Below are 56,994 nucleotides of genomic sequence, written 5' to 3'. Positions count from 1 at the left end.
ACGCGGATCCCGCGTTCGCGCAAACGCTGGAGCATGCCGATGGCAATGAGGTCATTAAAGGCAATGCAAGCTGTCACGCCGCTGTGCACAGCCGCGTCTGCTGCGGCTGCACCGGATTGTGTCTTCGGCGCAAAGGGGCCGAGGCTGCGCACCTCGACGCCACGGTCCTGGGCCGCCTCCGTCAGAGCAGCCCAACGCCGTTCGCTGGACTGGGACGTCAAAGGCCCCGCAATGTAGGCAACCCGGGAATGCCCCAGCGAAATCAGGTGGTCAAGCGCCTGGCTGGTAGCGGACGGTGTGTCAATGATAACCGCGGGGACACCTGCAACATCACGGTTGATGGTCACCATGGGGATCCTGGCGGCCGCGGCCAGCAGCGACTCATCGCTGAGCCGGGACGCGGCGACGATGATTCCGTCAGCGCTCTTGCGCAGCTGCTCCAGGGTGGAGGCCTCCACCTCGTCGGACTCTTCCGTGTCCACGAGCAGCTGCGTGTAGCCGGCCGCCTTGAGCTGCAGCTGGGTGCCCCGGATGAGGTCAAAATAGAAGGGGTTGGTGATGTCAGGCACCAGAACGCCGACGGCGCCGGTGCGGCCGGAGCTCAGCGCCTTCGCTTGGCTGTTCGGCGTGTAGTTCAACTCGGCGGCCGCTGCTTCGATGCGGGCGCGGGTGCGGATGTTGACCCGCTCCGGAGTGGAGAGTGCCCGGGACACGGTGGAAGCGGCCACCCCGCACATGGCGGCGATGTCGTGGATGGTGGCAGGACGGTCTGTTCCGGCCGCTTGCATCGCCATGGCGCTCCTCAGTGAACGGGATGACAGGAGGCATTTGTGACGGTTGCCACAGTCCTGTAGTTCCTAGATTGCCACAGCATGCAACTACTTGGCAATCGGTTGTCATTAATCGCTGTGCTGTCTAGACTTAGGGGAGCACTTGCTGTGAACTGAGTCACCCGTGCGCCGGAACGGCACCAAGGCTGTCCCGTCGCGGGCACACCTAAGGAGATTTCCGTGACCGAAACATCAAAGACCGTCTGGCCGCTCTCAGGATTCGGCGACGAGGTTGATCCGGATCCCTCCGTCCAGGCTGCTGTCCTGCTGGCCCTGGGTGCGAGCTACATCGAAGTACGCAGCGCCTGGGGGGTCAATGTCTCCGAACTGACGCCGGCACAGGTATCCGAACTCAGGGAAATCCTGGACGCCAAAGGCCTGAAGGTTTCCGCAGTAGCAAGCCCCATCGGCAAGGTGGACATCAGCCTGCCTGTGGAGCACGAGGTGGAGCGCCTCCGCCAGATCATATCCGTGGCCAAAGGCCTCGATGCAAAGTACATCCGGATCTTCTCCTTCTTCCGTGGCGAAGAACAGACGCAGGAGGAAATCCGCGACGACGTCATCACACGCATGCGTGCACTGGCCGCTGAAGCCGAGAGTGCCGGCGTCGTCCTTCTGCACGAGAATGAAAAGGGCATCTACGGCGATACGCCGCAGCGCGTCCTGGACATCATGGAGTCCGTCGACTCTCCGGCCCTGCGTGCCGCCTGGGACAACGCCAACTTCGTCCAGGTGGGCGTCCGGCCCTACACCGACGGCTACGCCATGCTCCGCCCGTACCTGGAATACCTTCAGATCAAGGACGCCATCATGGCCACGGGTGAGGTGGTGCCGTCCGGTCAGGGCGATGGCGAACTGGACGCCACCATTGCGGCCCTGAAGGCGGACGGCTACGCAGGATTTGCCTCCCTTGAACCGCACCTGGCCAGCCACCATGAACTGGGCGGCTTCTCAGGGCCGGTTGCCTTCGGCGATGCGGCCCGCGCCTTCGCGATCCTTGCCGCCAAGAACGGAATCGAGCTTTCATGACCGGCCTCAAGGCTGCGGTTATTGGCTGCGGTGATGTATCGGCCGTGCACTTTGAGGCCATTGCAAAGCTCGACGGCGCGCGGCTGGCCGGGGTTTGTGACACGGACCCCGGCCGCCTTGCGGCAACTGTGGCCGTCTACGGCGTTCCGGGATTCCCGGACCACGCCAGCCTCATCGAGGCCATCGGTCCGGACGTTGTGCACATCACCACCCCGCACAACACCCATGCTGCTATTGCCGCGGACTGCCTTGGCCGCGGGGTCAACGTGATTGTGGAAAAGCCGCTGGCGCACACGCTCGAGGAGGGCCGGCGTCTGGTAGAGGCCTCCAAGGTGAGCACCGCCAAGATCGCCGTCTGCTTCCAAAACCGCTACAACTCCACCGCGCAGGCCATGCACGCACTGCTGTCCTCCGGCGAACTGGGCAGGCTAGTAGGGGCTTCCGCCACGGTGCTGTGGCACCGCGACGCGGGCTATTACCGCAGCCGGCCCTGGCGCGGTACTTGGGAAGGCGGTGGCGGCGGGCTCATGATGAACCAGGCGATCCACACCGTTGACCTGTTGCAGTGGCTGGTGGGCGACATCGTTTCGTTGTCCGGCAACGCCGCAACCAGGTTCCTGGGCGAAGCCATCGAGGTGGAGGACACGGCGGAGTTTGTTGCCGAGCACGCCAACGGTGCCCGCAGCGCCTTCTACGCCACACTGGCCAACGCGGTGAACGCGCCGGTCACTTTGGACATTGTCACGGAAAAAGCGACTCTCAGTCTTCGCGGGGATTTGACCGTCACGTATGCGGACGGCCAGGTGGACGTTGTCCCGGAGCGAGTGGTGGAGTCCGGCGGCCGCGCCTACTGGGGTGTCTCGCACGAGCTGCTTATCAGCGACTTCTATGCCCGGCTCGGGGAGTCCGGACCCTTCTGGATTGACCCGGAGGAGGCGGAGAAATCGCTGAAGATCGTCAAGGAAATCTACCTCCAGAGCTACCCTGACGCGGCGGCCCAGGTTTCCTAACCGCTGGTGGCAACCGGTTGAAAGCTTTAGAAACGTTTCATTCGCGGCCGTTTTCGCCGATTTTGCAACAGTATTGACAATCGGTTGCCAAAGATGGCAATTATGCGTATTCTGAATCTCGGAAGGTCGGTGTGGTGCACGCCACACCGGCCGGATTCATCCCACTCACGTTCCACAGATTCAGGAGCCAACAATGAAGTTAGGTCCCAAGGCGGCAGCAGCCGCCATTACCGTCAGTGCAGCACTGGCACTGACAGCCTGCGGCGGCAGCGCCACCAGCGGCACGGCAGCAGCCAAAACAACGACGCTTACCGTGGGTGCCATCCAGGAAATGCGCTCCTGGGATCCGGCACAGGCCCACGTCGGCCACTACCTCCAGCCCTACCAAGCCGCGTACGACTCTTTGGTCCTGCGGGAACCGGACGGCAAGCTCAGCCCCATGCTGGCCACCGAGTGGAAGTACAACGACACCAACACCAAGCTCACCGTGGACCTCCGCACGGACGTGACCTTCAGTGACGGCGCCCCGTTCAACGCTGAGGCAGCCAAGGCAAACCTGGACCACTTCAAGAAGGCCAACGGCCCGCAGATGGCCCAGCTCACCGCCGTCTCCGACGTCGCGGTTGTGGATGCCGACACGATCGAACTGAACCTCACAAGCCCGGATCCGTCCCTGGAGTTCTACCTCAGCCAGGCAGCCGGCCTGATGGGCAGCCCGAAGGCGCTGGGCACCGAAGGTATCAAGACCGAGCCCGTGGGCAGCGGCCCATACGTTATGGACAAGGCGGCCACGGTCAAGGACTCACAGTCTGTGTTCACGGCCCGCAAGGATTACTGGAACAAGGACATCCAGAAGTTCGAGAAAGTCACTTTCAAGATCCTGATTGACCTGACCGCCCGCACCAACGCCCTCGTTTCGGGCCAGGTGGACGCCACGCTGCTGGACCCCAAGACCGGCAAGCAGGCTGAAGGCGCCAAGATGAACCTGGTAGCCACCGAGGTGGACTGGCAGGGTCTCCTGCTGATGGACCGCGACGGTACCAAGAACCCCGCGCTGGGCAACGTCAAGGTCCGCCAGGCTATCAACCACGCCTTTGACCGCAAGACCATTGTGGACCAGGTGCTGATGGGCCAGGGCACCCCGACCTCGCAGCCGTTCGGCAAGGCCAGCGGGGCGTGGACTGAGGATCTGGAGAACTACTACAGCTACGATCCGGCCAAGGCCAAGTCGCTCCTCAAGGAAGCCGGCTACGAAACCGGCGTGGTCCTCGACGTCCCGGCTGTCCCGGGCTTCGAAACCCAGCTCGCGGTGGTCAAACAGCAGTTGTCCGATATCGGGATCACACTAAACGTCGGCGCCGCGATCACCAATACCTACACCACGGACATTTCGGCGCAGAAGTTCACCGCCATCTTATTCTCGCTGTTTCAGGGTGAGCCGTGGGTGGCCACCAACCAGATCGTCTCCACGAAGGCCCTCTACAACCCGTTCAAGAACACCACTCCCGAGCTCCAGGCCAAGATCGATGCCGTCGAGAAGGGTGGCAAGGACGCCGGCAAGGCGGCCCAGGAAGTCAACAAGTACGTTGTGGAGCAGGCATGGTTCGCCCCGCTGTACCGGGTGAACCAGATGTATTACCACAACTCCAAGGTCGCGGTGGAACCTCAGGTCCAGCAGGCCGTTCCGTCGATCTACAACTACTCACCCGCCAAGTAATCCGCCAGGAATTACCAGGGACGTAGCCACACAAAAACCTGCGCCATTCCGGCAGCCCACCACCCACGATGGGCTGCCGGACCGGGCAACCAATCTATGCCAGTTCACTGGAGCCAGCAATGATCACCTTCATCCTTAAACGCCTCGGCAGCGGACTCGTAGTCCTGTTCGCCGTCTCGATCCTCGTCTTTTCCCTGCTTTACGTATCGAGCGGCAGTATTGCGCGGAACATCCTGGGCGACCAGGCCACACCGGAGCAGCTGGCCGTGAAAGAAGCCGAACTGGGGCTCGACCAGCCCATCATGACGCGCTACTTCAGCTGGCTCACGGGAGCCCTGCAGGGGGACTTGGGCACATCCTGGTTCACCTCTGAACCCGTGGCCAACGCCCTCGCTACCCGCATCCCGGTCACGATGACCATGGTGATTGTAGCCATGATTCTGATCGCCATCATCGCCACTCTCATTGGTGTTGCCGCAGCGGTGAAGCGCGGCTGGGTGGACCGTGTGGTCCAGATCGGTGCCATCATCGGCGACTCCGTCCCCGGCTTCGTGATCGGCATCATCCTGGTGACCATCCTGGCCATCCAGATGGGCTTATTCCCGGCCACCAGCACCATTTCGACCGGCGCCGGAGCAGATGCCTGGATGCTGTCCCTGGCTCTTCCGGTGATCGCATTGCTGATCAATGGCGTCACCGGCGGCGCACAGCAGATCCGCAGTGCCGTCATCAAACAGCTCGAACGCGACTACGTCCGGACTCTCCGCAGCCGCGGCATCGGTGAACGCGAGGTCCTGTTCAAGCATGTCCTGCGCAGCGCAGCCCCGGCCGGCCTGACCGTGCTCAGCCTCCAGCTGATAGGCATGCTCGGCGGTGTGGTCATCATCGAGACGATCTTTGCCCTTCCCGGCATGGGGCCGCTCGCCGTAGCCGCGACCGCCCAGAGCGATCAGCCCGTGGTTATGGGCGTTGTTATGTACACTGTCGCCGTTGTTATTGTGGTCAACCTCATTGTTGACCTGCTCAACGGCTGGCTCAACCCGAAGGTGCGTGTCTCGTGACAGAGTCCGTCGAAACCTCAGCTCTGACGCCCGCCCCCGGCACGTCGGGCCAGACTGGGACCGTCGTCCGGTCAACAGTCCTCAAGCGCCTGTTCAAGAATCCTCTCGGCATTGTCGCCATCGTCATTTTGCTGGCAATGGCAGTGATGGCCGTCTTCGCCGATGTCCTGGCCCCTTTCGACGAGAACTTTGCCAACATCTCCAAGACCCTCGCCGCGCCGGACGCCGTCAACGTCCTGGGCACGGACAGCTCAGGACGCGACGTCTGGAGCCGGCTGCTCTTCGGGGCACAGCTGACCCTCACCTCAGCGCTCCTTTGCGCCGCCGTCGCCATCGCCATCGGCCTGCCCGCCGGTCTGGTGGCCGGCTACTATGCCGGCAAATTCGAAGCAGTCTCCAACTGGGTCGTCAGCATCCTGATGAGCCTCCCCGGCCTGATCGTCCTCCTCACCATCCGGGCCGCTTTCGGTCCGTCAGTATGGATTGCCATGATCGCGTTCGGTGTGCTGATCAGCCCTTCCTACTTCCGGCTGACACGATCAGCGGTGCAGTCGGTACGCAACGAGCTTTACGTAGATGCCGCCCGCGTCTCCGGTCTGTCCGACCTCAGTATCATCACCCGCCACATCTTCTCCGTGGTCCGAGCGCCCATCATCATCCAGACGGCCGCGATCGCCGGCGTCGCCATTGCCATCCAGTCCGGACTTGAGTTCCTGGGGCTGGGCGATCCGGCCAAGGCAACCTGGGGCGTGATGCTCAGTGAAGGATTTAAAAACGTCTACCTCACGCCGACGCTGCTGTTCTGGCCGGCGTTTGCCATGGCGCTGACCATCGGCGCCCTGGTCCTGCTGGGCAACGCCATCCGGGATGCCCTGGAAGACGGCGAAAAGATCAAGCACCGCAGGCAGAAAGCACATCAGGTTGAAGGTGCTGCCGCAGCGAGCGCCGCCAAGGCAGCGCGCAAGACCATTGCCGCCGTCGAGGCCGGAACCGAACACCACCTGGTCAAGGTGACCAACCTTGGCGTCGGCTACCCCCAGGCCGACGGATCCATCAAGAAGGTGGTGGACGACGTTTCCTTCCACGTTGACCGGGGCGAAATCCTCGGCATCGTGGGCGAATCGGGGTCGGGCAAATCCCAGACGGCCTTCTCCATCCTGGGCCTGCTGCCGGATACGGCACGCATCGTGGGCGGCGCCATCCAGTTCGATGGCAACTACACGGTGGCTCCCGGTGAGGACAAGGTCAACCAGGACCGCCTCTCCAAGCTCCGTGGCAAGCGGATTTCCTACATCCCGCAGGAGCCCATGAGCAACCTGGACCCAGCCTTCACGATCGGCTACCAGCTGGTCACCCCCATGGTGCGGATCCTGGGAATCACCAAGGCCGAAGCCACCAGGCGGGCGATGAAGCTGCTCTCCGACGTCGGCATCGTCAACCCGGACCGGACCTTCAAGGCCTACCCCCACGAGGTCTCCGGCGGCATGGCCCAGCGTGTGCTCATCGCCGGCGCCATCAGCTGCGAACCGGACCTCATCATCGCCGATGAACCGACCACCGCCCTGGACGTCACCGTGCAGGCCGACGTTTTGGACCTCATCCGTGACCTCCAGCGCCGCCTCGGCGTCGGCGTCATCCTGGTGACCCACAACTTCGGCGTGGTTGCTGACCTCTGCGACCGCGTGGTGGTCATGCAGAACGGCCGGCTCGTGGAGGAAGGCCCCGTGCGGGAGATCCTGCGCGAACCGAAGGAAAGCTACACCCAGGCCCTGCTGGCTTCAATGCTGGAAGGCAAGGAACCCATGACCATGCTGATGTCAGCTGCTTCGTCTTCCACTGCGTCACCAACTGACAAGGAGAACGTACTGTGACTGTATCTGCAGCCTTGGGCGCGGAGGGATCAGCGCCGGCACGCAAAGAACTCCTTCGGGTGGAAAACCTAGTGGTGGAGTACGCCGGCAAGGGGTTCCGTGCACGGAAGTTCCGAGCCCTGACGGATATCAACATCAGCATCGGCCAGGGGGAGACCCTGGGCCTGGTGGGGGAGTCGGGCTCCGGCAAGACCACCCTGGGACGGTCTGTGCTGGGTCTCGCGCCGGTGAGCGGCGGCAGGATCACCTTCGAAGGCCAGGACATCAGCCACGCCACCCGGAAGCAGCGCCGCGTCCTCAGCCGAGACATGCAGGTGGTTTTCCAGGATCCGTACACATCGTTGAACCCGGCCCTGGAGATCGGCGACATCCTTGCCGAATCCCTGGGCGTCCAGGGCATGGAGACGACAGCAGCCAAGAAGCGCGTGAAGGAGCTCCTGGACCAGGTTGGCCTGCCGTCGGACGCTATCCACCGCCTGCCGCGGGAGTTCAGCGGCGGCCAGCGCCAGCGCGTGGCCATTGCCCGCGCCCTGGCGCTGTCTCCGAAGCTCATCGTCTGTGATGAGCCGGTCAGTGCGTTGGACTTGTCCACCCAGGCCCGCGTTTTGGACCTCTTTCTGCAAATCCAGAAAGACACTGGCGTCTCCTACCTGTTTGTCTCCCACGACCTTGACGTGGTCCGCCACATCAGCCACCGTGTAGCCGTGATGTACCGCGGAGAAATCGTGGAGCAGGGGCCCGCATCGGTAGTCACAGGGAACCCCGAACACCCCTACACCCAGCGGTTGCTGCTCGCGTCACCCGTGCCGGATCCGGACCGCCAGGAGAAGCGCCGTGCCGACCGCCACCGGCTGTTCGAAGAACAGCGCCAGCAGAACGAGCAGGCAGCTGCCTTTGCCTAGGGCTCGTGCCCGCACCAACTCAACAGCAACAACAATGGAGGAATAACGTGGCCAAAATTGGCGTACAGGCAATGATGCTGAAGGACAGCTTCACCGAAGTCGGGGCGTTCGAAACGCTCCGCAAGGTCAGTGACATCGGCTTCAACGCCGTCGAGATCTCCCAAATCCCGATGACGCCGGAAAATGTCGCTGAACTGGACCGGTCCCGCAGTGAGCTGGGCATGGACATCGCAGCCCTGTCCGTGGCCATGGAGACCCCCAAGGGCCGGCCCGGCGATTCGCTGGCGGAGCACTTTGACAAGATTGTGGACGACGCAAAGAGCCTGGACTCGAAGTTGCTGCGGATCGGTATGCTGCCGTTCGGGGCGATGACGTCCATTGGCGCCGTCATCGACTTCGCCAAGCAGGCCAACGAATACGCCGAGCGGCTGCAGGAGCAGGGCCTGGGCCTGTACTACCACAACCACCACATCGAGTTCGCAAAGTTCGACGGCAAGTACATGCTGGACATCATCGCCGAGAACTCCCCGGCCATGGGCATGGAAGTCGACGTGCACTGGGTGCAGCGCGGCGGCCTGGACCCGGTCCGCACCCTGGAAAAGTACGCCGGCCGCACGGCCATGGTTCACCTGAAGGATTACCGGATCGGCCAAATGCCGGAATCGGCTATGGGGCTGCTGGATTCCGGGGACTTTATGGGCTTCATGCAGGAGTTCAAGAACGTCGTCCAGTTCGCCGAAGTGGGCGAGGGCAACCTGGACTTCGCGTCCATCATTCCGGCAGCGCAGGCTGCCGGTGCTGAATACCTGCTGGTGGAGCAGGACGAACTCTATGGCCGCACGGTTTGGGAAGCGCTGCAGACGTCCTACGACAACCTGGTTGCACTAGGCCAGTCCGAGCTCTTCTAACCGACACCCACTTCCCCAATTTGGTATCGACAAGCTCAACCAACAAAGAAGGATAAATAACTGTGAGCAAGAAAGTACGCCTCGGCATCATCGGCCTGGGCCAGCAGGGCGGCATGTACGCAAAGTTCATCACGGACGGTGCAGTCCCCAATATGGTGATCGGAGCCATCTGCGACACCGATCCGGCCAAAAAGGCCCTCGCCTCGGAGACCTACCCGGACGCTCCATTCTACGATGACTACATCGCCATGCTGGAAAGCGGCGACGTTGACGCCGTCGTGACCTGTGTTCCGCACTTCCTGCACCCGGAAATGGGCATTGAAACGCTCAAGCGCAACATCCACGCGCTCGTGGAGAAGCCGGCCGGCGTCTACACCAAGCAGGTCAAGGAACTGAACGAGTTTGCTGCCAGCAAGCCGGAACTGTCCTTCGGCATCATGTTCAACCAGCGCAACAACCCGCTGTACAAGAAGCTCAAAGAGATCGTGGACAACGGCGAGATCGGCAAGATCCGCCGCAGTAACTGGATCATCACCAACTGGTGGCGTCCGCAGGGTTACTACAACTCCAGCGAATGGCGCGCAACGTGGGGCGGCGAGGGCGGCGGCGTCCTGGTCAACCAGGCACCGCACCAGCTGGACCTGTGGCAGTGGATCTGCGGCGTGCCGAAGTCCGTCTACTCCAAGGTTTCCTTCGGCTTCCGCCGCGACATTGCTGTCGAAGATGAAGTGACTGCGGTGGCTGACTACGGAGAGGGCGTTACCGGCGTCTTTGTCACGGCCACGCACGATCTGACTGGCACGGACCGCTTCGAGATTCTGGGTGACCAGGGCAAGATCGTCGTCGAAGGCAGCAAGACCGCCACCGTGACACGCCTGAAGAAGCCTGAGCGCGAACTCAGCGACGGCATGGGCATGGACGATGTCCGCAAGCTCTTCATGGGCGAACTGAACCCGGAGGAGTACTACACCACCGAGGTCATCGAGTTCGAGTCCGCGTGGGGTGCCCAGCACTCCGGCGTTCTGGAGAACTTCGCCGCCAACATCCTGGACGGCACCCCGCTGCTCGCTCCCGGCTCTGACGGCATCAACGGCGTCCGCCTGGCCAACGCCATCCACCTTTCCGCCTGGACGGGTAAGGAAGTTGGCCTGGACTTCAACGAGGACGTGTTCCTCGCCGAACTCAACAAGCGCATCGCGGACGAAGGCAAGTTCCCCGAGCGCTCCTAGCTGCCGGCCAGCAACCAGCCTCGGCAAGTGGCGCTGGCAACCGCTGGCCTTTTTGCAGCCCAACCAGGTAGCGCTAAGTGTCGTTTTGACGCCCCAAAACGACACTTAGCGCGACTCAGTTGGGTGGTTTCCTCGTTAGGATGGGGCGGTGACCGAACCCAAGACGCAGGGCCCTGCCGCATCGCCGGAAACTGGCAAGAAGCCAGCCCGCAACGGTAAGGCCAACGCCACCATCTACGACATCGCCAAGCTTGCCGGCGTCAACCCTTCCACCGTATCCAGGGCGCTCAGCAAGCCCGGCAGGGTCAGCGCCAAAACACAGAAGCTCATCGAGGACGCCGCCGCCCAGCTGAACTACCAGGTCAACCCGTTCGCCCGTGCACTGCCCACCGGCCGGACCAACACCTTCGGCCTGATAGTTGCCGACATCACCAACCCCACGTTTTTTGACATCATCCGCGGCGCCCAAATCACCGGCACCCGGCGTGACTACACCTTGGTGCTGGCCGAATCCGCCGAGTCAGCCGTCACCGAACTGACGGCAGCACGGCGCATGATGACCACCGTGGACGGCCTGATCCTCGCCAGCCCGCGCATGGACGACGACGACATCCGGGCCCTGGCCCGCGACAAACCCGTCGTAGTCATCAACCGCGAGGTGGAGGACGTGCCCTGTGTCATCCCCGATGTGCGCAAGGGCATTGGCGAGGCGGTCCGCAGCCTAGCGGGCAACGGACACAAGAAGCTGGCGTTCGTCGCCGGCCCCGCGCGGTCCTGGATGTCGGCGCGGCGCTGGGAAGGCGCACAGGCTGCCTGCGAATGGTCCCACCTTGAGGCAGTGCGCGTGGAGTCCAGCAAACCAACGGTCGACGGCGGCAGGCAGGTTGCGCGCGACGTGCTGGCCACCGGAGCCACGGCTGTGCTGACGTACAACGACCTCCTGGCCATAGGCCTCATGCAGGAACTGCAGGCCGGCGGCATGGCCGTGCCCGACCAGATCAGCATCGTGGGCTTCGACGACATCTTCGGTGCGGACTTCACCACCCCGCCGCTGACCACCGTACGTTCGCCGCTGGGCGAGTGCGGCGCCGGCGCCGCCACGCGGCTGCTTGACTTATTGCAGGGCAGCGGGGAACCCGCAGGGACCTTGCGCGTGGAAACGGAGCTCGTGCTGCGCGGCTCCAGCGGACGGGTTTTCCCGGCGGGCTGAACCCCAGTAGAAACGGTGGTGGCAAGTTTTGGCAACCGGTTGACAAATGCTGCGCTCAACCCGGATTATTGACTTATGTCACAGTCGATTGCTGCCAACCCAGACCGGCTCCTGCCCGCTGATCCCGGAACCCGCGCCATTGCGCGTGAACTCCTGCAGCGCGTTCAGGACCTCCCCATCATCTCCCCGCACGGGCACGTTGACGCCGCAGTCATCGAGCAGAACACCCCGTTCCCGGACCCGGCAGCGCTGCTGGTCAGCCCGGACCATTACGTCACCCGGCTGATCCACGCCAGCGGTGTTCCGCTGGACCGGCTCCGGCAATCGAACACATCGCAGCCGGACTCCCGCGACGTATGGCGCGAGTTCTGCAAAGCCTGGCCCTTGTTCGAGGGCACCGCCTCCGGCTACTGGCTCCGGACCCAGTTCTCCGGCGTTTTTGGCCTGCAGGGTGAGCTGAGCGCGGAATCAGCCGATGCCAGCTACGACGCCATCTCCACTAAGCTCCAGGAGCCCGGCTTCCGGCCCCGGGAGCTGTTCAAGGATTTCAACATCGAGGTCCTGGCCACCACGGATGATCCCCTCGACACCCTGGACAGCCACAAGGCCCTGGCGCAGGACCCCAGCTTCCATGGGCGTGTCCTGCCCACATTCCGCCCCGACGCCTACCTCAACATCGCCCACCCCGCATGGGCAGACAACGTGGACCGGCTTATCGCGGCAGCGGGCGACGGCGGCACGGGCTACGGTGCCTACCTCACCGCGCTGGAGAATCGGCGTCGTTATTTCGTGGAGCACGGTGCCGTCTCGGCAGACCACGGCGTCTTCACACCGGCAACGCTGAAGCTGGACGCTGCCGATGCCGCGAAACTGTTTGACCGGGCGCGCTCAGGCAAGGCTACGGCGCAGGACCGCGCGGACTTCGAAGCCCACATGATGTACCAGATGGCCCGGATGTCCGTGGAAGACGGCCTGGTGATGACCATCCACCCAGGGTCCTACCGCAACCACCACGAGCCCACCTTTAACAGCTTCGGCGCGGACACCGGGCACGACATCCCGTTCGCCATCAACTACACGGAGGCCATTCGGCCGGTCCTGCAGGACTTCGGCACTGCCAAGGACTTCCACCTGGTGCTCTTTACCTTGGACGAGACCGTGTTCTCCCGCGAACTGGCCCCCCTGGCCGGCTTCTACCCGTCTGTCTACATCGGCGCCCCATGGTGGTTCCTGGATGCCCCCGACGCAATGCTGCGGTTCCGCTCCGCCGTCACCGAGACCGCAGGCTTCTCCCGTTCCTCCGGGTTCATCGACGACACCAGGGCCTTCTGCTCCATCCCGGCCCGTCACGATGCTTCCCGCCGGATCGAAGCCTCCTTCCTGGCCCGCCTCGTTGCCGAGCACCGTGTCAGTGAAGACCGGGCCCACGAAATCATCGTGGACACCGTCGATTCCTCCCCGCGAAGGGTTTTCAAACTGTGAGCATCGAACAGACCGACGTAACAGGCAAGACTGCTGGATCCCTGCCGCAGTTGGACCGGACCCTGAACGTTTTCGCCAAGCCGCCGGTGCGGATCGTCCACCTGGGACTCGGTGCCTTCCACCGCTCGCACCAGGCCTGGTACACCAGCCAGGCCAGCGACGCCGCTGAGTGGGGCATTGCCTCTTTCACCGGCCGCCGCCCGGATGCTGCTCTGGCTCTTGCCGAGCAGGACGGCCTCTTCACGCTCGTGGAACGCGCTGACAGCGGTGACACGTTCGCCGTTGTCGGCAGCATCGTTGAACCGGCAGACGGTGCGGACGTGCAGCGGCTCGCGGAGCTCGTTTCGGCGCCTGCCACCGCCGTGGTAACCCTGACGGTCACCGAAGCGGCCTACCGGCTCGGTGCCGACGGACAGCTGGACACTGCGGCGTCCGACGTTGTCAGTGACCTTGCGCTGCTGGCTTCCGGCAGCGGAAACCCGTCGACGCCGCTGGGCCGGCTGGTCTTCGCTCTCGCTGCGCGGCGGACTGCCGGAGCCGGGCCGCTCGCCGTTGTCTGCTGCGATAACCTCGCTGACAACGGCATGGTAGCCCGCAAAGCTGTTACCGGGCTGGCTGCGGCCTGGGATGCGGAGCTCGCGGCCTGGGTTGCAGCGAACGTCAGCTTTGTTAGCACGTCCGTGGACCGCATCACTCCGCGCACCACGGACGCGGACATCGCCGCGGTCGAGGCCGCTTGCGGCTACCGCGACAACTCGCCCGTAGTGGCCGAGCCCTTCACCAACTGGGTGCTTAGCGGCGATTTCCCCGCCGGCCGTCCGCGCTGGGAAGCTGCTGGCGCGGTCTTCGTTGACCACATCGAGCCTTACGAGAACCGCAAGCTGTGGCTCCTGAACGGGGCTCATTCCCTGCTGGCCTACGCCGGCCAGCTCCGCGGACACACCACGGTAGCGCAGGCCCTCGCGGACCCGCAGTGCCTGAACGCCGTCGAAAGCTTCTGGGACGAGGCCGAAGCGAACCTGTCCGGTGGCGCGGACCTGCAGATCCCGGCGTACCGCGCCGCCCTGCTGGCCCGCTTCGGCAATGCGCGCATTGCCCACCACCTGGCCCAGATCGCAATGGACGGCAGCACTAAGCTGCGCATGCGGGCGGTGCCCGTCCTCCTGGCCGAACGCGCCCAGGGCAGGTCAGGTGCTGCTTCGGCCCTGATGATTGCGGCCTGGATTGATTTCAGCGCAGCAGCAGAGACATTCCACGATCCGCTGGCAATCGAAGTAGCCGACGCCAACAAGCTCGGCGGTACGGAACGCGTGCAGGCATTGCTGGCACTTGTGGACCCGGCTGTCGCGGCCGAGGACGCGGTGGTGGAGCTCGTTGCCGGCCTGCTGGGAACATTCGCTGCAGGCGCCGATTCCAGGTAACCGCAGCAGCGCTGTCTGTTCGTCCAGCACTGCCCGGTCCACGAGTAATGGACCGGGCAGTGCTGTTTTCATTCCAGAAGCTGTTTCATGAAGTTTCAATAAATAACGTTGGCAACCGCTTGCCATTTAATTGCCAAGTGACTAGGATTACAGGCAACGAGAAACACAGTGCGGCACGGCCGTCGGGTGCCGGGCATCACTAAGCCAGGCATCGCCACGATTTACCGCTTTATAGCATTTCCATATTTCGCCGGCCACCAAGGCGGCAGCGGGTAAAGGAGCCCAAATATCATGAAAAAGCTAAGCAAGCTCAGCGTCATCGGCTATGGGGCCGGCGATGCCGCAAACAACCTCGCTTTTACCACTGCCACGATGTTCCTGCTGGTGTACTACACGGACGTTGCAGGTATCTCCGCAGCGGCCGCCGGAACCCTGCTGCTCGTGGTCAGGCTGTTTGACGCTTTCGCTGACGTCTTCGCCGGCCGGCTCGTAGACCGGACCTACAGCAAGCGCTTCGGTAAGTTCCGTCCCTTCATTATGTTCGGCTCCATCCCGCTCCTGCTCCTAAGTGTGGCAACGTTCTCCGTCCCGCAGCTGGGTGAATCCGGGACGCTGCTCTACGCCTACGTCACCTATGCGGCCCTCGGCCTGGCCTACAGTCTCGTGAACATTCCTTACGGCTCGCTCGCCGGCGCCATGACCCAGGACCCGGGTGAGCGTGCCAAGCTGGGATCGGCCCGCATGATTGGCGGCCTGCTGGTGGGTTCGGGCCTTGGCATCTTCGTGGCACCGCTTATCAAGCCTGGCGCTGACCTGCAGTCAACCTTTACTACCATCACCCTCGTGTTTGTGGTGATCGGCGCGGCCCTCTACTTCTTCACGGTCCTGACCGCCAAGGAACGCGTCCACCGCGCCGTTCCGAATGTCTCCCTCAAGCAAAGCATCGAGACCCTCAAGGGCAACAAGCCGCTCCTGATGCTGTGCATCAGCTCTTTCTTCTTTCTCTCGGGCATGCTGGCGCTGACCTCTGTGCAGCTGTACTACCTGCGCGACGTCCTCGGCCGGCTGGATCTTTACCCCGTACTGTCCATCATCCAGCTCGTCCTGACGTTCGTGCTGGCTGCGATTATGCCCAAGCTGGTCCGCAGGATTGGCAAGAAGAGCATCTACATCTACTCTTCCCTGATCACTGTCGCCGGCGGCGTGGTTATCTTCTTAAGCCCGGCCAGCCAGGTCATGATCGGCTTCAGCGGCCTGGTACTCAGTCTCGTGGGTGTCCTGGCGATGAGCATCGTGGTGTGGGCCCTCGAAGCAGACACCGTGGAATACGGCGAGTGGAAGACTGGAGTCCGGACCGAGGGCATTACCTACGCGCTCTTCTCCTTTACCCGCAAGTCTGGCCAGGCCGTCGGTGGCGCACTCGCCGCCTATGCGCTCGCCCTCGGCGGTTACAAGTCCGGCGGAGTGGCCCAGACCCCCGAAGCAGTGTTCGGGATTCAGATCGCAGCGGGTGCACTGCCGGCCGTCCTGACGTTCCTGGCGGCATTGGTCATGACCAAGTACACGCTGACGGACGTCAAGCACGCGGAAATCCTTAAGGAGATCCAGGAACGCCGGACCAAAACAGTGGGCACTGGCGAAACCGCTGATGTCAGCCCCTCCGCGGACGCCGGCACCCCGGCTGCCGCCGCCACCCCCGCTGACTCCAACACCAGCACTGGCACCCGCAAAACCACCGGCCAATAAATTCCAGCAAGACCATCTGACCAGAAATCCCCCGAAAGGATCTGCCGTGAAAATCATTGCCGCTGAAGTCTTTGTGACCAGTCCCTCCCGGAACTTTGTGACCCTCAGGATCACCACGGAGGATGGTGTGACGGGTATTGGTGACGCCACGCTGAACGGCCGCGAATTGGCTGTCGCCGCGTATTTGAAGGAGCATGTGGCGCAGCTGCTGATCGGGAAGGATCCGCACCGGATCGAGGACACCTGGCAGTTCCTGTACCGCTCCTCGTACTGGCGCCGGGGCCCGGTGACGATGGCCGCGATCGCCGCGGTGGACATGGCGTTGTGGGACATCAAGGGCAAGATGGCTGGCATGCCGGTGTACCAGCTCCTGGGCGGGGCGTCCCGCAACGGGCTGCGCGCGTACGGGCACGCCTCCGGCGCGGATTTGCCGGCCTTGTTTGATTCGGTGCGGGAGCACCTGGAGCTCGGGTACAAGTCGATCCGGATCCAGACCGCCGTCCCGGGCATCACGGCCGTGTACGGTGTGGCAGCACAGGCGCAGGCATCCGGTGAACGGTACGACTATGAACCCGCCGGGCGGGGGGCGTTCCCGGTGGAGGAGGACTGGGACACCCGCGCGTACCTGCGGCACCTGCCTACCGTGTTCGAGGCGGTGCGGAACGAGTTCGGCCCGGAGATCCCGCTGCTGCACGACGGGCACCACCGGATGACTCCGATCCAGGCCGCGAAGCTGGGCAAGGCTTTGGAGCCGTATGACCTGTTCTGGCTCGAGGACTGCACCCCGGCGGAGAACCAGGAAGGCCTGCGGCTGGTCCGGCAGCACACCACCACCCCGCTGGCGATCGGCGAGATCTTCAACACCGTGTGGGATTACCAGACCCTCATCAAGGAGCAGCTGATCGATTACGTCCGGGCCGCCTCGACGCACTTCGGCGGGATCAGCCCGTTGAAGAAGGTGATGGATTTCGCCGCGCAGTACCAGATCAAGTCCGGCTTCCACGGCCCCACCGACATTTCCCCGGTGGGTTTCGCCGCGCAGTTGCACGTGGGCCTGGCCATCCATAACTACGGCATCCAGGAATACATGCAGCACTCCAACGCCACTAACGAGGTCTTTGAGCAGTCCATGACGTTCGTGGACGGCTACCTGCACCCGGGCGACAAGCCAGGCATCGGCGTCGAATTCAACGAGGAAGCCGCAGCAGCCTACCCCTACCAGCAGGCTTACCTGCCCTATAACCGCCTCATCGACGGAACGGTCCACGACTGGTGAACACCTCCAACACCGAAACCGGCAAGCCTAAACTCCGTGTCATCGTGATGGGAGTGTCCGGCTGCGGCAAGACCACCATCGGCGACCTCGTTGCCCGGGAACTTGGCGTCCCGTTCCTCGACGGCGATTCCCTCCACCCCGTGGAGAACGTCGCCAAGATGGCAGCCGGGACACCTTTGACTGATGAGGACCGCTGGCCGTGGCTCGCCACCGTGGGCGCCGAGCTGGCCAATGCGGGCGACGGCGGCATGGTCCTAGCGTGCTCCGCGCTGCGCCGCAGCTACCGCGACGCTATTCGGAAGCAGGCTCCGGACACCATCTTCCTGCACCTGCACGGCAGCGAAGAGGTGCTGAGGGCACGGACTGAAGGGCGCTCGGGGCACTTCATGCCGCCGGCGCTGCTGGTGTCCCAGCTCGCCACGCTGGAACCGCTGGGCGCAGACGAAGCCGCCGTGGTGGTGGACATCGCCGCCCCCGTCGGTGAGGTGGTATCCGAGGCACTCAAGGGAATTGCCGCCGTCGTACGCCCCACGGCTGCTGCGGCGGGCAGTTCACCCCGGCAGTTCGACGTCGACCTTCAGGCCGCGCCGTTCAACCTCGACGACGACGCCGTCGCCTGGGTGGAATCCACCCTGGCCGGCATGAGCCTTGAGGAGAAGATCGGCCAGCTTTTCATCAACCACAACAACGACTACTCCCCGGAGTACCTCGATGGTGTGCTGGAGAACTTCCACGTGGGCGGCATGCGGTACCGGCCCGGCCCATCCGCTGCGGTGCAGGAGCACATCCGTTACGCCCAGTCCAGGACCCGCATCCCGCTGCTGGTGGCCTCCAACCCGGAAATGGGGGGAGCCGGAAGCTGCGACGACGGAACGTTTGTGTCCACGCACCTGCAGGCCGGCTCACACCCGGACAAGGCCATCGCCCGCCAGATGGGACAGGTGGCCGGGGTGGAAACCGCGGCGCTCGGCTGTAACTGGGCCTTCGCCCCGATCGTGGACATTCACTACAACTGGCGGAACACTGTCATCTCCACCCGCGCCTTCGGCAACACCCCGGAGATCGTGGTGGAGCGGGCCAAGGAGTACTTCGACGGCATCAGCGAGTCCGCCACTGTCTGCGCCATGAAGCACTTCCCCGGGGACGGTGTGGATGAGCGGGACCAGCACGTGGTCACCTCCTACAACACCTTTAGTTACGAGGAGTGGAACCGGACGTACGGGCACGTGTACCGCGAGATGATCGGACACGGCGTGCAGTCCATCATGATCGGGCACATCGGGGCGCCGGAACTGTCCCGGCACTTCCGGCCCGGCATGGCTGATAAGGACATCCTGCCCGCAACGCTCGGGCCCGAGCTGCTCCAGGACCTGCTCCGCGGTGAACTCGGCTTCAATGGACTGGTCCTGACGGACGCCTCGCTGATGGTGGGCCTCACCCAGGCCATGAAGCGCAAGGACCTGGTGCCGGCCACCATCGCCGCGGGCTGCGACATGTTCCTGTTCTTCCGCAATCCGGCGGAGGACTTCGGCTACATGCTGGACGGCTACAAGTCCGGCGTCATCACCGAACAGCGGCTGCACGATGCACTGCGCCGGATCCTGGGGCTGAAGGCTTCTTTGGGGCTGCACCGGACGCCTGTCTCTGAGCTCGTGCCGCCTGCTGAGGCGTTGGCTGTGATCGGCAGCGAGGTGCACCGTGCCATCGCGGCGGAGATCGCGGACAAAACCATCACGCTGGTCAAGGACACAGCGGGCAACCTGCCCATTACACCGGAGACCCATCCGCGGATCCGTTTGTATGGGATTTCCGGCGGCGCTGACTTCACCCGTGCTGATCCCCTGGCCTATCTGGACACGGTGAAGGAAGAGCTGGAAGCGGCTGGCTTTGAGGTGCATGTGTTCAAGACGGCCGAGCAGCGGGAGGCCGCGGGCGAGACCGGCATGAACTTCATGCGGGTCCTTTCCGAGGAAGCCACCGCCGATTACCCGGAGAAGTACGACGCCGCGTTTGTGTTCGCCAACGTGAAGGGATTCGCGCAGGAGGCTGCCATCCGGATCAAGTGGTCCTCGCCGATGGCTGCGGAGATCCCCTGGTACACCACCGAGGTGCCCACGGTGTTTGTCTCGCTCAACCAGCCCAATCACCTGATTGATGTGCCGATGGTCAAGACGGCGATCCACGCGCATGCGGGTTCCCGGGAGGCTATCCGGGCCACCATCGCCAAGATCCAAGGCAAGTCGGAGTTCCAGGGAACGTTCAACGACAACGTGTTCTGCGGGTCCTTCGACACCCGGCTCTAGAAGGCATGGAGATGCCCGGTACCGTCTGGAAGGCGGTACCGGGCATTCTTGTTGATCTAGCGCCTCGCGCAGCCTTGCTTCAGATCCACTTCGGCGGAGCGGGAAGCGTGCCACCTGCTGCACCCGGCCCGGAGGCCGTGACGCCGCCAGTTCCACGGCCGGCAGCCCATTCGACGACGGCGGCCAGTGGGCCCGTGATAATCGTCGGGTCGGCAGCGCTAGTGTCGCCGAACGTCAGGCCACTCCCGGCAATTGTTCTCTCCACCTTTATAAGAAGTGCGGTGTCCGTGCCGCGGGTCCGCCAGGCTCCGGTGATATCGCCGAGGAGCCGTTCCAGGACGGGAGCAGGAATGTCGTTGAATGTGGCCCCGTTGTCCAAGTCCACGGCGTGCATCCAGACTTCCCGGGTACGCATCCACACGGTCTCCTCGGCCGGGACGGTGCGGCCCTGGGCGGTCTTGACCTTGTGGTGCCAGGCATCGGCAGGCAGGTCGCGCCATTCCACGTTCAGGTGCACAGCAGAATGGTCGAAAAGGTGCCGCAGCGCGATCGGGGACAGCGTGGCGCCGAACTCGATCTCATGGTTCCGGGCCTCCGGCGAAGAATACATCGGGGTTTCCACGCCGGTGGCAGCCCATTCGATCAGTCGGGCGATGGCCCGCGCGTTGTAGCCCACGTGTGCCACGACATGCCGGCGGGTCCAGCCGGGAAGGAGGGTGCCGCCGTCGAGCTCTGCATCGGTCAGCTCGTTCAGCTTGCGGGCGAAGAACGCCGTGCCCCGGCGCCCCTGGAGCAGTGCGTCCAGGAGCGCCGGGTCCGCGGTTTGGTCGTGGCGGGCTGCCATCAGGCTTCCTTGACCACGCGGTTCTTCAGCTGGCCGAGGCCTTCGATGGTGGTGACCAGGATTTGGCCCTCCTGCAGGTAGCGCTTGGGGTCCTGGGCGTGGCCCACGCCGCCGGGGGTGCCGGTGGCGATCACGTCTCCCGGGTTCAGGGTAATGATGGTGGAGATGTAGGAGACCAGGAATTCCGGCGTGAACACCAGGTCCGAGGTGGGGGTGCTCTGCTGGACTTCGCCGTCGACCTCCGAGGTCATCAGCGGGCCGGCAGTGAATTCGTCCTTGGTGACCAGGGCGGGGCCGAACGGGGTGGACTTCTCCCAGGTCTTGCCCTGCAGCCACTGGATGGTGCGGAACTGGTAGTCGCGCATGGACACATCGTTAAGCACGGCGTAACCGGCGATGTGGTCTGCGGCGTCGGCTTCACTGATCCGGCGGCCCTGCTTGCCGATCACTACGGCGAGTTCGGCTTCCCAGTCCACGGTGTCCGATTCCTGCGGCAGGGCGAGGTCGTCGTTGGGGCCGATCAGGGATTCGGCGTACTTCGCAAACAGGGTGGGGTACTCGGGAACTTCCCGGCCCATCTCCTTGATGTGGTTGCGGTAGTTGTGGCCCACGCAGATGATTTTCCCCGGGAAGGGGACGACGGCGGCGAGGTCGGCGCCGTCGAGCGGGTGGGTTGCGCCGCTGGCAGCCTGCGCCGCGGTTTCCCACGACGGGTCCTGCAGCAGGGCGCCGACGTCGGCGAATCCGGGAATCTCGGTGAGGGTCTCGCCGTCCTGGCGGACAGCAACGGTGCCAGCAGAGGTGCGGAGGGTGAGGAGTTTCATTACTTGGTGCGTCCTTCGGTGTAGGTTCGGTTGAAGCTCAGGCGCTCGAAGATCGGGGCATCGCTGAAGCGGAACAGGTCGAATTCGTTTTCGGCCTGGAGCGACCATGCTGCCCAGGACGGAACAACGAAGAGGTCCCCCTTGGTCAGCTTTTTGGTTTCGCCGTTCAGAACCACGGAGCCCGTGCCTTCGAAGACTTGCCACACGCTGGAGCCCACTTCGTGGAGTGTCTCGGTGGTGGCGCCGGCACGGAGGCGGTGGAACTCGGCGCGGATGGTGGGCATCACGTCCCCGCCGGTGGTCGGGTTGGTGTACCGGACGGCGGCGTGGCCCTGCGAGACGGTGGCGGGGTGGCCTTCGTCCTCAAGCAGCAGCTGCTCGCGCAGTGCCCGGTCCGTGTACTCCCATCGGTACGCGGCGATGGGGGAGCTGGTGGTGTTGTCCAGGCCGGAGAGCGGGCGCAGGCCGGGGTGCGCCCAGAGCCGCTCCGAGCGGGAGATGTCAGGAGTGGCTTCGTCGGTGACGCGCTCGGTGCCGAACTCGAAGAACCCGGCGTCCGCGTAATGGACGAACGGGATGTCCAGGCCGTCGATCCAGGCCATCGGCTCATCGGTGTCGTTGTGGTGGCCGTGGAAGTTCCACCCCGGGGTCAGCAGGAAATCGCCCCGGGACATGCGCACAGGGTCACCGTTCACCACGGTCCACACGCCTTCGCCCTCCACGACGAAACGGAACGCGTTTTGGGAATGGCGGTGCTCCGGCGCTGTTTCGCGGGCACCAAGGTACTGGATCGCCGCCCACAGCGTGGGAGTGGCGTACGGGGTGCCGGCCAGCCCCGGGTTAGCCAGGGCAATCGCCCGGCGTTCCCCGCCGCGGCCCACCGGCACCAGGTCGCCGGCCCGTGCAGCCAGCGGGTACAGGTCATCCCAGCGCCACACATGCGGAACCGCCTTTGGAGACGGCACCATCGGCATCAGGTCGCCGATCTCCGTCCACAGCGGGATCAGGTTCTCCTTGTTGAAATCCCGGTACAGCTGCTCCAGCTGGGCGGCTTCCTCAGGGGTCGGCTCGGGCAAGGCGTGGCTGGCGGCCACTGATTCATGTGTCGTGTTCTCGGCGCTGATGGACACGTAGGCCTCCTGGTTGGTCCGAACAGTTCTTGGCGTAGTTCGACCCTAGGGATGCGCGAGTGGGACTCCCAGTACTTTCTGTTCTGCAGAATTCGCCGCTCGGGTGAGTTCAGTCCGGCTCGGCCGGGTTGGCGGCAATGTCAATTTCCAACTGCCGGCAGGTCTCGCGCAGGGCGGCGACCAAACCGCCGTCGAACACTGCTCGGAACCGTGTGGCAGGGGTGGCGACGCTGATCGCTCCCACTACCTGGCCCTGCCGGTTGTGCAGCGCCATGCCCAGGGCGCTCACGCCGTCTTCCGTGCCCTCGAAGTTGGCAGCAAAGCCGTTGCTGCGGACGGAATCGAGCTCCCGCAGGAATGCCGGATAGTCCTCCTCGGCGATGGTGTCACCGCTGATGTCGGCATAGTTGCTGCGGAAGAGCTGCTGGATCATGGACGGATCCAGCTCTGCAAGGATGGCCTTGCCGCCGGAGGTCTTGCTCGCGGGCAGCACCGTCCCCTGCCTGTCGCCCACCCGCAATACACTGTTTCCTTCAATGGTGGCCAGGAAGCGCACTTTGGTGCCAACCCGCACCATGAGGTTGACGGTCTCGTTGAGCTGCGCGGACAGCAGTTCCATGTGAGGTTGGGCCAGCGAGCGGAGCAGCCGGGTCCAGCTCAGTCCGGCCGGCCCGACCCCCATCGCGGGGCCGGGGACGTAGCGCCGGGTTTCATCCTGCACGGCGAAACCCCGGTAGACCAGCATCGCCAGGAGGCGGTGGGCGGTGGACGGGGCAACTCCCAGTTCCTCGGCCGCGTCCTTCAACCGCAGCGCCCCGCCGTCGCGCAGCAGTTGGAGCAGCTGCAGTGCGTTGTCCACGGCTTCGATGGAATACGTGGGCCGCTTCTGCACGGGCTTCTTCTGGCCAGGCTTCCGCCCCGGCTTTGCCGAGCCTTGCGGAGCGGGATTGTTCTGCACATCAGAATTGTATTGTGGTTCATCTTGGGCGGCCATGACAGTGGTGGGATGAATCACACACTTCCCGCTGCAGCGACGCAACGGTCCTCACGGGGGGCACCCGCCACCTCGCCTGCTTCCTCGTCCGACGGCGGGCGCGGCCGGTTCTCCAAGGCCTCGGCGTTGGCAGTCCTCGTCTGCTGGCTGTTGGTGGTATTCGACGGCTACGACCTGATTGTCTACGGCACGGTCCAGTCCTCCTTGATTTCCGAAACCGGCTGGGGCCTGACCAAGGCCACCGCCGGCACCATCGGGTCCATGGCCTTTGTCGGCATGATGATCGGCGCCATCTTCGCAGGCCGCATGGCTGACTCGTGGGGCCGCCGCCGGACCATTCTCGGTTGCGCAGTCGTTTTCTCCGTTTTCACCGTTCTTTGCGCGTTCGCTCCCAATGCTGCCGTCTTCGGTATCCTGAGGCTCCTCGCGGGGATCGGACTCGGTGGACTGGTGCCTTCCGCAAACGCCCTTGTGGCCGAACTGGTCCCCACCAAATGGCGGTCCACTATTGCCACTTTGATGATGTCCGGTGTCCCGATCGGGGGCTCCATTGCCGCCCTTGTGGGGATCCAGATGATTCCCGCGTTTGGCTGGCAGTCAATGTTCCTCGTGGCCGTGCTGGCACTGGTGATTGTGGTGCCGCTCGGGCTGAAATACATTCCCGAGACGCTGACTTCGGACCAGCCGGCTGCGGCTGGCGCCAAGGCATCCTCCGGCTTCTCCTCCTTGCTCCGCGCCCCCTACCTGGGCATCAGCATGCTGTTTGCTGTCGCAACGATCGCCACGCTCTTCGCCTGGTACGGCCTGGGCACCTGGCTGCCCAACCTCATGCAATTGGCTGGCTACAACCTTGGCTCCGCGCTGACCTTCGCACTGGCACTCAACGTGGGTGCGGTGGCCGGTTCGGTCATCACTGCCTGGGCAGGGACGCGCTTCGGTCCTATTCCGACGGCGATAGCCGCAGCCGCAGTCGCGGCCGGTGCACTGGTAGTCCTCGTGATGGGACCGTCCGTCGCAGTGGTGTACCTCATGCTGGTGCTGGCCGGCGTCGGAACCCACGGCACGCAGTGCCTCATCATTGCGGCCGTCGCGAACCACTATCCCGCCCACCTGCGCGGAACAGCCCTCGGCTGGGCGCTGGGGACGGGGCGCATCGGCGCCGTAGCGGCCCCGCAGGTGGGTGGCCTCCTCCTGGCCGCCGGGCTGGGCGTCAACTCCAACTTCCTCGCCTTCGCCGGTGCCGCCGCCATCGCCGCGGTGCTGCTCGCCGCCGTCGGCCTTCACCTCAAATCCAAACTTCCAACCTCCACCTCAATTTCAACAACAGGAGCAAGCAATGTCTGAGCACGCCACGTCCACCGATGTCCTGGTGATCGGAGGGGGAATGGCCGGTCTGGCCGGAGCCCTTGCGCTGCGTGAGAATGGCGCCAACGTCACCCTCGTGGAGAGGGCGCCTGAATTCGGCGAGGTGGGAGCCGGGCTGCAGATGGCGCCCAACGCGTCCCGTGTCCTGAAGCGCTGGGGCCTGCTGGACAAGGCGCTGGAGATTGGTGTGCAGCCCAAGCACCTGGTGTTCCGCGACGCCGTCACCGGCGAGGAGCTCACGCGCCAGACGCTCGGTGGGGAATTCGCGGCACGCTACGGCGCGCCGTACGTGGTGATCCACCGCAGCGACCTGCACCGCGTCCTGCTTGAGGGGTGTGAGGCGGCCGGCGTCAAGCTGGTCAACGACGTTATGGTCGAAGGTGTCGAGACGGTTAACGGCCGCGGCGTGGCACACACCGCCGCGGGCGTGGACTATGAAGCCGACGTGGTGATTGGGGCCGACGGGCTCAAGTCCACGCTCCGTCCCCTCGTTGCCAAGGACGATCCGGTGTCCTCCGCTTACGTGGCGTACCGCGGCACTGTGCCCATCACCGAAGACACGCCCAAGGCCGACCTTGAGGACGTCATCGTGTACCTCGGCCCGGACTGCCACCTGGTGCAGTACCCGCTGCGAAAGGGCGAGTTGCTCAACACCGTGGCTGTCTTCAAGTCTGCATCCTTCGAACGCGGCGAGGAGCAGTACGGGGGAGTGGACGAGCTCCAGGCTGCCTACAAGGACTGCGTGCCCGCCGTCCAGGAGGCGCTGAAGAACCTGGCCACCGGCATCCGCTGGCCCATGTACGACCGTGACCCGATTGAGAACTGGGTGGCCGGCCGGATGGTGCTGATGGGCGACGCCGCGCACCCCATGCTCCAGTACCTCGCCCAGGGCGCCTGCCAAGCCCTTGAGGATGCCGCTGCGTTGCAGGATGCGAGCGCGGGCACTGTGTTTACTGGCGACGGGGTCAACCCGGCCGGTTGGGACGAGGCAATCCGGGAGTTCAACGACGTCCGCGCCAGCCGCACGGCCCGGGTCCAGCGAACCGCCCGTGTGTGGGGCGAGTCCTGGCATGTCTCGGGCCTGGCCCGTACGCTGCGCAACCTTCTGTTCAGGAGCCGGAAGGACAACAACTTCCAGTACAACGACTGGCTGTACGCGCAGGATGGCGACGGCGTTCCCGCTGTTACGCCGAAGAAGATCGCAGAGAGCGCGGCGGCGTAAACGGCGGTTGGGCCTGTCGAAGTCCCGCCGGTTGAGCTTGTGAAACCTCGCTGACAGGCTGAAGCACCGATATGAGAAAAGCCCCCGGTTCCCTTCTTCAAGGGAGCCGGGGGCTTTTGCAGTGGCGGTGACGGTGGGATTTGAACCCACGTTGGCTTTTACACCAAACAACATTTCGAGTGTTGCACCTTCGGCCGCTCGGACACGTCACCAACCTCAATAGGGTACCGGAGCGAGGCGCCCATCCCCAAAACGGGATGGACCGTTGGGGGCCCGACGCGTGTTCTTCAGTCTCTCGTTGCGGTTCTTTTCGGTCGGTGAGGGCAAGCGGACCGGATTCAATTCCAAGTGGGCTGGGCGTTCTCCTCCGTTTCGGGGAAGCGCCCAAAGAAGTTTGAAAAATTCTTTCTAGGAACAGGCCCAGAGGCCCTGTTTTGTCGGACCCCCTCAGGATGATTGGTTTATGGGGAACGCAGCAGTGGCGAAGGCATTTGAGGACATCAAGTCCGCTCTTGCCGTGCTCAACGTTGAGGTGGACGGGTGTGGTTCGGAGCCGCCCTCGGAGGCTGATCCATTGGCAGGTTTGGCGGATGGGTGCCTGGACATCCTTGCTGGGGCGCGTGAGGCGGAGGCCGGGTTCGCGGGCCTGAAGGCCCGGGCTGCGGTGAAGTACGCGGACACTGCCCGGGCGATAGCGCCGCCGGACGCGCCGGTGCAGGCGCAGGAGATGGCCATTGCCGCGGAAATCGGCGGCCTGCTGGCCCTTGGTTCCCGGGCAGCGGGTTCGTTCCTGGCCGCATCCCACGCCCTGGCCAAGGAGCTGCCGCTGACACTGTCGGCATTGCAGGCAGGGACGATTAGCTGGCAGCACGCCCTGGTGATGGTGGACGAGACCGCCAGTCTTGAACCCGCTGGGGCCGCCGCCCTGGAAGCGCAGTTCCTGGACCCGGCAACACCAAAACCCGCTACGGTCGCCACGGTCGGGGAGATGCCCGCCAACCGGTTCCGCCACAAGGCCCGGACCTGGCGGGAACGGCACCACGCCGAATCCATCGAACAACGCCACGCCAAAGGGGTGGCCGACCGGCGCGTAGAATACCGGCCCGATCAGGACGGAATGGCCTGGCTCTCCGCCTACCTTCCCGCCCACCACGCCACCGCGGTCTGGAACAAGCTCACCGCGACCGCCCGCGGACTACAAGGACCGGACGAGGCCCGCACCCTCAGCCAGCTGCGCACGGACCTGTATGCCGGGTGCCTCCTCGGCGACACCGCCAGCCCAGCAAGCGCCAGTCCCGCAACCGGTGACGCCACACGTCCGGGTACCGATGCCGGCCTATCCTCGGGGATCCGGGCCCAGGTCCTGGTCACCGTTCCCGTGTTCTCCCTAATGGGCCTGACCGAGGAGCCTGCGGTGCTGGACGGCTTCGGCCCCATTCCGCCGTCGCTGGCACGCCAACTCGTCGCGAACGGTGCAGGCTCGTTCTACCGGGTCCTCGTCGACCCCCGCGACGGGGCGCCGCTGGAAATCGGGCGCGACAGTTACCGCCTGACCAAAGCCATGAAAAAGGCACTGCAGCTTCGTGACGGCAAATGCACCTTTCCCGGCTGCAACAACAACTCTCTGGACAACGAAATTGACCACCTTCAGGCCTGGCAGCACGGCGGAACCACGGGAATCAGCAACTTGGCCCAGCTTTGCCCAAAGCATCACCGCCTCAAACACACCAGCGGCTGGAAGCCCACCCCGGCCACCCAGAATGCGCCACCCGGCTGGACCTCACCCACCGGCAGACACTACAAAGCCGAACACCACGACTGGGAACCACCCCACTGGCCGGAGTCTGCTGTGCCTGTGGACCTCAGCGTGCCGGACGACCGTTCGCAACTTTGGCCTCCGCCCGACGACCCGCCTGTCGCGAACCTGTATTGGCACGAAGAGTTGCCGGAAGACACCTATGATGACTGGCTGCTGCCCGGGTATAGGTTGCCCAAGGACCCTCTACCGGGGAGATATGGCGGCGCATGGCCTGCGAGGCGACTGCTGGCGTTTAGGTGCATGAATCCTGCCCTTACTGAATAGCATCCTTAATGACGGACGCCGGCTTGTCAGTTATGTAGTCCGCACCGCGGGAGGAAGTGCCGTCAGACTTTCCCCCAGGGCACTCAGGCAGCTAGATTCATCAGCAAGATGACTAATTCACGGACGCCCTTACATGCAACCGCCTACTGGACCACAGCTAAGGAGCACGGCGAACTCCGGTCTGAGGAGCTGCCCGCGCCCGGCCCCGGCCAAGCGCTGGTCCGTGCCCTGTACTCAGGCATCAGCAAGGGCACTGAGATGGTGGTCCACCACGGCTTAGTCCCGCCCCGCGTGGCCGAGGAAATGCGGGCTCCGCATCAGGAGGGCCAGTTCCCGGGGCCGGTGAAGTTCGGCTACTTGTCAGTGGGCGTTGTCGAGGAGGGGCCCGCCGAGTGGATAGGCCAGCGTGTGTTCTGCCTGAACCCGCACCAGGACCTGTATGTGGTGGAGCCGGATGCGCTCACCAGGGTTCCCGACGACGTCCCCTCCCGGCGGGCGGTGCTCACCGGTACGGTGGAAACGGCCATCAATGCACTCTGGGAGGCGGGACCGCGGCTGGGGGACCGGGTGGCCGTTGTGGGTGCCGGACTGGTGGGCGGTATGGTCGCGACCCTGTTAAGGACTTTTCCGCTGCAGCGCCTCCAGCTCGTAGACCTGGATCCGGGGCGCAAGCAGCTCGCAGATACGCTGGGTGTGGACTTCTCCCACCCGGATGACGCCCTCACGGACTGCGACATCGTGTTTCACTGCTCGGCCTCACAGGAGGGGCTCGAACGCAGCCTCCAGCTGGCAGGCGATGAGGGGGACGTCGTCGAGATGTCCTGGTACGCCAACCGCGAGGTCACGCTGCCACTGGGCGAGGACTTCCATGCACGCCGGCTGTCCATACGGGCAAGCCAGGTAGGAGTCGTGGCACGGGCCCGGCGTCACCGCAGGACCAACGCCGATCGCCTGGACCTGGCCGTATCCCTGCTGACGGATCCGGTGTTCGATGCCTTCATTACCGGAGCGTCACCATTCTCCGAGCTGCCCGAAACGGTGCAGGGACTCGCTAACGGCTCGCTGAATGCGCTGTGCCACGTCATCGAATATCCCCAAGACCGAAATTCCCAAGACCCAACCCGCGAAGACCAGAGGTAGCCCATGTTCAGCCTGACCGTCCGCCGCCACTTTATGATCGCCCACAGCCTTCCCCGGGAGGCCTTCGGACCCGCCCAGGCCCTGCACGGGGCAACGTTTGTCGCCGAGGTCACCTTCCGCCGTCGGACGCTCAACAATGACGCCATTGTGCTGGACATCGGCGCCGCGGGAACCATCATCGAAGACGTGCTGGCCGGCCTGAACTACCGCAACCTCGACGAGCACCCGGATTTCGAAGGCAAACTCAGCACCACCGAGGCGCTGGCGGAGTACATCGCCCAGTCAGTGGTGGAAAAGCTGAAGAATGACGACGACGGCGGCCAGCTCGCCGGGATCGACGTCACCTTGCGCGAGAACCCCGACGCCTGGGCCACCTACTCGCTGGACCTCGCGGCCTGATTCCAATGCGACCCGTCCGGCTCCTCGTACCAGCCAACATTCGCCACAACTCCGGTGGCAACGTTTACAACGCGCGCCTGGTCCACGGTCTGAAAACCTTGGGCGTCGAGGTGGACGTGCTGGCGGTCGAGGGATCCTGGCCGGAGTCCAGTGCTAAAGAACGACGGCGGCTGGGCAGCTCGCTGGGGGCATGGGAGCCGGAGGTTAGGCACGAGCCGGTCGTGACCATAGTGGATGGGCTGATCGCGATGGGCGCCCCGGACGAACTGGAGTTCGCAGCCAAAGCCCAACGGGAGACCTGGGTGCTGGTGCACATGCCGGCTCCGGCGCACCACGAGCTCGAGGCCAGGGCCCTCCGAGCGGCATCGGGAGTCATCTGTACCAGCAGCTGGGCGGCCGGCGTCCTCGAAGCACGCCACGGCTTAGGAGGATTGCGCGTCGCCCTTCCGGGTACGGAGCCCGCACCCGGGGCCAAAGGTTCATTCCCACCGCACATCATCACCGTGGCTGCGCTCCTGCCAAACAAGGACCAGCTGCTGACAGTCGAAGCCCTGGCGCGGATCAAGGACCTTCAGTGGACGGCGGCGCTGGTTGGATCGGACACGGCCGACCTGGAGTACGCAGGCCTGGTGCGGGCAGCAGTCGCCGCGCACGGGTTGGAGCACCGAGTGCGGGTAGCGGGCGAGCTCAAAGGCCAGACGCTCGAGGACGAATGGAACCGCACGGACCTGAGCGTGCTGGTTTCCCGCGCGGAGGCCTTCGGCATGGTGGTCACCGAATCGCTGGCGCACGGCATCCCGGCAGTTGTGCGCTCGGGAACGGGTGCTGTGGAAGCCCTTACCTTTGCCGCGCCGGGAGCGGGCGAAAACATCCGCCTCCCCGGCGCGGCTGTGCAATTTCCGGGTACCGACGATCCCGAAAACCCCACCGTGCTGGCCGCGGTCCTTCGGCGCTGGCTGCTGGACAGCGAAACCAGGGACACGTGGCGCGCCATGGCGCTGGACACGAGGGGCGGGTTGCCGGGCTGGGAACAGACAGCAGCGCAAGTGCTGGACATCCTCCGCGGCTAAACGTCAGGCCGGGTCGCAAGCAGACGAAAGCGGCTACAACCGTGTGCGGTGCCCCACAAAGAACTCACGCAATAACCCGCCGCATTCGTCTTCGCGGACCCCCGCGTAAACCTCAACCCAATGATTAAGCCGCCGCTCACGCAACACGTCGAACACGGATCCCGCGGCTCCGGCCTTCTCGTCCCAGGCCCCAAAAACAACCCGGGGAATCCGTGCCAGGACAATCGCCCCCGCACACATGGCGCAGGGCTCCAGCGTCACCACCAGCGTGCAGTCGGCGAGCCTCCAGCCGTCCCCGCTGCCGCCGTCGGCCATCGACAGCTTACGCAGCCGGGCCGCGGCCTCGCGGATGGCGACCACCTCGGCGTGCGCGGTGGGGTCTCCCAACTCCTCCCGCTGGTTCCGGCCGGAACCCAGGACGACGCCGTCGGGCCCTATGACCACGGCGCCGATCGGCACATCCTCCGTGGCAAGGGCACGGCGGGCCTCCGCCAGGGCAAGGCCCATCCAGGCGTCGTGGGTATTTTCTGCCGAGACCATGGCTCAATGATAGTTTCGAAGGATACCCAAGGCCCGTGACGTACACCGCCGGGAGGCACAATGAGCACAGTCCGAGACCGCGTGGACAAGTGGATTAAGCCTTATGCCGTCCTGGGGCTGACCATGATCATTGGCGGGGCGCTGGTGCTCGCCATGGCCCTGCTCGGAGCCGAGGTCTACTCGGACGTGGTGGACGAGGAGGGGCTGGCGAGCCTTGATATTCCTGCGTTGGAATACTCCCAGTCGCTGCGGAACCCCGCCGTCAGCGCTTTCGCCACCGGCTTCACTAACGTCGGCGGCGGGATCGGCATGCCTATCCTCGCCAGCGTCCTGACGGCATGGCTGACGCTCCTAAGCCGGACTTGGCGGCCTATCGTCCTGGTGGGCGGCGCGGCCCTCGTCTCCACCACGGCCACCACCCTGGGCAAGGGCCTGGTGGGCAGGACCCGTCCGGACCACTCCGAAGCAGTGCCGCCCTTTGAGACCTCACCGTCCTTTCCCAGCGGCCACACCCTGAATACAACAGTGGTGATCGGCGTCCTGGTGTACCTCATGTGCCTCCAGTTTCAGATGCTTTGGGCCAGGATCACCGCAATTACCGCCGGCGTTATCTTCATCATCGCCATGGGCCTGAGCCGGGTATTCCTGGGGCATCACTGGATGACGGACGTCGTGGCCGGGTGGTTCCTGGGCCTGGCCTGGGTGGGTATGGTGATCCTTGCCCACCGGCTCTTCCATCTGATGCGGAAGCGGGAGCATGCCGGCCCGGCACCCACCTTCGAGCATCCCGTCCTTCGGGAGGACCACAGTGCGGAGCCGCTCCCGGGCAGCGCGGGAACCTCCCAGGATAGCGACGCCGGCATTTCGGAGGGGCGCGACGGCGGCGCCGCCCAGCGAAACGGCGGCGGCTCATCAGGAACGAGCGACGGCAGCACCTCGCGGGGGAGCGACGGCGGCTCCTCGCGGACTGGTGCTGGGAGCTAGCGGCGGAAGGGCGCGGGCAGCCGGGTGATAGTTTTGACCCATGCGCACTCTCGTTGTGGACCACCCGCTGGTCGCCCATAAGCTCACGGTCCTGCGGGACAAGAACACCCCGTCCCCGGTCTTCCGGCAGTTGACGGAGGAGCTGGTTACACTCCTTGCGTACGAGGCCACCCGCGAGGTGCGCACCGAGCCCGTCACCATCGAAACGCCGGTCAGCACCACCGTAGGCACCGCGTTCACCAAGCCCACTCCTCTGGTGGTCCCCATCCTGCGCGCCGGACTGGGCATGCTCGAGGGCATGACCAAACTCGTTCCCACCGCAGAGGTGGGCTTTCTCGGCATGGCCCGGGATGAGGAGACCTTGGACATCATCACGTACGCCGAGCGCCTCCCCGAGAACCTCACGGACCGCCAGATCTTCGTCCTGGACCCCATGCTCGCCACCGGCGGGACCCTGCGCGAAGCCATCAAGTTCCTCTTTAAGCGCGGCGCTTCTGACGTCACGTGCATCTGCCTCCTTGCCGCTCCGGAAGGCCTGGCCAAGCTCGAGGAGGAACTCGCGGACGCCAACGTAACCATCGTCCTGGCCTCAATCGACGAAAAGCTCAACGAGAAGTCATACATTGTGCCCGGACTTGGGGACGCGGGCGACCGCCTTTACGGCATTGCGGGGTAGTCCTCAAGCCTTTCCCATTCCGCGTCCCGCCGCTAGCCTGTGCGGATGGACTGGAAACTGGAACTTGTGTATGTCCCTGTATCAGACGTGGACCGCGCCAAGGACTTCTACGTTAACAAGGTGGGGTTCAATGCCGACTTTGATGAGCGGCCCTCGGACTCCATCCGCTTTGTCCAGCTGACGCCGCCGGGCTCGGCCTGCTCGATCTGCATTGGGGACGGGCTTACGGACGCACCTCCAGGCACCGGCTCCAACCTCCAGCTCGTGGTGAACGACATTCATGCCGCGCACCAGCACCTGAAAAGCAACGGGGTGGACGTCAGCGACGTGGACATACAGGACTGGGGCCACTTCGTGTATTTCGCCGATCCCGACGGCAACAGGTGGGCCGTCCAGTACATCCCCGGTCGCGGCGCCTAAGGCACAATGGTTCCTGTGAACGTCTCCACGCCGGCTTCTACGCGGACCCTGACCTGCCGTGCCGTCCTCTTCGACATGGACGGCACCCTGGTGGACTCCACGGCTGTGGTCGAACAGGTCTGGGGCGAATTCGCTGCCCGCTATGGGCTGGACCTGGAGGAGATCCTCCGCACCTCGCATGGCGTGCAGGCAGGCGATACCGTCAGGCGTTTCGCCCCGCCAAGGTCAGATGTGCGGGCACTGACAGCGGAACTTGGTGCCATGGAACGCGTTCGTACCGCGGGCATAGTGCCCCTGCCCGGAGCGGCCCGTCTGCTGGAGACCCTGCCGGCAGACGCCGTCGCACTGGTGACCTCGGCTGACCGCATCCTTGCTGATATCCGGATGGGTGCAGCGGGGCTGGCCATGCCGGCCACAGTCGTCACGGCGGAATTGGTGACCAGGGGTAAGCCGGATCCGGAGGGATACCTGAAGGCGGCTGCTGGTCTGGGCGTGGATCCCGCCGACGCTGTTGTGTTCGAGGACGCCCCCGCCGGCATAGCCGCGGGAGTCGCGGCGGGCATCAGAACCGTAGCGGTGGGACCAAACACCGGGCCGCTGCCGGCCGGGGTACTGCACATCCCTGACTACAGTGCAGTCGACGCCCAGGCGGACAAGGACGATGAGGGCCGGACGGTCATTTCTTTCCGGCTTTGAGGTCTGCCACCACCTTGGCAATCCGCCGCGAGCGGGTTTCCGCAGTTTTGGCTTCGCCCAGCGGTTCCAGGTACCGGCGCTGCGCGCTGTAGCTCAGGGTGGCGTAGAACTCCTGGGCGGCCGGCTCTGCGGCTAATGCGGCCGCGAGGTCCTCAGGCACCTCCACAATCCGGGGCTGGGTGTCCAGGTCCAGCTCCACTTCCACGGTTTCTCCTGCCGCGACACCAACGAACTCCCTGTTGGCTGCGCTTAGTGAAATAAGGTTCTGCCCGCCCATCACGGCAATGCTGCTGCGGTAACTCTTGCCGTTGATTGTCACCACCACGGGTGGACGTTTTCCAGCCGCAAGCTCCGAGACAACCTGCTCCGGGACTTCGATGCCGGTCTTATTGCCGCTGCCCTGGATGGTGGTGGTGAACTTCATGGTTCACAGTATGCCGGGCGGCCCGCCCCTCTAAAAGGTGCGGGCCGCGCGGCTGACGTGTTTTGTTGTAACCGGTGGGCTTAGTACCAGTTGTTCGACAGGTGGAAGTTCAAGGCACCACACGGGGACTGGTAACGCTCCTGGATGTAGTCCAGGCCCCAGTTGATCTGCGTGCGGTAGTTGGTGCGGTAGTCCGCACCGGCGCTGGCCATTTTCTCAGCCGGCAGGGACTGCACGATGCCGTAGGCGCCGCTGCTCGGGTTGGTGGCTGTGGTGGTCCAATCCGATTCCTTGGTCCACAGTGTCTTAAGGCACTGCATCTGGTCCGGAGCCCAACCGTAGTTTCCCAGCTCACTGGCGGCATAAGCCTGGGCGCCGGCGGGGTCATTGACCGCGACGACGGGGGCAGGCTTAGGTGCAGGAGCGGGTGCCGGAGCACGCTTGGGAGCGGGTACCGGTTTGGGTGCCGGTGCGGGCTCGGCCGCCTGCGGAACCACATTGATGTCCGGCAGGGCCGGGGCAGCGGACTTGGGCGCGGGATTGGCCGTGATCTCGCTCTTCTCGATGCTGAGGTTGGACTGCGCCTTGGCGGCCTGGGTCTCGGTGGCGGCTACGCGGATGCTGGTTTCGGTAGCCTGTCCCGCAGCTCCCACTCCAACGAGGAGTGCGCAGGATGCGGCCACTACAGCGGCGCGCCTGCCGAAGGAAGAAATTTTGCCGGTTTCCGGTCCGGCCTGCGGTGCAGACTCGGTTTTCGGGCGTGGTTGTGCCAGGAATTTGAACATGATGAATCGCCTCTCACACCTGCGGAGTTAGCTGTCGGGTTCGGATGAGGGCATCCGGCCACACGGAAAGTTCACGTGCTGGCTTAACCCCAAGGGCAATCAGTGCCCGGGACGGTGGGTCCCCCGCCTCTGCCTTTGCTCAAGCGGAATCCGGGAAGTGGCAGAGCTTGGCGTAATCCGGATATGCGGCCCGAACGCCGAACCGCACCCAATCGACAGTACAGGAATGGAGCGAAGAAGTCACATTTTGGTAACAGAGGTCACCACGACGGCGCGTCGGCTTGCTGACTGGTCACGCCAAAGGCAGCCGCAGGGCGAACTCGGTACGCCCAGGCTGTGACGTCACCGTTACCCTTCCTCCGTGGGCTTCAACAATGGACTCCACGATGGACAGCCCAAGACCGCTCGTCCCTTCAGCCGCTGAAGACCCGGACTCGTCTCCCGCGCCCTTTCGGGCCGCGTCTGCGCGGGCGAAGCGAGAAAATACGTCGTCCACGAAGTCCGTGGGGATCCCGCCGCCGTCGTCCGTTACCGTTACCAGCGCAGCACCGTCCGCCGTCCTGCCCACCCCGGTAACAACAGTGGTTCCTGCCGACGTATGTTTCCGCGCGTTCGACAACAGATTCATCAACACCTGGCGCAGTTGGGAGAGATCGCCGTTGACCACAATGGGCTCGTCCGGAAGCTGCAGCCGCCAGTTGTGCCCGGGTGCCATGACCTTTTCATCGCTGACACTTTCGATCACCAGCTGGGTGAGATCCACCTCGGCGAGCTTGAGGGGCTGACCCTCATCGAGCCGGGCCAGCAGCAGCAGGTCCTCCACTAAAGCGGTCATCCGCTCCGACTGGCTCTGAACGCGGGCCAGGGACTTTTGGCCGTCGGGGGTGAAGTCCTCGGTCATCCTCATCAGTTCGGTGTAACCCCGGATGGCGGTCAGGGGAGTGCGCAGCTCGTGCGACGCGTCCGCCACAAATTGCCGCACCTTCGTTTCGCTCCTCTGCCGCGCCTGCAGCGCATTTGCCACGTTGTCCAACATGAGGTTCAGTGCATGCCCAACGCTGCCCACTTCCGTTCCCGGACTGGAGTTCGACGGCGGGACACGCACCGCGAGCGCCACCTCGCCGGCGTCGAGCGGCAACTGCGAAACCCGCGTGGCAACTTCGGAAAGCTGTTCAAGGGGCTTCATGGTGCGGCGGATGAGGACGGTGCCCACCAGCCCGATCAGCATCAGGCCCCCCAGGGAGACGAACATAAACGTCCATACCAGGGAGGCGAGCGTGCTTTGCTTGGCGGCGAGGGGGAGCCCGGTCACCAGGACGTCACCAAAATCGGTCGTCACCGCTATCAGGCGGTAGTCACCGTTCGACAGCCTGCGGTCCGCGGGCGGTGCGTCCGCCGCCAATGCCAGCAGGGCTTGCTTGTCCTCGGCGGAAAGCGCAGAGCGCGTGGTGTCCGAGGCGAGGAATCCAGCACTGTTGACCTGCCCGTTAAGGATGCGGGCGTTCAGGGTTCCCACACTCTGGCCCCGGGCGTCCAACGGATCCCGGCCGTTGAAGCCCCCGCCAGGAGGGCGGCCCGGATTGTTGGAGCGGTCCGCCGCCTGGCTCAGCTGTTCGTCCAACTGGCGGGTGAGGAACGCATCCATGGAGGCATAGCTGGCCACGCCCACCGCACCGCAGATGGCAATCAGCAGGGCCATGGCCAGGAGGATGAGCCGGGTGCGCAGGTGCCAGGTGCCGGGCCTGAACCAGCTCCGGCGGTGGGACTCGGCTGCCCGAGGTGATGCCATGGTTCGCCTACTCTGCAGGCTTGATGACGTACCCGGCGCCGCGCACAGTGTGGATCATGGGCGGGTGCACGGCGTCCACCTTCTTGCGCAGGTAAGAGATATAAAGCTCAACGATATTTGCCTGGCCGCCGAAGTCGTAGTCCCAGACTCGGTCCAGGATCTGCGCCTTGCTGATGACGCGCTTGGGATTTTCCATGAGGTAGCGGAGCAGCTCGAACTGCGTGGCCGTGAGCTGCAGCTGCCCGCCCGCCCGGGTTACCTCGCGGGTGTCCACGTTGAGCACCAGGTCCCCCACCACCAGTTCGGCTGTGTCCATGGCGGCAACCCCGGAGCGCTGGACCAGGCGGTGCAGCCGCAGCAAGACTTCTTCCATGCTGAAGGGCTTGGTGACGTAGTCGTCGCCGCCCGCCGCCAGGCCCACAATCCTGTCATGGATGGCGTCCTTGGCTGTCAGGAACAGCGCGGGCACCTCGGGCGCGAAGGCGCGGATCCTGCCCAGCAGCTCGACGCCGTCGAACCCCGGGAGCATCACGTCAAGAACCAGGACGTCCGGGCGGAAGTCCTTGGCCAGTTTTACTGCCTCAGGGCCGTCCGCAGCAACCGCGACCGACCATCCGGCCATACGCAGTCCCATGCTCATCAGCTCGGACAGGCTTGGCTCGTCGTCGACCACCAGGGCGCGGATGGGGGATCCGTCCGGGTGGGAGAGCTGGGGGAGGTTGTTGGTCATGGAGTACGAAGTGGCCATGGAACAACTCTCCGATCGATCGGTTAGCCGGGCCTATGGGGTTCCTGTGCCTCAGCTGTGAATCCCAGCCTACCCAGCAGGGTACTTCCGGGGAGTGGCGGCTGGTCGGTCCAGCCACTGTCTACGGTGCTCCGACAGCTTGTCTCTCGAACTCTCGTTCCGTGCTGGAGGATGAGGCATTTTCCGTGTCCGAATCCGGGAGCCGCTGGACAGAGGAACCCACGCGGATGGGTGATTTCGGCATTCCCGGCACCTCTGAAGAAAAGGGTTGTCCGCAAGGGTAGGGCCGAATTATGTTCACCTACTGAGTCTCTGTGAACGGAAAACCGGGGAAATGATCAGTAATCTGACCATTCCTCAGAATCGTGATCTGCAGCACATTAAGCGCTTTTGTCTCAATATGCGGACCATAGCGTCCATTGTTACTTGCAAGTTAGCATTGTTACGCTGCACACTTCCATTGTGAACAAGAACTCAACAGCACCTGCAGCCGCAGACTATTGGCCCAGCACATCAGCTGCTGCCGACATGCGCTGTTGTCGAATGTACGCCTGATCTTCCCACCCCCTGAAGTTCGTAGGCATACGCCCCCAGCCCAGCGTCGGGCGTCCCTCCCCAATCCATTGCGGGGAACCAAAGCATTCGAGCCGCGATGACGGCCATTCACATTGAGGTAAGCAATCTATGTCAGTTGCATCCGGATACGTCCACATTTCTGTCCGTAACGCCGCCAAGGGTGGCCAGCCGTCCGGCCTCCGCCCCGGCTTCGGACCGCGCACGTCGCTTGCTCCCGCAACTTCGGGAAGCAGCTTCCCCGGCTCGGGATACGGCCCCCAGAGCTACAACCCCAACTCCTACGGCCAGCTCCGCGCCGTCCCGCCGGCAGAGTCCGCGCCCGTCATAGCTCCCACCCCTGTAGTGGCAGGGCCTAACCCAGTCCGCCCCGTGGCCAATGACAACGTTGCCCGTGGATTCGTTCTGTACATGGGAATCGATGAGGAAACCGCGGCCGCCGCAGGTACTTCCATCGCCAAGCTCGCCCAGGAAATCCGCGCTTACGCCCAGTCCCTGGTAACCGGGGCCGAGAGTTACGCCGCTGTCGCCGTCGCCCCGGCCGGCACGCCCGGCTCCGCCCTCGACGTCGTCCGCTCCACCTTCGGTGACCCTACCGTCAACACCCGTCAGCGCACCGAAACCCCCCGGCCGCAGCAGCCCCAGGAACCGCGTCCCTCCGGCGTCCTGATCGACCTCGCCCGCCGCGAAGTGCACCTCGATGGGGAATCCCTGAACCTGACCTTCAAGGAGTTCGAGCTCCTGAACTACCTCGTGGAAAACGGCACCCGCACCGTGGGCCGTGACGAACTGCTCGAAGGCCTGTGGCGAAACGCCGAAGAAGTACCCAACGAGCGCACCATCGATGTCCACATCCGCCGCCTCCGCTCCAAGCTCGGCCGCCTCGCCAACACCGTCCGCACCGTCCGCGGCCAGGGCTACCGGTTCTACGAGCACCCGGAGGTTGTTGTCTGGGCCGCTCCGGAATACTCGATCTAGCCGCAGGGGCACGCAGGCGACACTTCGCCGTGCAGCGCGGGCGCTTCCGCTTTCGCGCGCCATCCTTCGGCGCCTGCGCTCGTTCCGCCCCGCCGCCACCCTCGCCTCGCAAGCTCGGCCAGGGAACCCTCGCGGCGTGGCCCCAGCACAACGGCGCTTTCAGGATGCCCCGCTGCGCTGCAGCGCCCACCTAACCGAATATGCCGCCTGCGTGCCCGCCCTCCGAGCATCGGCCTCCGCGGCTAATGTGGGCGGGCATTAGGCTTGGGCCATGAGCCAGCACCATCTTCGACGCCTTGTGATCATGCGGCATGCCAAGGCCGATTGGCCCGGTGGCGTGGCGGATCATGAACGGCCGCTCGAGGAGCGGGGTCATCGGGAGGCGCCGCTTGCCGGTCGCTGGCTGCTCAAGCACAACGTTGTTCCGGACTTCATCCTGTGCTCAAGTGCACTGCGGACCCGCCAGACCTGCACTTGGGTGTGTTCTGAACTGGGCGACAAAGCCCCCACGCCAAAGCTCGAAGACGGCCTATACGCGGCCTCGGCCCTTCGTATGCTGACGGTGGTCAACCATGTGCCGGATACGGTGACCACGTTGATGCTGATCGCTCACCTGCCGGGTGTCCAGGACCTGGCCATGCACCTCGCCTCACGTGATTCCGACCATGACGCCTACATGGACGCCGCCACGAGGTACCCCACCAACGCGCTCACCGTCCTCGAAACGGAGAAGTCGTGGGCGGAGCTGGACGGGCAGGACGCACGGATTACGAAGTTCAAGGTGCCGCGGTCCCATTAAGGCGGGCTATTTCCTCGGTGCGGGACGGCGCGCCGGCTGCTTCATAGCACTTTGCCTGGCGGCGTTCTGCCCCGCACCCTGCCTCGCGGGGCCCTCGCTTATGCCAGCTTGCCCCGCAGCACCTTGCTGCGCCGTGCCTTGTCTCCGGGGCGCTTGCCGGGCGGACGACGTCGGCTGCCGCACTTGGGCACGTCCACCCGACGGGGTGCGCGGCTGCGAAGCGCTGGCTGGCCGGGCTGGTGTCCGCCTCACGGCGTTGCTGCTGCCGCGGGGTGGAGTCCTGACGCCAGCAGCCCGGGACTGTTGAGCGCTGCGCCGGCGCCCGGGCCACACAGCGCCGGTGAACAGTGCCGCCAGCGCCGTCAGCAGGGAGAGCGCGGCAAGGAAGAAGTAGTTGTCGGGGTCCGAGGTGGGCAGCGGGGTGCCGAACAGCGACGTCTGGTCGGCGAAGGCCAGTTCCCAGGTACTCAGGAAAGCGATCGATCCCGCTAGGGCCAGGCTCGTGGACAAGCCAGCGATGGCGAGCATAAAGAAACGACGGCGGCGGAGTATTTCCATGATGCAGGCGAGGTAGGCGAGACCGATGACGCCGAGGAAGGCGAGGAACACTGGCTCCGCCAGCGTCATGCCCGTCAGGACCAGCAGCCCCGCAGCCACAAGGCCGGCGATGACCGCAAACTTTCCGCTGTTCCCCATGTGACGCATGTTCACCATCATCCCCGAGGAGGGGACGGCTTCAGAACGTAGCCGCGCATGATGGCCATGATTGCTGCAACACTTTGGTCACGGGTGCGCTCCGGGTTGTAGGTCTGCCGGTCAAGCCCCACCACGAAGCAAGCGCCAAAGATGGCTGTTTCCAGGCTGCCGCGGGAAACGGACGGATCCACCGGGTAGGCCTTGGCGACGTTTTCCACCGCGTCGCCGATGACCGCCAGGAGTTCGGCACGCAGGAGCGTAAACGTCCCCTGCCACTCGCTCGGCGTACGCCAGTTCTCGCTGACCCAGAGCCGGGCGAAGGAGGGGTACTCAGCCATGAAGTCCATGGCCTGGCCGATCATCGCCTCCATTGCCAGCAAGGGGTCTTGGCGGGACCCGCTTCCTGGTGCCCCGCCGTCGGACAAGGCTCCGTCTTGGTCCACCAACAGGCGTGCCTTGAGGATATCCACGCCATGGCGCAGCAGCTGGGCGATGAGGTCCGATTTGCTGCCGAAGTTGTAGTAGACAGTTCCTTTGGAGACGCCCGCTGCAGCTGCGATCTCGTCAACGGTCACGCCGGCCGTGCCGCGCTCACCGATCAGCTCCATGGAGGCGTCAAAGAGCTTCTGCCGGGTAGCAGTAGTCCGGGCAGGGCGAAGTTTTTTCACCGGCTCCGGATCCTCCCTCCGTGGCTCAGAATCCCGGGAGCTCATACTGCTATCTCCGGTTTCAGCGTCTTGAGCGTCCAGTATTTGCCCTTGCGCACGGCGAGGGTGGACATCACCAGTCCCAGTGCTGTGTACCCCACAAGACCCAGCACGGTTGGAACGATCATCGACAGGTCGGCTCCGTAAATGAGGTGCCGCATTCCGGTGACCACATACCCCATGGGCAGGATCTCGTGCACCACGTGGAAGGGCTGTGGCGTGGTCTGCCAGGGGAAAGTACCACCAGAAGACACCAGCTGCAGGACCAGTAGGATCAGCACCACAAGTTTGCCCGGGGAACCCAGCAGCGCCACGACGCCCTGGATGATGGCGCTGAAGGCCATGGCCGCAGCCAGCATAAAGAGCCACATCAGGATGGGATGGGCTGCGTCGAGGCCCAATGCAAGGTTGACCACCAGGGTGAGGAGGGTGGCCTGCACCACCGAGACGGCCAGGAAGGGCAGCCACCCGCCGAGGGCGATTTTCCAGGAGGGGGCGTTGGACGCCAGCGCGCGCTGGGTGAGGGGCCGCATGGCCTGGATCAGCATAAAGATACCGATCCACAGGGCGAGGGTCAGGAAAAATGGTGCTAGCCCGGCCCCATAGGATCCCGCCTTCGCCTGGGAGACGTTGCTGACGGCCACGGGATCGGCGATAACGCGGGAGAGGTTGCTCTTCTGGGCGTCGTCCGGGTTGGGCACCTGTCCTGCACCCTTACCGATCTCGTCCGCAAGGGTCCTGGAACCATCTGCGGCCGAGCCGGCCCCTGCCTCGAGCTGCGCTGCACCGGCGTCGAGCTTGTGTGCTCCCTCCGCCAGTGCGCTGGCGCCGTCCACTGCTGACTGCTCGCCGGCGGCCAGCCTCGCCGCGCCGGTGTGGAGCTGGTCCGCACCTCCGGATGCCTGGGTGACGGCGTCTTTCAGCGCGGGGGTGCCGGCGGCCAGTTGTGCCGCACCTACGCTGACGGCTTCGGCGCCGTCTGCCAGCTGCTGGATCTGTGCAACGTCCGTCTGGATTTTCGTTTTGGCTGCCGCCACCGGGTTGGAGGCGGCCATCAAGTCGAAGTCGGCCAGAATGCTGTCCGCCTGCTCCGGGGTAAGGACTCCGGAAGCGATCAGTCTGTTGTTTGACTCCACCACGCGGGCGCGAAGTCCCTGGTCCGCTGCCTCCAGCTGTGCGGCCACGTCCTGGACCTTGGTGTTCAGCTGCGCGTTTCCGGCGGCCACTTGCGCGGCACCAGCGGCCAGTGTCTGGGCGTCGCCGGGCAACGTTGCCGTCTTGTCTTTCAGCACGGAGAGCCCGCTGCTCAACTGGCCGGCGCCATCGGTCAGCTGGTTGGCGCCGTCGCGCAGTTTGAGCTGGCCTGCGTAAAGCCCATCAGCTCCGCTGCTCAGGCCGGCGGTTCCGTCGTGAAGGGTGCCAGTTCCGTCCCGGAGTGTGGCCACGCCGTCGGCGAGCTGGCCAGCGCCGTCTGCTGCCTTGACCATCTGCGTGTGGATGGTGCCGAAGCCCGTGAGCAGCTGGTTGGCTGTTTCTTCTCCGACGTCGGCGGCAATAGTGCTGTGCACGGAGGTGGTCAGCTTGTCCACGATAGTGCTCAGCAGGTAGTTGTTGGCGTCATTGGTGGTGACGTTGAGCATGGCTGGGCTGGCAGAATCGAAGCTGCCGGGGGATACGAGGTGGGCGGAAAAGTCCTGCGGTATTTTCAGTGCGAAGGCGTACCTTCCGCTGGCGACGCCCTCGTCCGCTTCGTGCCCGCCTGTCACGGGGATCCAGTGGAAGACATTGCCGTCCACCAGGCTCTCCGCTACTTCCTTGCCCGCCTGGAGCTCCGAACCGTCGCTGGTGGTGGCGCCGGCGTCCTCCATCACCAGCGCGGCGTCGATTTGGTCCAGGTTGCCGTACGGGTCCCAGTTGGCATAGAGGTATACGGCGCCGTACAGCAGTGGGACCATGGTCAGCGCGAGGATGGTCAGCTTCGGGAGCAGCCCACCGGTCATCCGCTTGAGTTCGGAGCGGGCCAGCCGCAGTACGGTCACTTGGCATCCTCAGGTTCGAGTGCGAATTTCTGGGCAGGAGCGTGGCTTTCCGTCTCGGTTTCGCACTCGGGTGGGAGCTCGCGGGGCACCGAGTTGCCAATCGCGACGACGGGCCCGGACCACGACGGCGGCGGGGCAGCTACCGTGGCGATGACTGCGAGCGGCCGGCCGGCGTCGGACGCCAGCTCCTCAAGGCGCGGCAGCCAGCTGCCTGAACGGGCGCTGTGCCGGTCGGGGGAGTCAACCACCAGCAAGTCTGTATGCGGGTTGGCGAGCGCCAGCGCCGTCAGGAGTTCCAGCCGGCGCGAAGGATCGAGCTGCTCCGTCCACAGGGCCGCGATGTCCTCAAAGCTGTTCACCTTGAGCCATGGACTGCTGAGCAGGGCGCCCCGGTAGCGGCGGGGGATCAGGGCCAGGTCCTCCGTCACCAGATCGCGCACGCTGAGGTGCCGCTCGGGCTCATTAATGCCCGGGGCATCCACCAGCGCGCTCGCCATGCGGAGCGGTCTAATCCCGCGGCTGCCGTCCCAGCTGGCGAAGCCCCCACTGGCTTTCATCCTGCCGCTGATCACCAGGGCCAGTGCTGTGCGATGGTCCTGCCGTTCCCCGGAAACGAGGGTCAGCTCCCCGCGGCTGGCTTGGAGGGACGTCGCCGGGAGCAGGGGGTCCCGGCGGCCGTGGACGTGGAGCTGCTGAGCGAGGAGCAAGGGGGCCTTTCGCGGACGTGTTCAGCACCCAGTCTAATCACACTGACCAGTCAGTTCAAATAACTCCTAGAGCCCGTACTTCTCGAGGAGCCGCAGCCAAACCTCGCTGATGGTGGGATAAGAGGGGACTGCATGCCACAGCCTGTCCAGCGGAACTTCGCCCACAATTGCGATGGTGGCCGCGTGCAGGAGTTCCGCTACATCCGGCCCGGCGAACGTCGCGCCGAGGAGAACTTTGCGGTCCTCGTCTATGACAAGTTGCGCCCACCCCTCGTAATTCTCGGAGTGCAGCGAGGACCCTGCCACTTGGATAGGCAGTTCTACGGAAGAAGCGTTGTAGCCGTCCTGCTGTGCAGTTTTCAGGGTGCGGCCGACGGCGGCGAGTTCCGGGTCGGTGAAGACGACGCTGGGCACTGCATGCTCGTTGGCAGTCTGCGCGAAGCGGCTCCAGTCCCTGGCTGCGCCTTCCAGTTCCCCCTTGGCCCGGGCAGCGATGGCGTCTCCGGTAGCGCGGGCCTCGTACTTTCCCTGGTGGGTGAACAGGTTCTTTCCGGCGGCGTCACCTACTGCATAGAGCCAGGGTTCCCCACCGGGAACTCCATCCACCAGCCCCGAATTGTCCGTGTTAAGGGCGAGGTGCCCTTTCCCATTCGGTTCGAATCCCAGGCTCTCCAGCCCCAGGCCTTCCAGGGCCGGATGGCGCCCTGTGGCCACCAGGACCTTTTCGGCAGTCACGCTGGAACCGTCGCCGAGTTGCAGACTCAGCGTCCCGTCGTCGTTCTCGCTGATGCTTTCCGCAGAAGTGTAGAGCCTGATCTCCACGCCGTCGGCCCGCAGCCCCGCCGCAACCAGCTTGGCTGCTTCCGCCGGGAAGTTCCCGAGCAGCCCGCTCCGTGCCACGAGCGTTACCGTTGAGCCCAGCCGTGCGTAAGCCTGGGCCAGCTCTGTCCCGGCTACGCCGCCACCCAGCACTGCCAGCCGTGGCGGCACTTGCTTGGCTGAGGTCGCCTCCCGCGTGCCCCACACCTGCACGTCCTGTAGCCCCTCAATAGGGGGAGTGCTGGGTGTTGAGCCCGTAGCCAGCACCACGGCGTGACGCGCCTGAAGCTGGTACGAGTTGCCGTCGAGCCCTGCGACTTCGACCGACTTGGGCGCAGTCAGCCACGCGTGGCCGCGGATCAATTCGATGCCGGTGTCCTCCACCCACTTGACCTGGCCGTCATCCTGCCAGTTGGACGTTAGGGCGTCCCGGCGCTTCAGGACGGCTGCGGCGTCAAGGGTCCGCGTCACTGCTTCCTTGGCTCCGGGCGCGGTCTGGGCGCCGTGGAGGGCGGTGCCGGGGCGGAGCAGGGCCTTTGACGGCATGCAAGCCCAGTAGGAGCACTCGCCGCCTACCAGTTCCGCCTCCACCAGGACAGCGGTAAGGCCGCCCTGGACCACCCGGTCCGCTACGTTTTCCCCCACCGCGCCTGCGCCGATCACTACAACATCAAATTCACGCGAAATTGCCTCAGGCATCATGGGGAAAGCCTACGCCGGGGATCTAGGGCGGGGGCTGAATTGGGAAGGCCCGCAGCCGCCAATTGCGTAACTTTCGGTGGCGGCCGGGTGCTGATCCTGGGGCGCGGTGCCGAGCAGCAGCCGACAAAACGCAAAAGGTCCGCACCGGCGAACCGGTGCGGACCTTGTCTGTGCGCCCAAAGGGATTCGAACCCCTGACCTTCTGTTCCGTAGACAGACGCTCTATCCAGCTGAGCTATGGGCGCATCTTGTGTCCCGGGGGAAGAACCGCTCTCCCTGAACCTCGAATTACTTTACGCGAGGGTTGGCCGCGATGCCAAATCGGAAGGCATGTAATCTCCGCAACTAGACCGGTATAGGTGACCTTCGTCACTTTATTGTACGATTTGAGCCTGAAATTCCTTGATTTCGCGCGGAAACGCATTTTGACGGCGCCGAATGCTCAGCATACGTCCAAAAAACTCAAGTGGTCCGGACCATAGCATTTAGCTCACACCGATGAACCCGAGGAAGGGAACCGAAATGGGCGATCTGGCGCAAAAGCCGCTGCTTGACAACGCACCCACCACACATGCCGGTCTGCTGGCGTGGGTCGAAGAGGTTGCTGAGCTTACCCAGCCGGACCGCATCTATTGGGTTGACGGCTCCGAAGAAGAGAACGCGCGCCTCACAGACGAGTTGGTGGCGGCGGGAACACTCACCCGACTGAACCAGGAACTGTTCCCCAACTCGTTCGCGGCGTTCTCCGATCCGGCCGACGTGGCCCGCGTGGAGGAGCAGACCTTCATTTGCTCCGAAAAGGAGCATGACGCCGGGTTCACCAACAACTGGATGGCGCCGGCAGAGATGAAGGGCAAGCTTCGCGGCCTGTTCGCCGGCTCAATGCGCGGCCGGACGATGTACGTGATTCCCTTCGTGATGGGCCACCTCGACGCCGAGGACCCCAAGTTCGGAGTCGAAATCACGGACAGCGCGTACGTTGTCGCCTCGATGCGCATCATGGCCCGCATCGGCACCGACGTCCTGAACCGCATCACCGAAACGAACGCGTTCTACGTCCCCGCCCTGCACTCCCTGGGCGCGCCGCTGGAACCCGGCCAGGCTGACGTCCCCTGGCCCTGCAACCCGGACAAGTGGATTGTGCACTTCCCCGAGGAGCGGTCCATTTGGTCCTTCGGTTCGGGCTACGGCGGAAACGCGCTGCTGGGAAAGAAGTGCTACGCCCTGCGCATCGCCTCCGTCATGGCACGCGACGAGGGCTGGCTGGCTGAGCACATGCTGATCCTCAAGCTCACCTCGCCCGAACAGAAGACGTACTACGTCTCCGCTGCCTTCCCGTCCGCCTGCGGCAAGACCAACCTCGCCCTCCTTGATCCCACCATCAAGGGCTGGAAGGTGGAAACCCTTGGCGACGACATCACCTGGATGCGGTTCGGCAAGGAAGGCGAACTGCGCGCCGTCAACCCCGAAGCAGGCCTTTTCGGTGTTGCTCCGGGCACGGGCTGGGGAACCAACCCCAACGCAATGCGGGCCATCGCCAAGGGCAACAGCATCTTCACCAACGTGGCGCTGACCGACGACGGCGGTGTTTGGTGGGAGGGCATGACGGACGAGGTGCCTTCGCACCTTACTGACTGGCAGGGCAACTCCTGGACCCCGGATTCGGACAAGCCTGCCGCACATCCCAACTCCCGTTTCTGCACGCCGATCGACCAGATCGACATGCTGGCCGAGGAGTACCACAGCCCCAACGGCGTGGAGCTTTCCGCGATCCTGTTCGGCGGCCGGCGCAAGACCACCATCCCGCTGGTCACCGAAGCCCGCAGCTGGTCAAACGGCATCTTTATGGGTGCAACCCTGTCCTCGGAAACTACTGCAGCCGCAGCAGGTGCAGTGGGCGTGGTGCGCCGCGACCCCATGGCAATGCTGCCCTTCATTGGCTACGACGCAGGCGACTACCTGAACCACTGGGTCAACCTCTCCGCCAAGGCCAACCCCGAGCGGCTGCCCAAGATCTTCCTGGTCAACTGGTTCCGCCGTAACTCCGAAGGCGGCTTCGCCTGGCCCGGGTTTGGCGACAACGCCCGCGTCCTCAAGTGGGCAATCGAGCGCCTCGAGGGCAAAGCGGAAGCCGTCGAGACCCCCATCGGTTTCGTGCCCACCGGCGACGCGATAGACCTCGAAGGCCTGGACATGACCCCCGCCCAGGTGGAGGAAGCAGTCAAGGTTGACCCCGCCGAATGGTCCAAGGAACTCGCCTCCATCGAGGAATGGTTCGCCAACTTCGGCGGCTCCCTGCCTGACGCGCTGCAGGCGGAGCTCACCAGCCTGAAGTCCCGCCTGGGCTAACAGCTTCCCTGGTACGACGACGGCCCCGCACCTTTCCAGCGAAAGGTGCGGGGCCGTCGTCGGTCCTGTTGTTAGGAAGCGAGCCAAATGTCCTCGCCCGGCAGGCTCCTAGAGCCCCGGCCGGAGTCCGATCATTTCAAATACCGGGGCCATCTGCCGGGAAGCAGGAAGATCGGCGATGATCACGCCGTCGAGCTCACGGTAAAACGCCTCACGGGCCCGCGACAGGGCGGACCGGAGCTTGCACTCGTTGATCAACGGGCAGTCGCCACTGGGGGCAACGCACTCTGCTGCGTCGGCCCGGGTATCAAGCTGGCGGAGAATCTGCCCTACAGTGGCAATCCGGCCGGCCTGGCTCAGCCGGGAACCGCCAGTCCGGCCACGCTCCACCTCGATCAGCCCCAGGTTACGCAATTTCGCCATCGCCTTGCTGACATGGTTGTACGGCGTTCCCACGGTGTCGGCAATGTTCTGCGTGGTGAGCAGGGTGCCGACAGGGACGGCTGCAAGCACCATCAGGGCCCGCAGGCTCACATCAGCAAAAGCGTTGATCTTCATGACCGAGCGCCGGTCTAGTCCACCCAGATGACGGGCTCGCTGGTGTCCGCCGCAAGTTCGCCGAACTCCCAGGTGTGGGTGGCGGCGTCGGCCGAGTAGGGCAGGACGGCTGCGAACACCGGGCCCTCGCGGTGCTCGGTGGCCACATGGATGGCGTCCGAGTCCTCTTCTACCAGCAAAATGTCGCAGACCACCGCGGCGGCCCGGAAGTCTTCCCGGTTCTGGCGCAGCAGGGCGGTGAGGTCGCTGATCATGGCATCGGCGTCAAAGTCACCATCGGAGCCTTCCTCGGCATCCGCCGGGGTAACAGCGACCAGGCGTACCTCGCCGTCGTTCTGGACTGTCAGGGCGAAGGGCAGGAAGCCGCCGTTGCGCTGGAGCTGTTCCTGCGCGGCGCTGATGCCCGTACCCAGAAGGTTCTCAAGGTCCGTCGCCGTGCTCTCCGGAACGGAGTCCCGCCAGGACGCCTGCCCGCCGGTACCTCTTCCGGAGTCCAATCCCGTGTCCTCAGCCATGCGTGGACTACGCCCGGACGATCGACAATACGCGGTCGCGGACCCGTTCCATGGTGGCGCGGTCCGTGGCCTCGGCATTAAGCCGGAGGAAAGGCTCGGTGTTGGACGGGCGCAGGTTGAACCAGTAGCTGCCGTCGTTGGCCGTGAACGTGCTGCCGTCCATCCCGTCGATGGTGAGGTCTTCGTCCGCGAAAGCGAGGCGTACCCGCTCAACTGCCGCTGCCTTGTCATCAACTTCGGAGTTGATCTCGCCCGACGATACGTAGGGCTCGTACTCGCGGCCCAGCTCGGAAAGCGGTCCGTCCTGCTCGCCCAGGGCGGCAAGGACGTGCATTGCCGCGAGCATGCCCGTGTCCGCGTTCCAGAAGTCACGGAAGTAGAAGTGCGCTGAGTGCTCGCCGCCGAACACCGCTCCTTCCTCCGCCATGACTGCCTTGATGAAGGAGTGGCCGACACGCGTGCGTACTGCGCGGCCGCCGTCGTTCTCCACCAGCTCGGGCACGGCACGCGAGGTGAGGAGGTTGTGGATGATCGTGGGAGTAGCTTCGCCCTGCGCCTTGGCACGGGCGATCTCGCGACGGGCCACCATCCCGGTGATGGCCGACGGCGAGACCGGCTCGCCCTTCTCGTCGATGACGAAGCAGCGGTCAGCGTCGCCGTCGAAAGCCAGACCGATGTCAGCGCCGTGCTGGAGCACTGCCGCCTGCAGGTCGCGGAGGTTTTCCGGCTCAAGCGGGTTGGCGGGGTGGTTGGGGAAGGAACCGTCCAGCTCGAAGTACAGGGGAACGATCTCCAGGGGCAGCTTGGGGAGCAGGGCGTCGCCCAGGACTGCCGGGGTGGTGAGGCCGGCCATGCCGTTGCCCGCGTCCACTACCACCTTCAAGGGACGGGAACCGGAAAGTTCCACCAGCTTGCGGAGGTATTCGGAGTAGTCCTTGAGCACATCGCGGACGCTGATCTGGCCCCGCTTTTCGGCGGCCGGGATGGAGCCGGTGTTGAGGTACTGCTCGGCCAGGGCCTGGATGTCCTTGAGGCCGGTTTCGGAAGAAATGGGCACCGCCCCGGCCTTGGACATCTTGATGCCGTTATAGCCGGCGGGGTTGTGGCTGGCGGTGAAGGTGGCCCCGGCACGGTTCAGGGAACCGCAGGCAAAGTACAGCTCGTCGGTGGAAATGAGGTCCAGGAGTTCGACGTCGGCTCCGCGTGCTGTTGCGCCGCTGGCGAAGGCCTTGCTGAACTCGGGGGAGGAGGGGCGCATGTCGCCGCCCACCAGGATGGTCTGGCCCTGGAGTTGCAGGATATCCACGAACGCGGCCCCCACGGCTTCGACGATTTCGGCCGTAATCGATTCGCCCACAATGCCGCGTACGTCGTACGCCTTGAAGGATGCCGAAAGGTCAAAAGTCGTTGTCTGTTCGCTAGTCACGGGCTTTATCTTACGTGGACAGCGGAAGTCGCTGTGGTGGACAGAGTGGGAAGCGCTGTATATGACGGCGGATCCCTGGGACGCGATGTTCCCGCTCTGTCCACATACGGGGCTGCCTGCGGTGCCTGGTGTCAGGGGCGGCTGGGATACTGAATCAATGGTCGATAACCAGCACGCCACAGCAATTTCTGACCCTGCCCCAAATTTTGACAGTCTTCCGCCCGGCGATGCAGCCCCATCCGCCGGTCCTGCATCCGCTTCCGCAACCCACCAGCAGGCATTGGAGGTGCTCCGCGAGCTCGTGGGACGCCCCGAGGCTGCCTTCCACGAGGGGCAGTTTGAAGCCATTGAAGCGCTGGTAGACGGCGGCAGGCGGGCTTTGGTGGTCCAGCGCACCGGCTGGGGCAAGTCGGCCGTCTATTTTGTTGCCTCCCTGCTGCTGCGGCGCCGCGGTGCCGGGCCAACGCTCATCGTCTCGCCCCTGCTTGCCCTGATGCGGGACCAAGTGGCGGCCGCTGCCCGGGCCGGGGTGCGTGCCGTTGCCATCAACTCCGCCAACCAGCTGGAGTGGGACACCGTGCGGGAGCAGCTTGCAACGGACCAGGTGGACGTGCTGCTGGTCTCACCGGAGCGGCTCACCAACCCGGCCTTCCGGGAAACCCAGCTGCCGGAGCTTATCCGGCGGACCGGCCTGCTGGTTATTGACGAGGCCCACTGCATCTCCGACTGGGGCCACGACTTCCGCCCCGACTACCGGCGGATCGCGGACCTGATCACCCAGCTGCCGGATGCAGTTCCGGTGCTGGCAACCACCGCCACGGCGAACTCGCGGGTGGTGCACGACATCGAGGAGCAGCTTGGGGACGGCGTCCTCACCATCCGCGGTTCCCTGGGCCGTGATTCCCTGCGAATGGGCGTCCTGTCCTTGCCGGATTCCAAGCAGCGCCTGGGCTGGCTCCTGACGCATCTGGCTGATTTGCCAGGAAGCGGCATCATCTACACCTTGACCGTGTCGGCGGCGGAGGACACCGCCCGGCTCCTCGCCGAAGCCGGGCATGACGTGCTGGCTTATACCGGCCGCACCGATCCAGCGGACAGGGAACGCGCCGAGCAGCTGCTGAAGGACAATCAGGTCAAGGCGCTGGTGGCCACCTCGGCCCTGGGGATGGGCTTCGACAAACCTGACCTGGGCTTTGTGGTCCACCTTGGGGCGCCGTCTTCCCCGGTGGCCTATTACCAGCAGGTGGGCCGTGCCGGGCGTGGTGCCGCCAACGCCGACGTCCTGTTGCTTCCCGGCTCGGAGGACCGCGACATCTGGCAGTACTTCGCCACCGCGTCCATGCCGTCGGAAGAGAAGGCGGCGGCCGTCCTTACCGCGCTGGGAGAAGCCGGCAGTGCGCTCTCGACGGTAGCCCTGGAGGCGCGTGTTGACCTCCGCCGCACTCCGCTGGAACTGCTGTTGAAAGTCCTGTCCGTTGACGGCGCCGTGGAACGGGTGGGAGGCGGATGGCGGTCCACCGGCCAGCCGTGGATTTACGACGCCGAGCGGTACCGGCGGATCGCAGAGGCGCGTGTGGACGAGCAGGACTCCATGGTTATTTACCAGGACACCGCCGGGTGCCGGATGGAATACATCACCTCCGTCCTCGACGACGAAACCGCCCGGGCCTGCGGCCGGTGCGACAACTGTGCCGGGCGCTGGTTCCGGGCAGACATCGCCGAAAAAGCTACGGAAGCCGCCGGCCAGACCCTCAGCAGGGCAGGCGGGGTTCTGGAGGCCCGGCTGCAGTGGCCCAGCGGCATGGACCGGCTGGGAGTCCCAGTCAAGGGGAAGCTCAAGCCCGGGGAAGGCCTTGCCGAGGGGCGTGTCCTGGCCAGGCTTACGGATCTTGGCTGGGGTGGCGCTTTGCGCGGGCTGTTTGCGGCCGGAGCTGAAGACCGGCCCGTGGATCCTGCCATGCTCCAGGCCTGCGTGCAGGTTCTGCGGGAGTGGGGGACCGGCGATGGCCGCAATCCTGGCTGGAGCGGAGCCGGCCGGCCTGCAGCGATAGTGAGCATTCCGTCGCGGAGCAAGCCGGAGCTGGTGGGCTCCCTGGCCCGGGGAATCTCGGAGATCGGGCGCATTCCCTACCTGGGTGCGCTGCAGCTGGCCCACGGCGGTCCTACCGGAGGCCGTGGCGGCAACAGCGCGTACCGTCTGGCGGGGGTCTGGGACCGGCTCGTGGTCAGTCCCGAGCTTGAAGCAGCGCTGGGCGAAGTGCAGGGGCAGCCGGTGATGTTGATCGATGACCTGACAGACAGCCGGTGGACCCTGACGGTAGCCGGGCGGACCCTTCGTCAGGCCGGTGCCGGGCCTGTCCTACCGCTGGTCCTTGCCCAGGCCGGCTGAGCCCAGGCCGTCTGAGCCCCGGCCGACTGGCCAGCCGGCCAGTTGGTTGCCTGAGGGCCCGGCCGAGCTGAGGAAGCCGGGCTTCAGGGCGGCCCAGCGCAAGGCCGGGTGGCTAAACCCGCCCGGCCTTGCGCTGGCTGACTTCCGCACCGGCGTGCGGCGGCAGGAACAGGCTGTCGGCCGTGCTCGCCAGCATCAGCACCGCCATGGCGAGGAACGCACCGCGGAAGGGCCCCGCGGGGTCTTCCGGGAAGGTGCCGAGTCCGTCGAACAGCCGGATCAGCAAGGCTCCGACGGCGATGCCGGCAGCAGCGGCCAACTGGACCAGGGTGGCAGAAACAGTGTTGGCCGAGGTGAGCTGTGCCGGGGCGATGTCCGCGTACTGAACCGACGCGTAGGCCGAGAAACCGATCGAGCGGAAGGCGCCGCTGCAGACCAGCAGCGCGAAGGTCAGTGGCTCAGGGGTCTCTGCCGTGAGCAGGGCGCAGAGGGCAAAGGTGGCCGCAGAGGCAACGGAGGCGAACACGAGAATTGCCTTGAAGCCGAACCGCCGGATCAGGGGTGTGGTGGCCGGCTTGATGCCGATGTTTCCGATGAAGACGGCCGCCACCATGGCGCCGGCGTGCAGCGGTGACCAGCCGAACCCGGCCTGGAACATCAGTGGCAGCAGGAATGGCACGGAGCTGATGGTCAGCCGGTAGGCGAACCCTCCCGTGGCCATGGCCCTGAACGTGCGGGTGCTGAAAACTCGGAGGTCAAAGAGGGGGTTGCGGGTGCGGCGCATCCAGAGCACGGCACAGGTAACAGCAACCACACCCGATCCTGCACTCAGGGCCGCCCAGGGAGCGTCAGGGTGGGTGCTGGCCAGTTCGAGTCCGACCACCAGGGCGCCCACGCCGAGCGCAGTGAGGAACAGCCCCGGCCAATCCAGCCGTCGCCGGTGATCCCCCGCGCCCGCCGGGACCAGCCGCAGGGCGGCAAGCAACGCCGCAGCACCGAGCGGAAGGTTGATCAGGAAGATCCAGTGCCAGGACAGGTAAGTGGTCAGGGCCCCGCCCACCAGCGGTGCCAGGACTGGTGCCAGCAGGCCCGGCCACACCAGGAACGCCGTGGCGCGGAGCAGGTCTGCCTTGGGCGTTCCGCGCAGGACCAGAAGGGTTCCGACCGGAACCATCATGGCGCCGCCAAACCCCTGAGCGATCCTGCTGAGGGTGAGCGCAGAAAGGTCTTGGCTCAGCGAACAGCCTAGGGATGCAACGGTGAAAATCACGATGGCCAGGCAAAAGATGCGGCGGGCGCCAAACCGTTCAGCCAGCCAGCCGCTGAGCGGGATGCCCATGGCAACGGTCAGCAGGTACGCCGTCATCGTGATGTTCACGTCTGCGGCGGGAACCCGGAAATCGGCTGCGATGTTGGGGATAGCGGTGGTGAGGATGGTGCCGTCGAGGAACTCCATAAAGAAGGTGGCTGCCACCAGGAGCGCCAGGTGGGGGCTCCATGCCTTCGTGCCGCCGGCCTCATCCACCGTATTGCTTGCTGCCATCCGTTCATCATTCCACCGGCACGGCGTCCCGGGAGCTACCTATCCGTACCCCGGACTCGAAGGCAGCCGGGCTCGATGGCAGCCCCGACGGGACGCTGGACGGCAGGGCGACCTCCACGTACCTGAGGAGCACCTGAACACTCGCGGCAAACCGATCGGGGGAGCGGTCTGCTAACCGGAAGGCAGCACCACACCAGGTACGCAAAAGGCCCCGGTCCAGGACCGGGGCCAAACGCGGAGACGGGGGGATTTGAACCCCCGGTGGAGTTGTGCCCCACACTTCATTAGCAGTGAAGCCCATTCGGCCGCTCTGGCACGTCTCCAATTGCTATTCCTAGCCCACCAAGGATACGCAGAACCGGGCACGCAGTGCAAAACGGGCCACCCGGCCCCGCAAAGTGCCCCGGGGAACGCCTGCCGGTTACAGAAGCGGAGCCTGCCTGGGCCGCACCATCCTGATCTCACGCAGGTTTTCCCAGTCCGGAATCAGGTCCGCGGCGCCGTCGGGTGCGAACCGGAAGTGGCGGTAGAAGCCGATGGCACGCCCGTTCTCAGCCGCCACCCACAGGCTTGCCGGGCTGTCGCCCAATGCTGCCTCCAGGAGACGGCGTCCCAAGCCCAGCCCCTGGTGCGAGGCCAACAAGTACAGTCCCCACAGCTCCAGGTCCCCGGATGATGGTGCCGCAAATGCATGCGACGATCCGCCGTCGGGGGCGCGCCGAATGCCGGCGAACCCCACCACCGTGCCGTCGTCGCAGGCCACCCACGCTTCCGCAGGCTCCGCTGTCTCCAGGAGGTGGCGCCAGAGCGGCAGCCGGGTTTCGGGACCCTGTGCGGCCAGGAACCCATCGGACAATATGCCTTGGTACGTCTCCTGCCAGCAGTTGACGTGGACCTCAGCCAGCCGCTCCACGTCAGCCGGTACCGCCCTCCTGACTACCAGGGACACCGCTACTCCGTCCCGCCGGCCAGCGACTTCCAGAGGAAGTGCTGGCTGCGGGCCTGCAGTGCCGCGGCCTGCCGGTTGTCCGACGCTCCGGCGTGTCCGCCTTCGAGGGCCTCGTGGAACCAGACGTTAGGGATGCCCATGGCCAGCATCCGGGCAGCCATCTTGCGGGCCTGCACCGGACCCACCCGGTCATCGGAAGTGGCCGTCCAGATAAACGTCTCCGGGTACTCCACCCCATCCCTGAGCAGGTGGTACGGCGAAAAAGTCCTGATGTACTCCCACTGCTCCGGGACGTCCGGGTCACCGTACTCGGCAATCCACGAATGGCCCGCGGACAGCCTGGTGTAGCGGCGCATGTCCAGCAACGGTACGCCACAGGAAACAGCCCCGAACAGCTCCGGGTACTGCGTCAGCATGTTGCCCACCAACAGCCCGCCGTTGGAGCCGCCAACACATCCCAGCCGCTCCGGCGAGGTGACGCCGCGGGAGATGAGGTGGCGCGCCACGGCCGCGAAGTCCTGGTACGCCTTGTGCCGGTTCTCCTGCAGTGCCGCACGGTGCCATCCCGGCCCGTATTCGCCGCCGCCGCGGATGTTCGCCACCACGTACACGCCGCCACGGGAATGGGGCGCTTCCCCGTTGGCGCCGGCGGACGTGGATGTGCGGCGTTCCAGCCACGCCCGGCCCACTGTCCCGCTGTACGCGGGAGTGCGTGAAACTTCGAAGCCGCCATAACCCGAGAGTTGCGTGGGATTTTGTCCGTCCAAAGCAAGGTCGCGGGAGGCAACCTGGAAGTAGGGAACCCGGGTGCCGTCGTCGGAGACGGCGAAATGCTGCTGCACCTCATAGTTTTCGTCCGCAAAGAACGACGGCGACGTCTTGACTGTTGCGTGCCGGCTCACCACGCCGGGAGTCGCCGACGCCGCGCGCTCCAATGTGCCCCGCATCAGCGTGCTGGGGGTGGTGAACCCCGTGGCGATAAGCCAGAAGTCATCCCCAGCGCCGTCGGCTTCGTCTTCATCGTCCACGGCGTAGGCGTTGACGTCGTGCAGCGGCGGGCAGGCATCAAGAAGAGTGGACTCCCAGGCGCCGTCCGCGGCACCGGTCGGCCGGGACG

Annotated in this window: 49 protein-coding genes, 3 tRNA genes and 1 riboswitch (2 of these 53 running past the window's edge); of the genes, 28 read left to right on the top strand and 24 right to left on the bottom strand. The window is 64.8% G+C overall.

Annotation, left to right across the window (positions count from 1 at the left end):
- Positions 1–788: the 5' portion of a LacI family DNA-binding transcriptional regulator gene (locus CXQ88_RS05445; protein ID WP_104043381.1), read on the bottom strand. The gene continues 226 nt to the left of window position 1, outside the view; 788 of the gene's 1,014 nt are visible here — the first part of the coding sequence; its start codon is at positions 786–788; the stop codon falls past the left edge of the window.
- A gap of 222 nt (positions 789–1,010) precedes the next feature.
- On the opposite strand from CXQ88_RS05445, the gene CXQ88_RS05440 reads away from it, so the two are divergent.
- From CXQ88_RS05440 to CXQ88_RS05375, 14 genes are all read left to right on the top strand, one after another.
- A complete protein-coding gene (locus tag CXQ88_RS05440) occupies positions 1,011–1,859 on the top strand; it encodes a sugar phosphate isomerase/epimerase family protein (RefSeq protein WP_104043153.1) in 849 nt (282 codons plus the stop codon).
- Complete coding sequence (locus tag CXQ88_RS05435; RefSeq protein ID WP_104043152.1) at positions 1,856–2,869, top strand: Gfo/Idh/MocA family protein; 1,014 nt, start codon at positions 1,856–1,858, stop codon at positions 2,867–2,869. Before CXQ88_RS05440 ends, CXQ88_RS05435 begins: the two co-directional genes overlap by 4 nt.
- Before the next feature lie 193 nt (positions 2,870–3,062).
- On the top strand, positions 3,063–4,586 hold the full coding sequence (locus CXQ88_RS05430; protein ID WP_104043151.1) for an ABC transporter substrate-binding protein: 1,524 nt from the start codon (positions 3,063–3,065) through the stop codon (positions 4,584–4,586).
- Positions 4,587–4,705: 119 nt separating this feature from the next.
- Positions 4,706–5,647 carry an ABC transporter permease gene (locus tag CXQ88_RS05425; RefSeq protein ID WP_104043150.1) on the top strand — a complete coding sequence of 314 codons (942 nt, stop codon included), beginning with the start codon at positions 4,706–4,708 and terminating at the stop codon, positions 5,645–5,647.
- Complete coding sequence (locus CXQ88_RS05420) at positions 5,644–7,518, top strand: dipeptide/oligopeptide/nickel ABC transporter permease/ATP-binding protein (RefSeq protein WP_104043149.1); 1,875 nt, start codon at positions 5,644–5,646, stop codon at positions 7,516–7,518. The genes CXQ88_RS05425 and CXQ88_RS05420 overlap by 4 nt, the downstream gene beginning before the upstream one ends.
- Positions 7,515–8,420, top strand: a complete 906-nt coding sequence (locus CXQ88_RS05415; protein WP_258061695.1) for an ATP-binding cassette domain-containing protein — start codon at positions 7,515–7,517, stop codon at positions 8,418–8,420. Before CXQ88_RS05420 ends, CXQ88_RS05415 begins: the two co-directional genes overlap by 4 nt.
- Before the next feature lie 47 nt (positions 8,421–8,467).
- Positions 8,468–9,328, top strand: coding sequence for a sugar phosphate isomerase/epimerase family protein (locus CXQ88_RS05410; protein ID WP_258061694.1), 861 nt, complete (start codon positions 8,468–8,470; stop codon positions 9,326–9,328).
- A 62-nt stretch (positions 9,329–9,390) separates the two neighbouring features.
- Positions 9,391–10,557, top strand: coding sequence for a Gfo/Idh/MocA family protein (locus CXQ88_RS05405; RefSeq protein ID WP_104043148.1), 1,167 nt, complete (start codon positions 9,391–9,393; stop codon positions 10,555–10,557).
- A gap of 148 nt (positions 10,558–10,705) precedes the next feature.
- Positions 10,706–11,767: a LacI family DNA-binding transcriptional regulator gene (locus tag CXQ88_RS05400; RefSeq protein WP_104043147.1), complete on the top strand. Its 1,062-nt coding sequence runs from the start codon at positions 10,706–10,708 to the stop codon at positions 11,765–11,767.
- A 75-nt stretch (positions 11,768–11,842) separates the two neighbouring features.
- On the top strand, positions 11,843–13,249 hold the full coding sequence (gene uxaC, locus CXQ88_RS05395; protein ID WP_104043146.1) for a glucuronate isomerase: 1,407 nt from the start codon (positions 11,843–11,845) through the stop codon (positions 13,247–13,249).
- Positions 13,246–14,670, top strand: a complete 1,425-nt coding sequence (locus CXQ88_RS05390; protein ID WP_104043145.1) for a mannitol dehydrogenase family protein — start codon at positions 13,246–13,248, stop codon at positions 14,668–14,670. The genes uxaC and CXQ88_RS05390 overlap by 4 nt, the downstream gene beginning before the upstream one ends.
- Positions 14,671–14,961: 291 nt before the next feature.
- A complete protein-coding gene (uidB, locus tag CXQ88_RS05385; protein ID WP_104043144.1) occupies positions 14,962–16,416 on the top strand; it encodes a glucuronide transporter in 1,455 nt (484 codons plus the stop codon).
- 46 nt (positions 16,417–16,462) lie between these two features.
- Positions 16,463–17,692 carry a D-mannonate dehydratase ManD gene (manD, locus tag CXQ88_RS05380; RefSeq protein ID WP_104043143.1) on the top strand — a complete coding sequence of 410 codons (1,230 nt, stop codon included), beginning with the start codon at positions 16,463–16,465 and terminating at the stop codon, positions 17,690–17,692.
- A gap of 47 nt (positions 17,693–17,739) precedes the next feature.
- Positions 17,740–19,995: a gluconokinase, GntK/IdnK-type gene (locus CXQ88_RS05375; RefSeq protein WP_104043378.1), complete on the top strand. Its 2,256-nt coding sequence runs from the start codon at positions 17,740–17,742 to the stop codon at positions 19,993–19,995.
- A gap of 79 nt (positions 19,996–20,074) precedes the next feature.
- Here the strand turns inward: CXQ88_RS05375 and CXQ88_RS05370 are convergent, their stop codons facing one another.
- The 4 genes from CXQ88_RS05370 to CXQ88_RS05355 form a co-directional block, all read right to left on the bottom strand.
- Positions 20,075–20,839, bottom strand: a complete 765-nt coding sequence (locus CXQ88_RS05370; protein ID WP_104043142.1) for a maleylpyruvate isomerase family mycothiol-dependent enzyme — start codon at positions 20,837–20,839, stop codon at positions 20,075–20,077.
- A complete protein-coding gene (locus CXQ88_RS05365; RefSeq protein ID WP_104043141.1) occupies positions 20,839–21,663 on the bottom strand; it encodes a fumarylacetoacetate hydrolase family protein in 825 nt (274 codons plus the stop codon). Before CXQ88_RS05365 ends, CXQ88_RS05370 begins: the two co-directional genes overlap by 1 nt.
- Positions 21,663–22,793, bottom strand: coding sequence for a cupin domain-containing protein (locus tag CXQ88_RS05360; protein WP_104043140.1), 1,131 nt, complete (start codon positions 22,791–22,793; stop codon positions 21,663–21,665). Before CXQ88_RS05360 ends, CXQ88_RS05365 begins: the two co-directional genes overlap by 1 nt.
- 109 nt (positions 22,794–22,902) lie before the next feature.
- A complete protein-coding gene (locus tag CXQ88_RS05355) occupies positions 22,903–23,751 on the bottom strand; it encodes an IclR family transcriptional regulator (RefSeq protein ID WP_258061693.1) in 849 nt (282 codons plus the stop codon).
- A 48-nt stretch (positions 23,752–23,799) separates the two neighbouring features.
- On the opposite strand from CXQ88_RS05355, the gene CXQ88_RS05350 reads away from it, so the two are divergent.
- Complete coding sequence (locus CXQ88_RS05350; protein WP_104043138.1) at positions 23,800–25,131, top strand: MFS transporter; 1,332 nt, start codon at positions 23,800–23,802, stop codon at positions 25,129–25,131.
- Positions 25,124–26,374: an FAD-dependent oxidoreductase gene (locus CXQ88_RS05345; protein ID WP_104043137.1), complete on the top strand. Its 1,251-nt coding sequence runs from the start codon at positions 25,124–25,126 to the stop codon at positions 26,372–26,374. Before CXQ88_RS05350 ends, CXQ88_RS05345 begins: the two co-directional genes overlap by 8 nt.
- Positions 26,375–26,496: 122 nt before the next feature.
- Here the strand turns inward: CXQ88_RS05345 and CXQ88_RS05340 are convergent.
- Positions 26,497–26,586: transfer RNA gene (locus CXQ88_RS05340), tRNA-Ser, on the bottom strand.
- A 251-nt stretch (positions 26,587–26,837) separates the two neighbouring features.
- Between CXQ88_RS05340 and CXQ88_RS05335 the strand changes: the two genes are divergently transcribed.
- The 4 genes from CXQ88_RS05335 (at position 26,838) to CXQ88_RS05320 (ending at position 31,066) form a co-directional block, all read left to right on the top strand.
- On the top strand, positions 26,838–28,457 hold the full coding sequence (locus CXQ88_RS05335; RefSeq protein WP_104043136.1) for an HNH endonuclease signature motif containing protein: 1,620 nt from the start codon (positions 26,838–26,840) through the stop codon (positions 28,455–28,457).
- 108 nt (positions 28,458–28,565) lie between these two features.
- Entirely contained in the window at positions 28,566–29,597 is a 1,032-nt protein-coding gene (locus CXQ88_RS05330) for a zinc-dependent alcohol dehydrogenase (RefSeq protein WP_104043135.1), read from the top strand.
- 3 nt (positions 29,598–29,600) lie between these two features.
- A complete protein-coding gene (locus CXQ88_RS05325; RefSeq protein ID WP_104043134.1) occupies positions 29,601–29,996 on the top strand; it encodes a 6-pyruvoyl trahydropterin synthase family protein in 396 nt (131 codons plus the stop codon).
- A gap of 5 nt (positions 29,997–30,001) precedes the next feature.
- Positions 30,002–31,066 carry a glycosyltransferase family 4 protein gene (locus CXQ88_RS05320; RefSeq protein ID WP_104043133.1) on the top strand — a complete coding sequence of 355 codons (1,065 nt, stop codon included), beginning with the start codon at positions 30,002–30,004 and terminating at the stop codon, positions 31,064–31,066.
- A 33-nt stretch (positions 31,067–31,099) separates the two neighbouring features.
- Here the strand turns inward: CXQ88_RS05320 and CXQ88_RS05315 are convergent, their stop codons facing one another.
- Entirely contained in the window at positions 31,100–31,606 is a 507-nt protein-coding gene (locus CXQ88_RS05315; RefSeq protein ID WP_104043132.1) for a nucleoside deaminase, read from the bottom strand.
- A gap of 60 nt (positions 31,607–31,666) precedes the next feature.
- Between CXQ88_RS05315 and CXQ88_RS05310 the strand changes: the two genes are divergently transcribed.
- From CXQ88_RS05310 to CXQ88_RS05295, 4 genes are read left to right on the top strand one after another with little or no spacing between them, the layout of a single operon-like run.
- Complete coding sequence (locus CXQ88_RS05310; protein WP_104043131.1) at positions 31,667–32,590, top strand: phosphatase PAP2 family protein; 924 nt, start codon at positions 31,667–31,669, stop codon at positions 32,588–32,590.
- A gap of 40 nt (positions 32,591–32,630) precedes the next feature.
- Positions 32,631–33,266 (top strand): uracil phosphoribosyltransferase, encoded by a 636-nt coding sequence (gene upp, locus CXQ88_RS05305; protein ID WP_104043130.1) that lies wholly within the window; start codon positions 32,631–32,633, stop codon positions 33,264–33,266.
- Positions 33,267–33,311: 45 nt separating this feature from the next.
- Positions 33,312–33,686 carry a glyoxalase superfamily protein gene (locus tag CXQ88_RS05300; protein WP_104043129.1) on the top strand — a complete coding sequence of 125 codons (375 nt, stop codon included), beginning with the start codon at positions 33,312–33,314 and terminating at the stop codon, positions 33,684–33,686.
- A gap of 6 nt (positions 33,687–33,692) precedes the next feature.
- Positions 33,693–34,382 (top strand): HAD-IA family hydrolase, encoded by a 690-nt coding sequence (locus CXQ88_RS05295; protein ID WP_104043128.1) that lies wholly within the window; start codon positions 33,693–33,695, stop codon positions 34,380–34,382.
- Here CXQ88_RS05295 and CXQ88_RS05290 read toward each other — a convergent pair.
- From CXQ88_RS05290 to CXQ88_RS05270, 4 genes are all read right to left on the bottom strand, one after another.
- Entirely contained in the window at positions 34,363–34,806 is a 444-nt protein-coding gene (locus CXQ88_RS05290; protein WP_104043127.1) for a YdeI/OmpD-associated family protein, read from the bottom strand. The two genes, CXQ88_RS05295 and CXQ88_RS05290, sit on opposite strands and share 20 nt — an antisense overlap.
- 80 nt (positions 34,807–34,886) lie before the next feature.
- Entirely contained in the window at positions 34,887–35,591 is a 705-nt protein-coding gene (locus CXQ88_RS21715) for a hypothetical protein (RefSeq protein ID WP_181037428.1), read from the bottom strand.
- A 5-nt stretch (positions 35,592–35,596) separates the two neighbouring features.
- A riboswitch (cyclic di-AMP (ydaO/yuaA leader) is annotated at positions 35,597–35,757 on the bottom strand.
- A gap of 126 nt (positions 35,758–35,883) precedes the next feature.
- Positions 35,884–37,380 carry a sensor histidine kinase gene (locus CXQ88_RS05275; RefSeq protein WP_104043126.1) on the bottom strand — a complete coding sequence of 499 codons (1,497 nt, stop codon included), beginning with the start codon at positions 37,378–37,380 and terminating at the stop codon, positions 35,884–35,886.
- Between the two features lie 7 nt (positions 37,381–37,387).
- Positions 37,388–38,128 carry a response regulator transcription factor gene (locus CXQ88_RS05270; RefSeq protein WP_104043125.1) on the bottom strand — a complete coding sequence of 247 codons (741 nt, stop codon included), beginning with the start codon at positions 38,126–38,128 and terminating at the stop codon, positions 37,388–37,390.
- Positions 38,129–38,812: 684 nt separating this feature from the next.
- Here CXQ88_RS05270 and CXQ88_RS05265 point away from each other — a divergent pair.
- The gene (locus tag CXQ88_RS05265; RefSeq protein ID WP_104043124.1) at positions 38,813–39,679 is read left to right on the top strand and encodes a winged helix-turn-helix domain-containing protein; all 867 of its coding nucleotides are present in this window, start codon (positions 38,813–38,815) and stop codon (positions 39,677–39,679) included.
- A gap of 271 nt (positions 39,680–39,950) precedes the next feature.
- On the top strand, positions 39,951–40,478 hold the full coding sequence (locus CXQ88_RS05260; protein ID WP_104043123.1) for a SixA phosphatase family protein: 528 nt from the start codon (positions 39,951–39,953) through the stop codon (positions 40,476–40,478).
- Between the two features lie 6 nt (positions 40,479–40,484).
- On the opposite strand, the gene CXQ88_RS05255 is transcribed toward CXQ88_RS05260, so the two are convergent.
- The 6 genes from CXQ88_RS05255 to CXQ88_RS05230 form a co-directional block, all read right to left on the bottom strand.
- A complete protein-coding gene (locus tag CXQ88_RS05255) occupies positions 40,485–41,174 on the bottom strand; it encodes a hypothetical protein (RefSeq protein ID WP_258061692.1) in 690 nt (229 codons plus the stop codon).
- A gap of 17 nt (positions 41,175–41,191) precedes the next feature.
- The gene (locus CXQ88_RS05250) at positions 41,192–41,887 is read right to left on the bottom strand and encodes a TetR/AcrR family transcriptional regulator (RefSeq protein ID WP_104043122.1); all 696 of its coding nucleotides are present in this window, start codon (positions 41,885–41,887) and stop codon (positions 41,192–41,194) included.
- Positions 41,884–43,920, bottom strand: coding sequence for a YhgE/Pip domain-containing protein (locus CXQ88_RS05245; protein WP_104043121.1), 2,037 nt, complete (start codon positions 43,918–43,920; stop codon positions 41,884–41,886). The genes CXQ88_RS05250 and CXQ88_RS05245 overlap by 4 nt, the downstream gene beginning before the upstream one ends.
- Positions 43,917–44,627 carry an ABC transporter ATP-binding protein gene (locus tag CXQ88_RS05240; RefSeq protein ID WP_104043120.1) on the bottom strand — a complete coding sequence of 237 codons (711 nt, stop codon included), beginning with the start codon at positions 44,625–44,627 and terminating at the stop codon, positions 43,917–43,919. The genes CXQ88_RS05245 and CXQ88_RS05240 overlap by 4 nt, the downstream gene beginning before the upstream one ends.
- Before the next feature lie 66 nt (positions 44,628–44,693).
- Positions 44,694–46,148: a dihydrolipoyl dehydrogenase family protein gene (locus tag CXQ88_RS05235; protein ID WP_104043119.1), complete on the bottom strand. Its 1,455-nt coding sequence runs from the start codon at positions 46,146–46,148 to the stop codon at positions 44,694–44,696.
- 171 nt (positions 46,149–46,319) lie between these two features.
- A tRNA-Arg gene (locus tag CXQ88_RS05230) sits at positions 46,320–46,393 on the bottom strand.
- A gap of 277 nt (positions 46,394–46,670) precedes the next feature.
- Here CXQ88_RS05230 and CXQ88_RS05225 point away from each other — a divergent pair.
- Positions 46,671–48,497 carry a phosphoenolpyruvate carboxykinase (GTP) gene (locus tag CXQ88_RS05225; RefSeq protein WP_104043118.1) on the top strand — a complete coding sequence of 609 codons (1,827 nt, stop codon included), beginning with the start codon at positions 46,671–46,673 and terminating at the stop codon, positions 48,495–48,497.
- A gap of 108 nt (positions 48,498–48,605) precedes the next feature.
- Here CXQ88_RS05225 and CXQ88_RS05220 read toward each other — a convergent pair whose 3' ends face one another.
- From CXQ88_RS05220 to CXQ88_RS05210, 3 genes are read right to left on the bottom strand one after another with little or no spacing between them, the layout of a single operon-like run.
- Positions 48,606–49,055: an RrF2 family transcriptional regulator gene (locus CXQ88_RS05220; RefSeq protein WP_104043117.1), complete on the bottom strand. Its 450-nt coding sequence runs from the start codon at positions 49,053–49,055 to the stop codon at positions 48,606–48,608.
- 14 nt (positions 49,056–49,069) lie between these two features.
- Entirely contained in the window at positions 49,070–49,570 is a 501-nt protein-coding gene (locus tag CXQ88_RS05215; protein ID WP_104043116.1) for a hypothetical protein, read from the bottom strand.
- A 7-nt stretch (positions 49,571–49,577) separates the two neighbouring features.
- Positions 49,578–50,996, bottom strand: coding sequence for a phosphomannomutase/phosphoglucomutase (locus tag CXQ88_RS05210; RefSeq protein ID WP_104043115.1), 1,419 nt, complete (start codon positions 50,994–50,996; stop codon positions 49,578–49,580).
- A gap of 157 nt (positions 50,997–51,153) precedes the next feature.
- Between CXQ88_RS05210 and CXQ88_RS05205 the strand changes: the two genes are divergently transcribed.
- Positions 51,154–53,385: a RecQ family ATP-dependent DNA helicase gene (locus CXQ88_RS05205; RefSeq protein WP_104043114.1), complete on the top strand. Its 2,232-nt coding sequence runs from the start codon at positions 51,154–51,156 to the stop codon at positions 53,383–53,385.
- A gap of 112 nt (positions 53,386–53,497) precedes the next feature.
- Here CXQ88_RS05205 and CXQ88_RS05200 read toward each other — a convergent pair whose 3' ends face one another.
- From CXQ88_RS05200 to CXQ88_RS05185, 4 genes are all read right to left on the bottom strand, one after another.
- On the bottom strand, positions 53,498–54,928 hold the full coding sequence (locus tag CXQ88_RS05200; protein WP_104043113.1) for an MFS transporter: 1,431 nt from the start codon (positions 54,926–54,928) through the stop codon (positions 53,498–53,500).
- 235 nt (positions 54,929–55,163) lie between these two features.
- Positions 55,164–55,251 (bottom strand) — tRNA-Ser (locus tag CXQ88_RS05195).
- Positions 55,252–55,349: 98 nt separating this feature from the next.
- Complete coding sequence (locus tag CXQ88_RS05190; protein ID WP_104043112.1) at positions 55,350–55,877, bottom strand: GNAT family N-acetyltransferase; 528 nt, start codon at positions 55,875–55,877, stop codon at positions 55,350–55,352.
- 2 nt (positions 55,878–55,879) lie between these two features.
- Positions 55,880–56,994 carry the 3' portion of a prolyl oligopeptidase family serine peptidase gene (locus tag CXQ88_RS05185; RefSeq protein ID WP_104043111.1) on the bottom strand. 1,123 nt of this gene lie beyond the right edge of the window, so only the last 1,115 of its 2,238 coding nucleotides appear in the window; its start codon lies off the right edge, out of view — the gene reads right to left on this strand; it ends in the stop codon at positions 55,880–55,882.

Origin of the sequence: Arthrobacter sp. ZGTC412, from assembly GCF_002929215.1 — a bacterium.
GTDB lineage: Bacteria > Actinomycetota > Actinomycetes > Actinomycetales > Micrococcaceae > Arthrobacter.
This window is presented reverse-complemented; position numbering and strand designations above follow the sequence as displayed.

Excerpts from the sequence above, each read along its gene's own strand:
- CXQ88_RS05350 (WP_104043138.1), top strand. The coding sequence starts at position 23,800 with ATGAATCACACACTTCCCGCTGCAGCGACGCAACGGTCCTCACGGGGG.
- uidB (WP_104043144.1), top strand. The coding sequence starts at position 14,962 with ATGAAAAAGCTAAGCAAGCTCAGCGTCATCGGCTATGGGGCCGGCGAT.
- CXQ88_RS05225 (WP_104043118.1), top strand. The coding sequence starts at position 46,671 with ATGGGCGATCTGGCGCAAAAGCCGCTGCTTGACAACGCACCCACCACA.
- CXQ88_RS05310 (WP_104043131.1), top strand. The coding sequence starts at position 31,667 with ATGAGCACAGTCCGAGACCGCGTGGACAAGTGGATTAAGCCTTATGCC.
- CXQ88_RS05235 (WP_104043119.1), bottom strand. The coding sequence starts at position 46,148 with ATGATGCCTGAGGCAATTTCGCGTGAATTTGATGTTGTAGTGATCGGC.
- CXQ88_RS05320 (WP_104043133.1), top strand. The coding sequence starts at position 30,002 with ATGCGACCCGTCCGGCTCCTCGTACCAGCCAACATTCGCCACAACTCC.
- CXQ88_RS05295 (WP_104043128.1), top strand. The coding sequence starts at position 33,693 with ATGGTTCCTGTGAACGTCTCCACGCCGGCTTCTACGCGGACCCTGACC.
- CXQ88_RS05250 (WP_104043122.1), bottom strand. The coding sequence starts at position 41,887 with ATGAGCTCCCGGGATTCTGAGCCACGGAGGGAGGATCCGGAGCCGGTG.
- CXQ88_RS05375 (WP_104043378.1), top strand. The coding sequence starts at position 17,740 with ATGGGAGTGTCCGGCTGCGGCAAGACCACCATCGGCGACCTCGTTGCC.
- CXQ88_RS05275 (WP_104043126.1), bottom strand. The coding sequence starts at position 37,380 with ATGGCATCACCTCGGGCAGCCGAGTCCCACCGCCGGAGCTGGTTCAGG.
- CXQ88_RS05435 (WP_104043152.1), top strand. The coding sequence starts at position 1,856 with ATGACCGGCCTCAAGGCTGCGGTTATTGGCTGCGGTGATGTATCGGCC.
- CXQ88_RS05315 (WP_104043132.1), bottom strand. The coding sequence starts at position 31,606 with ATGGTCTCGGCAGAAAATACCCACGACGCCTGGATGGGCCTTGCCCTG.
- CXQ88_RS21715 (WP_181037428.1), bottom strand. The coding sequence starts at position 35,591 with ATGTTCAAATTCCTGGCACAACCACGCCCGAAAACCGAGTCTGCACCG.
- CXQ88_RS05270 (WP_104043125.1), bottom strand. The coding sequence starts at position 38,128 with ATGGCCACTTCGTACTCCATGACCAACAACCTCCCCCAGCTCTCCCAC.
- CXQ88_RS05265 (WP_104043124.1), top strand. The coding sequence starts at position 38,813 with ATGTCAGTTGCATCCGGATACGTCCACATTTCTGTCCGTAACGCCGCC.
- CXQ88_RS05330 (WP_104043135.1), top strand. The coding sequence starts at position 28,566 with ATGACTAATTCACGGACGCCCTTACATGCAACCGCCTACTGGACCACA.
- CXQ88_RS05255 (WP_258061692.1), bottom strand. The coding sequence starts at position 41,174 with ATGGGGAACAGCGGAAAGTTTGCGGTCATCGCCGGCCTTGTGGCTGCG.
- CXQ88_RS05325 (WP_104043134.1), top strand. The coding sequence starts at position 29,601 with ATGTTCAGCCTGACCGTCCGCCGCCACTTTATGATCGCCCACAGCCTT.
- CXQ88_RS05345 (WP_104043137.1), top strand. The coding sequence starts at position 25,124 with ATGTCTGAGCACGCCACGTCCACCGATGTCCTGGTGATCGGAGGGGGA.
- uxaC (WP_104043146.1), top strand. The coding sequence starts at position 11,843 with ATGTCACAGTCGATTGCTGCCAACCCAGACCGGCTCCTGCCCGCTGAT.
- CXQ88_RS05260 (WP_104043123.1), top strand. The coding sequence starts at position 39,951 with ATGAGCCAGCACCATCTTCGACGCCTTGTGATCATGCGGCATGCCAAG.
- CXQ88_RS05370 (WP_104043142.1), bottom strand. The coding sequence starts at position 20,839 with ATGGCAGCCCGCCACGACCAAACCGCGGACCCGGCGCTCCTGGACGCA.
- CXQ88_RS05205 (WP_104043114.1), top strand. The coding sequence starts at position 51,154 with ATGGTCGATAACCAGCACGCCACAGCAATTTCTGACCCTGCCCCAAAT.
- CXQ88_RS05215 (WP_104043116.1), bottom strand. The coding sequence starts at position 49,570 with ATGGCTGAGGACACGGGATTGGACTCCGGAAGAGGTACCGGCGGGCAG.
- upp (WP_104043130.1), top strand. The coding sequence starts at position 32,631 with ATGCGCACTCTCGTTGTGGACCACCCGCTGGTCGCCCATAAGCTCACG.
- CXQ88_RS05425 (WP_104043150.1), top strand. The coding sequence starts at position 4,706 with ATGATCACCTTCATCCTTAAACGCCTCGGCAGCGGACTCGTAGTCCTG.
- CXQ88_RS05290 (WP_104043127.1), bottom strand. The coding sequence starts at position 34,806 with ATGAAGTTCACCACCACCATCCAGGGCAGCGGCAATAAGACCGGCATC.
- CXQ88_RS05430 (WP_104043151.1), top strand. The coding sequence starts at position 3,063 with ATGAAGTTAGGTCCCAAGGCGGCAGCAGCCGCCATTACCGTCAGTGCA.
- CXQ88_RS05300 (WP_104043129.1), top strand. The coding sequence starts at position 33,312 with ATGGACTGGAAACTGGAACTTGTGTATGTCCCTGTATCAGACGTGGAC.
- CXQ88_RS05335 (WP_104043136.1), top strand. The coding sequence starts at position 26,838 with ATGGGGAACGCAGCAGTGGCGAAGGCATTTGAGGACATCAAGTCCGCT.
- CXQ88_RS05365 (WP_104043141.1), bottom strand. The coding sequence starts at position 21,663 with ATGAAACTCCTCACCCTCCGCACCTCTGCTGGCACCGTTGCTGTCCGC.
- CXQ88_RS05200 (WP_104043113.1), bottom strand. The coding sequence starts at position 54,928 with ATGGCAGCAAGCAATACGGTGGATGAGGCCGGCGGCACGAAGGCATGG.
- CXQ88_RS05220 (WP_104043117.1), bottom strand. The coding sequence starts at position 49,055 with ATGAAGATCAACGCTTTTGCTGATGTGAGCCTGCGGGCCCTGATGGTG.